The sequence below is a fragment of the Marinomonas ostreistagni genome, assembly GCF_016888445.1.
GTDB classification, from domain to species: domain Bacteria; phylum Pseudomonadota; class Gammaproteobacteria; order Pseudomonadales; family Marinomonadaceae; genus Marinomonas; species Marinomonas ostreistagni.
The window spans coordinates 1-45,842 of sequence record NZ_JAFEKF010000009.1 but is presented as its reverse complement, the minus strand read 5'-3'; the positions used below and the strand labels follow the sequence as shown (position 1 = coordinate 45,842).

Annotated in this window: 39 protein-coding genes and 1 rRNA gene; 29 read left to right on the top strand and 11 right to left on the bottom strand. The window is 47.7% G+C overall.

The genetic code is table 11. From position 1 onward, the window contains the following. Nucleotides 1-101: ribosomal RNA gene (gene rrf / locus JQX58_RS15135) — 5S ribosomal RNA — on the top strand; the annotation flags it as partial. 306 nt (nt 102-407) lie between these two features. Here rrf and JQX58_RS15130 read toward each other — a convergent pair. Together JQX58_RS15130 and JQX58_RS15125 are read right to left on the bottom strand one after the other, a co-directional pair. Then, nucleotides 408-1,748: a DUF2254 domain-containing protein gene (locus tag JQX58_RS15130; protein WP_204147680.1), complete on the bottom strand. Its 1,341-nt coding sequence runs from the start codon at nt 1,746-1,748 to the stop codon at nt 408-410. Between the two features lie 111 nt (nt 1,749-1,859). Next, nucleotides 1,860-2,666, bottom strand: a complete 807-nt coding sequence (locus JQX58_RS15125) for a flagellin (protein ID WP_204147679.1) — start codon at nt 2,664-2,666, stop codon at nt 1,860-1,862. A gap of 217 nt (nt 2,667-2,883) precedes the next feature. Here JQX58_RS15125 and JQX58_RS15120 point away from each other — a divergent pair, with 217 nt between their 5' ends. Further along, a complete protein-coding gene (locus tag JQX58_RS15120; RefSeq protein ID WP_204147678.1) occupies nt 2,884-3,879 on the top strand; it encodes a phosphotransferase in 996 nt (331 codons plus the stop codon). On the opposite strand, the gene hrpB is transcribed toward JQX58_RS15120, so the two are convergent. Further along, the gene (hrpB, locus tag JQX58_RS15115; protein WP_204147677.1) at nt 3,876-6,350 is read right to left on the bottom strand and encodes an ATP-dependent helicase HrpB; all 2,475 of its coding nucleotides are present in this window, start codon (nt 6,348-6,350) and stop codon (nt 3,876-3,878) included. The two genes, JQX58_RS15120 and hrpB, sit on opposite strands and share 4 nt — an antisense overlap. A gap of 178 nt (nt 6,351-6,528) precedes the next feature. On the opposite strand from hrpB, the gene JQX58_RS15110 reads away from it, so the two are divergent. The 10 genes from JQX58_RS15110 (at nt 6,529) to JQX58_RS15065 (ending at nt 16,705) form a co-directional block, all read left to right on the top strand. Then, nucleotides 6,529-7,260 carry a response regulator gene (locus JQX58_RS15110; RefSeq protein ID WP_204147676.1) on the top strand — a complete coding sequence of 244 codons (732 nt, stop codon included), beginning with the start codon at nt 6,529-6,531 and terminating at the stop codon, nt 7,258-7,260. 2 nt (nt 7,261-7,262) lie between these two features. Next, a complete protein-coding gene (locus JQX58_RS15105) occupies nt 7,263-9,770 on the top strand; it encodes a PAS-domain containing protein (protein ID WP_204147675.1) in 2,508 nt (835 codons plus the stop codon). Nucleotides 9,771-9,913: 143 nt separating this feature from the next. Further along, entirely contained in the window at nt 9,914-10,933 is a 1,020-nt protein-coding gene (locus JQX58_RS15100) for a sugar ABC transporter substrate-binding protein (protein WP_204147674.1), read from the top strand. Between the two features lie 95 nt (nt 10,934-11,028). Then, nucleotides 11,029-12,117 carry an ABC transporter permease gene (locus JQX58_RS15095; protein WP_204147673.1) on the top strand — a complete coding sequence of 363 codons (1,089 nt, stop codon included), beginning with the start codon at nt 11,029-11,031 and terminating at the stop codon, nt 12,115-12,117. After that, nucleotides 12,117-12,911 (top strand): ATP-binding cassette domain-containing protein, encoded by a 795-nt coding sequence (locus JQX58_RS15090; RefSeq protein ID WP_204147672.1) that lies wholly within the window; start codon nt 12,117-12,119, stop codon nt 12,909-12,911. The genes JQX58_RS15095 and JQX58_RS15090 overlap by 1 nt, the downstream gene beginning before the upstream one ends. Nucleotides 12,912-12,945: 34 nt before the next feature. Further along, nucleotides 12,946-13,917, top strand: a complete 972-nt coding sequence (locus JQX58_RS15085) for a substrate-binding domain-containing protein (protein WP_204147671.1) — start codon at nt 12,946-12,948, stop codon at nt 13,915-13,917. 70 nt (nt 13,918-13,987) lie between these two features. Next, entirely contained in the window at nt 13,988-14,875 is an 888-nt protein-coding gene (locus tag JQX58_RS15080) for an AEC family transporter (RefSeq protein ID WP_204147670.1), read from the top strand. 12 nt (nt 14,876-14,887) lie between these two features. Continuing rightward, nucleotides 14,888-15,442: a mechanosensitive ion channel domain-containing protein gene (locus JQX58_RS15075; protein ID WP_204147669.1), complete on the top strand. Its 555-nt coding sequence runs from the start codon at nt 14,888-14,890 to the stop codon at nt 15,440-15,442. A gap of 84 nt (nt 15,443-15,526) precedes the next feature. Beyond that, entirely contained in the window at nt 15,527-15,802 is a 276-nt protein-coding gene (locus JQX58_RS15070) for a hypothetical protein (RefSeq protein WP_204147668.1), read from the top strand. 81 nt (nt 15,803-15,883) lie between these two features. After that, nucleotides 15,884-16,705, top strand: a complete 822-nt coding sequence (locus JQX58_RS15065) for an ion transporter (RefSeq protein ID WP_204147667.1) — start codon at nt 15,884-15,886, stop codon at nt 16,703-16,705. A 10-nt stretch (nt 16,706-16,715) separates the two neighbouring features. Here the strand turns inward: JQX58_RS15065 and JQX58_RS15060 are convergent, their stop codons facing one another. Together JQX58_RS15060 and xseA are read right to left on the bottom strand one after the other, a co-directional pair. Next, nucleotides 16,716-17,597 (bottom strand): EamA family transporter, encoded by an 882-nt coding sequence (locus JQX58_RS15060; protein ID WP_204147666.1) that lies wholly within the window; start codon nt 17,595-17,597, stop codon nt 16,716-16,718. Nucleotides 17,598-17,660: 63 nt separating this feature from the next. Beyond that, nucleotides 17,661-18,995: an exodeoxyribonuclease VII large subunit gene (gene xseA, locus JQX58_RS15055; RefSeq protein ID WP_204147665.1), complete on the bottom strand. Its 1,335-nt coding sequence runs from the start codon at nt 18,993-18,995 to the stop codon at nt 17,661-17,663. 91 nt (nt 18,996-19,086) lie between these two features. Here xseA and guaB point away from each other — a divergent pair, with 91 nt between their 5' ends. The 3 genes from guaB (at nt 19,087) to JQX58_RS15040 (ending at nt 23,726) form a co-directional block, all read left to right on the top strand. Beyond that, nucleotides 19,087-20,553 (top strand): IMP dehydrogenase, encoded by a 1,467-nt coding sequence (gene guaB / locus JQX58_RS15050; RefSeq protein WP_204147664.1) that lies wholly within the window; start codon nt 19,087-19,089, stop codon nt 20,551-20,553. A gap of 98 nt (nt 20,554-20,651) precedes the next feature. Continuing rightward, on the top strand, nt 20,652-22,229 hold the full coding sequence (gene guaA / locus JQX58_RS15045; protein WP_204147663.1) for a glutamine-hydrolyzing GMP synthase: 1,578 nt from the start codon (nt 20,652-20,654) through the stop codon (nt 22,227-22,229). Nucleotides 22,230-22,535: 306 nt separating this feature from the next. Further along, nucleotides 22,536-23,726 carry a tyrosine-type recombinase/integrase gene (locus tag JQX58_RS15040; protein ID WP_204147662.1) on the top strand — a complete coding sequence of 397 codons (1,191 nt, stop codon included), beginning with the start codon at nt 22,536-22,538 and terminating at the stop codon, nt 23,724-23,726. A 51-nt stretch (nt 23,727-23,777) separates the two neighbouring features. Here the strand turns inward: JQX58_RS15040 and qatD are convergent, their stop codons facing one another. The 5 genes from qatD to JQX58_RS15015 are packed head-to-tail and all read right to left on the bottom strand — an operon-like array spanning nt 23,778 to nt 29,896. Then, on the bottom strand, nt 23,778-24,503 hold the full coding sequence (qatD, locus tag JQX58_RS15035; RefSeq protein ID WP_204147661.1) for a Qat anti-phage system TatD family nuclease QatD: 726 nt from the start codon (nt 24,501-24,503) through the stop codon (nt 23,778-23,780). Further along, nucleotides 24,500-25,834 carry a Qat anti-phage system QueC-like protein QatC gene (gene qatC / locus JQX58_RS15030; RefSeq protein WP_204147660.1) on the bottom strand — a complete coding sequence of 445 codons (1,335 nt, stop codon included), beginning with the start codon at nt 25,832-25,834 and terminating at the stop codon, nt 24,500-24,502. The genes qatD and qatC overlap by 4 nt, the downstream gene beginning before the upstream one ends. Beyond that, the gene (locus tag JQX58_RS15025; protein ID WP_204147659.1) at nt 25,827-26,687 is read right to left on the bottom strand and encodes a hypothetical protein; all 861 of its coding nucleotides are present in this window, start codon (nt 26,685-26,687) and stop codon (nt 25,827-25,829) included. Before JQX58_RS15025 ends, qatC begins: the two co-directional genes overlap by 8 nt. Continuing rightward, nucleotides 26,687-28,450: a KAP family P-loop NTPase fold protein gene (locus JQX58_RS15020; protein WP_204147658.1), complete on the bottom strand. Its 1,764-nt coding sequence runs from the start codon at nt 28,448-28,450 to the stop codon at nt 26,687-26,689. Before JQX58_RS15020 ends, JQX58_RS15025 begins: the two co-directional genes overlap by 1 nt. A 60-nt stretch (nt 28,451-28,510) precedes the next feature. Then, nucleotides 28,511-29,896, bottom strand: coding sequence for a hypothetical protein (locus tag JQX58_RS15015; RefSeq protein WP_204147657.1), 1,386 nt, complete (start codon nt 29,894-29,896; stop codon nt 28,511-28,513). A gap of 209 nt (nt 29,897-30,105) precedes the next feature. Here JQX58_RS15015 and JQX58_RS15010 point away from each other — a divergent pair, with 209 nt between their 5' ends. The 10 genes from JQX58_RS15010 to JQX58_RS14965 all read left to right on the top strand — a co-directional run bounded on the left by JQX58_RS15010 (nt 30,106) and on the right by JQX58_RS14965 (nt 39,661). Then, the gene (locus JQX58_RS15010; protein ID WP_055464605.1) at nt 30,106-30,336 is read left to right on the top strand and encodes a helix-turn-helix transcriptional regulator; all 231 of its coding nucleotides are present in this window, start codon (nt 30,106-30,108) and stop codon (nt 30,334-30,336) included. Between the two features lie 2 nt (nt 30,337-30,338). Beyond that, nucleotides 30,339-31,151 carry a helicase RepA family protein gene (locus JQX58_RS15005; protein WP_204147656.1) on the top strand — a complete coding sequence of 271 codons (813 nt, stop codon included), beginning with the start codon at nt 30,339-30,341 and terminating at the stop codon, nt 31,149-31,151. Further along, on the top strand, nt 31,138-31,968 hold the full coding sequence (gene repC / locus JQX58_RS15000; RefSeq protein WP_425324511.1) for a replication protein C, IncQ-type: 831 nt from the start codon (nt 31,138-31,140) through the stop codon (nt 31,966-31,968). The genes JQX58_RS15005 and repC overlap by 14 nt, the downstream gene beginning before the upstream one ends. A 737-nt stretch (nt 31,969-32,705) precedes the next feature. Then, nucleotides 32,706-33,080, top strand: coding sequence for a conjugal transfer transcriptional regulator TraJ (traJ, locus tag JQX58_RS14995; protein WP_204147654.1), 375 nt, complete (start codon nt 32,706-32,708; stop codon nt 33,078-33,080). After that, nucleotides 33,077-34,837, top strand: a complete 1,761-nt coding sequence (gene traI / locus JQX58_RS14990) for a TraI/MobA(P) family conjugative relaxase (RefSeq protein ID WP_204147653.1) — start codon at nt 33,077-33,079, stop codon at nt 34,835-34,837. The genes traJ and traI overlap by 4 nt, the downstream gene beginning before the upstream one ends. Before the next feature lie 237 nt (nt 34,838-35,074). Further along, complete coding sequence (gene trbJ / locus JQX58_RS14985; RefSeq protein WP_204147652.1) at nt 35,075-35,851, top strand: P-type conjugative transfer protein TrbJ; 777 nt, start codon at nt 35,075-35,077, stop codon at nt 35,849-35,851. A 2-nt stretch (nt 35,852-35,853) separates the two neighbouring features. Next, nucleotides 35,854-36,018, top strand: coding sequence for a hypothetical protein (locus tag JQX58_RS14980; protein ID WP_204147651.1), 165 nt, complete (start codon nt 35,854-35,856; stop codon nt 36,016-36,018). Nucleotides 36,019-36,020: 2 nt separating this feature from the next. Beyond that, on the top strand, nt 36,021-37,685 hold the full coding sequence (trbL, locus tag JQX58_RS15630) for a P-type conjugative transfer protein TrbL (RefSeq protein WP_204147650.1): 1,665 nt from the start codon (nt 36,021-36,023) through the stop codon (nt 37,683-37,685). Nucleotides 37,686-37,787: 102 nt separating this feature from the next. Beyond that, nucleotides 37,788-38,231: a DUF6932 family protein gene (locus tag JQX58_RS14970; RefSeq protein ID WP_115899186.1), complete on the top strand. Its 444-nt coding sequence runs from the start codon at nt 37,788-37,790 to the stop codon at nt 38,229-38,231. Beyond that, nucleotides 38,228-39,661, top strand: a complete 1,434-nt coding sequence (locus tag JQX58_RS14965) for a helix-turn-helix transcriptional regulator (protein ID WP_204147649.1) — start codon at nt 38,228-38,230, stop codon at nt 39,659-39,661. The genes JQX58_RS14970 and JQX58_RS14965 overlap by 4 nt, the downstream gene beginning before the upstream one ends. A 108-nt stretch (nt 39,662-39,769) precedes the next feature. On the opposite strand, the gene JQX58_RS15545 is transcribed toward JQX58_RS14965, so the two are convergent. After that, nucleotides 39,770-42,361: an AAA family ATPase gene (locus JQX58_RS15545; RefSeq protein WP_204147648.1), complete on the bottom strand. Its 2,592-nt coding sequence runs from the start codon at nt 42,359-42,361 to the stop codon at nt 39,770-39,772. Between the two features lie 190 nt (nt 42,362-42,551). Between JQX58_RS15545 and JQX58_RS14955 the strand changes: the two genes are divergently transcribed. From JQX58_RS14955 to sfsA, 4 genes are all read left to right on the top strand, one after another. Next, nucleotides 42,552-42,722: a hypothetical protein gene (locus JQX58_RS14955; RefSeq protein WP_204147647.1), complete on the top strand. Its 171-nt coding sequence runs from the start codon at nt 42,552-42,554 to the stop codon at nt 42,720-42,722. A gap of 230 nt (nt 42,723-42,952) precedes the next feature. Beyond that, nucleotides 42,953-43,606: a Wzz/FepE/Etk N-terminal domain-containing protein gene (locus JQX58_RS14950; protein WP_204147646.1), complete on the top strand. Its 654-nt coding sequence runs from the start codon at nt 42,953-42,955 to the stop codon at nt 43,604-43,606. 212 nt (nt 43,607-43,818) lie between these two features. Continuing rightward, nucleotides 43,819-44,640 (top strand): SDR family oxidoreductase, encoded by an 822-nt coding sequence (locus tag JQX58_RS14945; protein WP_204147645.1) that lies wholly within the window; start codon nt 43,819-43,821, stop codon nt 44,638-44,640. Between the two features lie 96 nt (nt 44,641-44,736). Next, nucleotides 44,737-45,441, top strand: a complete 705-nt coding sequence (sfsA, locus tag JQX58_RS14940) for a DNA/RNA nuclease SfsA (protein ID WP_204147644.1) — start codon at nt 44,737-44,739, stop codon at nt 45,439-45,441. Nucleotides 45,442-45,842 lie beyond the last annotated feature (401 nt).

Genomic DNA, 45,842 nt, shown 5'->3' with positions numbered 1-45,842 from the left:
AGGCGTTGAACCACCTGATCCCATCCCGAACTCAGAAGTGAAAGGCGCCATCGCCGATGGTAGTGTGGGAGATCCCATGTGAGAGTAGGTCGTCGTCAAGCTTTTAATTAAGAAGCCCTGATCGCTAACGCGGTCAGGGCTTTTTTACGTCTGGCGAAAATAGGCCGCGATACCGTCTATCAGTAAAAGTCGGCGCCAAACACCTTTTGCGCGCCACATATCGGCACCACGCGCCAATATGAAATGGGCGCTGCAAAAGGGTTATGACGCCTACCTCAAAGTTTCTTCAGGGCTTCGGTTCTTGTACGAGGGCGTTTCACGCGCGATCGCAAGCAACGCTTGCTTGGCTTAAGCAAGGCGGCTAGCGCCGCCAGTCACTGGCAAGAGCCCTTCTGGATATGTTGGGCTTAAGCCTTAGTAGCGATTAAGTTATTCAAAATATTTAATCGCTCTGATGTCTCTTTTTGATCATTGCCAATAGTCTCTTGCTGTTTCAAGTCGTGTTCAATGAGCTGTTTTTGTTGTTGGATAAATTGCCATTGCTCTTCACTGTTGGCTTGTTCACCAATGCGAATCAAACCTTCTAATAAGCGCAGTTGTACGGCCAAGTTGAGTTTTGAGTGTTGGCGAATCTGATCAAAGGCTGTGTTTGCCAAGCCAGTGAAGGTGGCGGTCTTAAAGGCAATACGAGGTTCATCATTCTGATCGCAAGCAATGCCCTCAGGGAAGGTTTTGCTGGTTAGGTTACACAGTGTTGAGCTGAGTTTATCGATGCAGGCGATCGCTGAATAAGGGTCATTAATACTGGGGGACAGGGCGCGCAGGGCGATTTCGACTAACTGTAGTATGGCAAACTCTGGATCTTGAATCGGTGTTCGCTTTGCGCCAAGCGTGATGCAGCTCAAAATCTTATCGCGTTGGTTGTTGGTCAGTATTTGGTCTGAGCGTTTGAGTATTGCCATGTTCTTAGTGACAAAGTCACCCGAGGTAATGATTAATTCCATGTATTGTTTTTCTTCGCTCATCAGCTCAGCTAAGGTGTGGTAGTTGATGGCCTGAACATAACCCGCGTGATCGCTGTTGAGCCATATATGGCTTTGTTCTGGAATGTGTTGGCGTACATCCTCGCGGGTACAACCTGCCGCTTCTTTATGTTTATGTTCTTCAAAAATGCTTTGGACATTGGTTTGCAACGATTCGTACACATTGTCGATGATGTTATCGGCTTGTAGGTTAGTTGCGACGTGGTGGATGAAATAGATCAGCAGAAAGATCCCTGTCAGGGTCAGCACCATAGCACCACCGAACGCTAACCCAGGTAAGTAGTCGCCTTGAGCGAAATCGTCCGTGGCTCGTGCGAGCGCTAGGCAATAGAGAAAAATTGCGATGAAAGTCCCCAACACGGTTTGTGTGCTGGAGTCGTTCATGAAGTTTCGAATCAGTCGTGGACCAAACTGAGAAGACGCGTTGGTTAAGGCCACCATGGTAATGGAAAAGGTGATACTGACAACCGTCATTACACTACCCGCAATGGTAGTCAAAAGATCACGGGTAATTTCGCCATCGGCATGATACAGAAATGCCAACCAATCCACTTCCTGCAAGCCTGAGTTGCGATCTACCCAGAGCATCAAGGCCAGTAATGCCAAGACGGCGAATATAATCAGCGTCGGTACGAACCAGTAGCTGGTTCGTACGATATCGTATGCTTTTAGAAGCTTATTATTCTGTGAAATAGGTAACGGCAATGTCTTGTCCTTGATGATCTTAAAAGATGCTTTATCAATACCACACTCATTGCGCTAGCGTTAACCTTATCTAATAAGCTCCTCATGCTCTCCTTTTTTAACCCTCGAGCATTAACTACTTAGTAGGCTTAAGCTGCGTCCAGCATCAGCGTTCGCTTGTGCCTGAATTGCAGTGGAGGATTGCTCTAAAATGCTGTTTACGACTTTGCTGCTGACCGTGCTGGCAATGTCAGCGTCAGCAATCCGCGAGCGTCCCGCTGATTCATTTACTTGAGCCGCGAGCAAACTGTCCACCCGACTACTAAAAGCATTCTGTGTTGCGCCATAGTCGGCTTGCAGGGTTGCCACATTGGCGAGGCTTTCATCGACAGCGTTAAGTGCTGTACTTAGATTCGTGGGATCGTTGACGTCAAAGGCAAACAGACCAGAGGCAGTCAATGCACCATTAAGGTCATTGGTGGCGACATTAAATAAGCTGTCCGAATCCTCGCCCACTTGAAAGCCAAGGCTGCCGTCTTCCGTCAACAGCTCTTGCCCGGCGAACGACGTATCGGCAACGGTGCTTCGGATCGACTCTATGAGACCGTTGGCTTGTTGCTGCAGTGCCGCTCGGTCACTATCAGAATAAGCGCCATTACCTGCCTGAACCGCTATGTCTCTGAGTGAGCTTAAGTTGTCATTAATAGAGCTTAAGCCTGCTTGGGCGATTTGGGTGACGGAGATACCTGCAGTACTGTTGGCGATCGCTTGCCCGTTACCATCTATTTGACTGGTAAGGCGATTAGCAATTTGCAGTCCTGCTGCATCATCTGCCGCGCCATTGATACGCTGGCCACTGGCTAAGCTTTCTTGTGTGCTGTTTACTGATTGGGTCGCCGAGCGATTAACGTAGTTTGAACCAATGCCATCAATACTCATATCAACTTCCTTGCCTGTGAAGGCGAGAATCTAGTGAATGTACAATGAGTATAGTAATCAGCTTTAGAGAACGAGAACTGGAAGGTCGGCTTTTTACGACTTTTAAGGTGTTTTTGCCTTCTCTCTACAAATTTGCAAAGCTCGTAATACAATACGTTCGCGACCACTTTATTGAGTGAGCGTATGTTTTCACTTCAGGCTAAGGCAGACCAAGACAATGATAGCGCCAGAACTATTTATTAAGCGTGCTTTACGGGCCACTAAGGTAACGCGTATGGAGCAAGTGCAGGCGTTATGGAGTGGCTATGGTGAGATTGCCCGTTACCAGATACAAGGCGCTGCTCCTGCTCAGGTGATTCTCAAAGCGATCTCTTGGTCGCATATTCCGCCGCACCCTAGAGGATGGCAGTCGACGCATTCACATCAGCGCAAGATACGTTCTTATCAGGTAGAAGCACTCTGGTATCAGCATTGGGCGCAGCGCTGCCCAGACGATGCCCGAGTACCGCGCTTATTGGCGGTGCATGAAGACACAGATATTACCTATTTATTGTTAGAAGACTTAGATCAGAGTGGTTATGCCAATAGACATGTGCAGCTGGATGTGTCGCAAGCACTAACGGTATTGCATTGGTTAGCGTGCTTTCACAGTACTTTTTTACGCACGCCCCCTCATAATGATGATTGGCCGCAAGGGCTTTGGCAGCAGGGCACTTACTGGCACCTAGCTACGCGCCCTGATGAATGGCAGGCGATGGCCCCAAGTCCATTGAAGGAAAGCGCCCATGGGCTCGATCAAGCCCTCAGAGCCTGTCCATATCAAACCCTAGTGCATGGCGATGCCAAAGTGGCCAACTTTTGCTTTAGTGATGATGACCAGCAGGTGGCGGCGGTTGATTTTCAGTATGTGGGCGGTGGCGTCGGAGTGCAAGACGTGGCGTATTTCTTAGGAAGCTGCCTGACAGAGAGTCAACTAACAACACATCTAGATTATTTGCTCGAGGCGTACTTTAGCGAGCTTTCTCGCTGTCTGGTCGCCAGTGGTGAGTCGCCTGACCTGGCCGAAAGCGTGGCCAACGCGTGGCAAGATTTATTTGCCGTGGCATGGGCCGATTTTCATCGCTTTATTTTGGGGTGGAGCCCACAGCACAAAAAGAACACGCCTTTTAGCCAAGCGTTAGCGCAGCAGGGGCTAGCGGCACTGGGTAATTAGCTTTGCCGTAATGCTCGGTTGGTTTTATGTGTCGCTTCAGCACTTAATGGATCTTCGGGCCATGGATGTTTCGGGTAACGCCCACGCATCACCTTGCGCACATCTGGATAAGCTTCGCGCCAAAAGAACGCCAAGTCCATGGTAATGGCAAGAGGCCGTTGTGCTGGTGAGAGCAGTTCTATTTTGACGACTTGCCCTGCAATAGCGGGGCTTTGAGTTTCGCCAAACATCTCCTGTAGTTTGACGCGCAGAACCGGTTCACCGCTTTCGTAGTCGACTTTGATGCGCGATCCGGATGCGACACTAATGCGAGTCGGTAAGCGCTCTAACAGTTGCTGCTGTGGGTAACTCAATAGGGCTTTTAATGGCTCAACAAGGTCGACTTTGGCAAGTTGGTTAAGACGCGTAATGTTATTCAGAAACGGTGCCAGCCAATCCTCTAAACGCTCGAGTAAACATGCATCTGAGGCATCAGGCAGATCAGAATCAAGATGCTGATGGGCGAAGCGAATACGAGCGCGCAGCTGGCGACTGTCATCACTCCAATTCAGGCAATCAAGCCCTTGCTGACGAATATAATTGAGCGTCGCCAAGGTGATGGCGTGTTCTGGTAACGCGGACAGCTTTTCACGTTTAAGGCATAACTTGCCAAGCCAAGTTTGATGCTCTCCTACGAGGCCGCCGCTGCGCTTATCCCATTCACAATGCTCGACTTCTTCTATGTGTGTCAGCAGGGCCTCTTCGATCTGCGACTCATTAATAGGGCAAGCTAAGTAGACGCGATCACTGTCTTGCTCGGCATGGCCACCTAAGTCCAACACCACCAAAAAGTCTTGCTGACTATTGGTATCTGACGTAGACAGTGTGACTTGTCGACCATTGCTGAGTTTATAGAGTACCTGGTCGCCTTGTTGACGCTGGCGACGGGCGATACGATCTGGAAAGGCCTGAGCCAGAAGTGTGGCGAGTGTCGATTTAGGTGAGCTAGGTTGAGCTTCAGGCAAAAGCTGTTTTAGCGCCGCTTGTGTGCGTTGCCAGCGTTTTGCTTGTGGCGAGCGTTCTATGCGCGTGAGCGCTGCGTACACATCGGTGTCTGCTTGAGACGACGGTGCGCCTTCATACAGTAGCGCGGCAATGGGCAGCACTTGCTCAACTAAATGTTGCTCGCTGGCCTCTTGTATGAGTCGCGCTAAACGAGGCGGTAGGGGGTAGTGACTCAAACGCTCACCAAGTGCGGTCAGAGTCAGCGAGTTGGCATCGGTTAAGATATCTAATTGGGCCAGTAAATCTTGTGCCTGCTGCCAATGAGCGGCTGGCGGTAAGCTGATCCATGGCAGCTCTGACACATCGGTCGCGCCCCAACGGGCAGTGTCCATCACTAAGCTACTAAGATCTTCAAGCTCAATCTGTGGCGCGCTTTGTGGGCTCAGTCGGTGTTGCTGATCTGCTGACCACCAGCGATAGCACACACCTTGCTCCAGTCGTCCGGCGCGGCCCATACGCTGAATGGTTTCTGCCTGAGAGGCGCGGCGCGTGTGTAGGCGTGTCGTGGCGGTTTTGGCATCAAAGCGTGCTTCGCGTGCAAGGCCTGAGTCGATGACCACTCGTATGCCGTCAATGGTTAAGCTGGTCTGGGCAATACTGGTGGCGAGCACGATCTTGCGCCAACCTTGTGCTGCCGGAGCGATGACATGTTCCTGCTCTTTTAGGGTTAAATCGCCATATAGGCTCAGCAGCTCAACTTGCGCCGGTAAACGATCTATAAGCTGTTGCTGCACCGCATGTATCTCACGCTGGCCAGGTAGGAAGACCAAGATTGACCCCTGTTCTTCTTGTAGCGCGCGCTGCACCTGCTTCGCGACCTGTTGGGGTACATCGGCTTGTTTCAGAGCTAAATTGTCATAACGTACATCAATCGGGAATTGTCGCCCCTCGCTAATGATTGGCTCACAGTCGAGTAACGTTTGTAAGCGTTCACTGTCGAGTGTGGCAGACATAACCAGAAGCTTAAGCGGGTCGTCATCTCGAAACAGCTCTCGGGCTTGTAGGCTTAGTGCAAAAGTAAAATCAGAATGTAAGTTGCGCTCGTGGAATTCATCAAAAATGATCAGCGCGACATCGTCTAGGCTTGGGTCATCTTGCAGCATGCGCGTTAAAACGCCTTCAGTCACAACTAATAACTGAGTCGCCTTGCTCTGCTTGCCTTCTTGGCGGATTTGATAGCCTACTCGCTGACCAAGCGGCTCACCCAATTGCTCGGCTAAGCGTTGGGCTGCGGCTTTAGCTGCCAAGCGTCGTGGCTCAAGCATGACTATCTTACGCTCGCCCAGCCAAGGTGCGTCCAGCAAGGCCAGCGGCACCACGGTGGTTTTACCTGCCCCCGGAGCGGCCTCAAGAATGGCTTCATGGCGCTGTATAAGCTGTTGCTGTAGGGCCGGTAAAATGGCGTAGATAGGGAGCGAAGATGACATATAAACTCTCTGGTAGTAATGGCTAGCATGATACCGCTAATAAGCTTGGGTTTCAGCTGGCAGTGAAACCTAAACACTTCTTTGCTTGTCACGGGCCTAGGCTTGATGAACAATACTCTCACCAAGGTGGTGCACGGCTTGCCCACGAGAATAGGATAACAAAAGGATAGAGACACCCATGAATGAGCTGGGCAAAAAAACCTTGCTGATTGTCGATGATGAAGCGGACATCCGCCATTTGTTGAGCGATGCCCTAGCGCAGAAAGGTTATCAAGTCCTTGAAGCTGAGCAAGGCAGCGATATGTGGCGCTTATTAGCGCAGCATACCATCGACTTGGTGTTAATGGACTTATATCTGCAAGAAGAAGACGGTTTACAGTTGGCACGTGAAGTACGCGAGCGCTATGTCATGCCGATCATGATGCTCACCGGCAAAGGCGATGAAACCGATCGTATTCTGGGGCTTGAGCTGGCTGCTGACGATTACATGATGAAGCCGTTTAACTTGCGAGAATTAACCGCCCGTATCCATGCGCTGTTGCGCCGTAGCGCAACCACCGCACCACTTCAGACTTTAAACAGCGAACACGAGTGTTTGTATTTTGGCCAGTGGACGCTGGATCTCACCTCACGCCAACTACGTAATCAAGCTGGCGAAGAGGTCACGCTTACCCTAGGCGAGTTTTCATTATTAGAAACGTTAGCCACACGCCCAGATCGAGTGCTGAGCCGCGAACAAATTATTGATATGAGCCGTGGCTTAGAAACAGAAGTGTTTGACCGCACCGTGGATGTGTTGATTTTGCGTTTACGTCGTAAGCTTGAGCACAACCCCAAAGCGCCTGAATTTATCAAAACCCAGCGTGGACTCGGTTATCTGTTTCAAGGCCCAGTGACTAAGAGCGCCTAACCATGCGCTTAGTCAGCATTCGTCAAAAAGCCTCGCTGATTATTTTTATCATTGCCGTGGTGGCGGCGTTTATGGTGGCGATTGGCTGGCAGTCGATGCGCATCAGTGAAGCGTCACTGTCTGAGTTTGAAGCGCAAACCCTTCCCGAAATCAGTACTGCATTAACCTTAGCCGAGAGTGTCGCGCAGCTTGCCGCGGCGGCGCCTTATACCGCAGGCTCCGCGCGACCGTTTCAATTACAAGCCGAATCCGAGCGCCTAAATCGCCGGATACAAGAGTTACGTGGTGTGGCGGATAACCTGAACAACCGTGACTTTCGTCAACAAATCGCTGGGCGTTTAGATGGTTTTGAAGCCACCCTAACCGAGCTGGTGGCGCTGGTGCGCGAAGAATTGTACATCCGTGAAGACAGTCTAGCGCAACAGTTTGCCATTCGTCAGCTCATGCAGCAAAACCTAGCAGATGAAACCGTATCGCAGCAGCAATTACTCACTTGGCTATTACAGCTCATCGAAGCGCCTGGTGAGGTTGCTCAGTCCATGGCCCAGACTTTTGCCTTAGCCCAAGCATCACCGCAAGTGGCAGACATCGCCGATAATCTGCTGCAAGCTCAAGCGCGTTTGAATGCGATCGAGCAGCGTAAAAACTACTTACTGATTTCACTGCGCGCGAAATCCGAACAATTGAGTGCCCAAGTCAGTGAGTTTGTCGGCACCTTGCAGCGGCAAGTGTCGCGTCAGCGCGCCGATGTGGCGCAAGTTGTAGCCACTGGGCAAGTCTGGCTGGTGGGCATTGCACTGTTTTTGATACTCGGACTGACACGCTTGTATCGCTCTAGTCGCCGTATGACGCGTGATCTCGAGGCCGTTACCCACGATATGAAAGAGCTATCACTGGGGCAGGTGGATTCACGTCGACCGCAGGTCAAACGTAATGATGAGATCGGCACATTGGCAGACGCCTTTGAGGTGTTTCGTCGAGACGCTATTCGACGGCTGGAAGTGTCCGCTGAATTAGGTGAACAAAAGCGCCTGCTTGAGACTATTTTTGACAATATGAACGATGGCCTGAGCGTATTTTCAGAGCAAGGCCAGTTGATCGCTTGGAACAAAGGTTACGAAGCCTTATTCGATTTGTCGTCGAGCCAACTGTATCGCGGTATGCCAATCAGTGCCGTGCAACAGCTGATTACCCAACGCTCACATAAAAACTTGAACTTGGAAAACCAACAGGTGGAGATGGACGAGATAAATGCGTCTAGGCACCAACGCAGTCAAAGTTTTGAGCGTCACTTTGCCTCAGGCAAGGTCATCGAGTTTCGTTCTAAGCCGATGCCCGAAGGCGGCTTCGTCACCTTGTATACCGATTTAACCGAACGTAAGAGTGTCGAAAGCCAGTTGCGCCAAGCGCAAAAGATGGAAGTGTTGGGGCAGCTGACCGGTGGTGTGGCCCATGACTTTAATAACTTGCTGGCAGCCATTATGGGCAACCTGCAGATGCTGTCGGACTCCAGTCCACAAACCGACGATCAGCGCCGCTACGTCGAGCGTGCGTTGGCGGTAGCGGAAAAAAGCAGCAGCCTAGTGCATCGTCTGCTGGCGTTTAGTCGCCGCCAGCAATTATTCCCAGAAGCCACCCACATAGACGATCTTATCGAAGGTATGCTCGATTTAGTCGAATACAGTGTTGGCAATCATATCCTTGTCAGCGTTGATCTTAACTGTCCCGATGAGCACTGCTTGATTGACCCATCGCAACTGGAGAACGCGTTACTCAACCTATCGCTAAACAGTGCGGCGGCCATGGAGCGAGGTGGTGCGCTGAGCTTTTCGACCAAGCGTACCACGCTACCCGAATCTGACACGGCGGCGGTACGCATCAAAGTAGAAGACTCGGGCCACGGTATTTCTGAAGAGGTGTTGGCGCGCATCTTTGAACCCTTTTTTACCACCAAGCCAGTCGGCAAGGGCAGTGGTTTAGGCCTTAGTATGATCTATGGCTTTGTGAAGCAAAGTGGCGGTGAGATTCGCGTCACCTCTCAACAAGGCGAGTGGACCAAGGTGTGCTTATTCTTACCCATTCTGACGCAGCCGCTGACGCCGCGTAAGCTGTCTAAGTGGGATAATTTACCAACGCTGACAGTGCCACACGAAGCATTGGTGTGGTTGGTCGAAGACGATCCTTCAGTGTGTCAGGTGATTGCTGAGCAACTGCAACAGCTCGGTTGCATCGTGCAAACATTTGATCAGGCAGAGCAGGTATTAAACGCCTTTGCGGGGCCATTTTTACCCGATGTATTGGTCAGTGATGTTAACTTGGCGGGCGAACTAAATGGTGTGGCGCTGGCGCATCAACTGCAAGAGTTCGATACATGGGGTGGGCAAATCTTGCTCATGTCAGGCTTACCTAGAAGCGAATTGCGTCAACATTACGACTTACGCGACAGCGATGTATTATTACCAAAACCCTTTACTATCAATGAATTAGAAAAGGTGTTTCAGTTTGAATAAGCAAATATTACAAAAGTTACAAAAGGTGCTTATTTTCTGAAATTTTCCGTTAGCTTTCGTCTTACATAGTGACTTCATGAAGTAGGATTTACCTAGCTTCACGGCACCAGCCGACAATAAAAACAATATTGGAGTCACATAACATGAAATTCCCTTACCGTAAGCTGGCCTGCCTTGTGGCGGCGAGCGCGTTATCCACCGCTGCGATGGCGGAAACCCCAATCATTGGTTTGATCACCAAAACCAACACCAATCCATTCTTCGTCAAAATGAAAGAAGGCGCACAACAAAAAGCCGAAGAGCTTGGCGTAGAGCTGCGCACGTTTGCGGGTCGTTACGATGGCGACAACGAAACCCAAGTACAAGCGGTAGAAAACTTAATCGCTTCAGGTGCCAAAGGCATCTTGATTGCGCCAAGTGACCCAGCGGGTATCGTACCAACCATTGAGCGTGCACGTGAGGCGGGTCTGTTGGTGATCGCGTTGGATACGCCTTTGTCTCCTGCCAGCGCGGCGGATATGACGTTTGCGACAGATAACTTCAAAGCAGGTGAAATGATCGGTAAATGGGCCAAAGCCAAAATGGGCGATGACGCAGCCGATGCCAAAATTGCGTTGCTGGATCTCAACACCAGCGAAATTACGGTCGATGTGGCGCGTAACCAAGGCTTCTTACAAGGCTTTGGTATCGACTTAAATGATCCCAATGACATTGGCGACGAAGACGATCCACGTATCATCGGCAATGATGTCACCCAAGGTTCTGAAGAAGGTGGTCGCCGTGCGATGGAAAACCTACTGCAAAAAAATCCTGAAGTGAATCTTGTCTACACCATCAATGAACCAGCCGCAGCCGGTGCCTATGAAGCCTTGAAATCGTTTGGTATGGAAGACGGCGTGATGATCGTATCCGTCGACGGCGGTTGCCCTGGTGTACGTAATATCGAAGACGGCGTGATTGGTGCTACGTCAATGCAGTTCCCGCTGCGTATGGCTTCTGAAGGCGTCAGTGCGATCGTTGAGTTTGCCAAAACAGGCTCACGCCCGACAGCGTCTGATGGCTTAGATTTTTACGATACTGGTGTACAGCTGGTGACTGATAATCCAGCCCCAGGTATCGAATACGTCTCCTCAAAAACCGGCCTTTCCATGTGCTGGGGCTAAGTTAATTGTTCCACTGATCTTTTAAGGGTCTTCCTTAACACCGCTAACCGTCTTTCTAGGTTAGCGGTGCTGTTATTACGTTTGGAGTATGCCGTATGAGTTCTGCTAACCCGAAACCGTCTGCGCCTGTGCTGGATCACGATAAAGTCGCTGACCAGGCTGGCAGCGGTAGTTATGTAGCGAATTTCGAAGCCAAAGACAGTCCGCTGACACGCTTTAAAAAGTTTCTTCATAAGTACCCGGTTGCCGCACCGACCATTGTGCTGATCTTAGCCATCATTGGTTTTAGTGCGATCATTGGTGACCGTTTCTTGCATCCATTTAACCTGTCGCTGGTGTTGCAGCAGGTGACGATTATTGGCGTCATTGGTGTGGCGCAAACACTGATCATTTTAACCGCGGGGATCGACTTATCGGTCGGCGCGATCATGGTGCTGGCCTCGGTGGTCATGGGGCGCATGGCGATTGACCATGGCTTGGAAGCTTGGCTGGCGCTGCTCATTGGTATCGGTGTCGGGGCATTAACGGGTTTGATCAATGGTTCTTTGATCACACGCTTTAAGTTGCCACCTTTTATCGCGACTTTGGGCTCTTGGAACGTCTTTTTCGCCTTGAATCTTTGGTACTCAAAAAGTGAGACCATTCGTTCGCAAGAGATTGCCAACAACGCACCGCTGTTACAATGGTTGGGCGAAACCGTGTCTTTCTTTGGCGCGCGGCTCACCTACGGCTCGTTACTGATGTTGGCCTTGTTTGTGTTGATTTGGTACGCCTTAAACTGGACCGCGTGGGGCCGTCATGTCTATGCCACGGGCGATGACCCTGCCGCGGCGAAACTTGCTGGTATTCGTACCGATCGCATTTTGTTATCGGTTTATGTATTGGCCGGCGTGGTGTGTGCCATCGGCGCATGGGTGTTAATCGGTCGTATCGGCTCGGTCAGTCCACAGGCAGGTTACACCACTAACTTGGACAGTATCACCGCGGTCGTCATTGGTGGCTGTAGTTTGTTTGGCGGGCGTGGCTCTATCTTTGGCACCTTGATTGGCGCATTAGTGGTCGGGGTGTTCCGTAATGGTTTGGCGCTCGCAGGCGTCGATGTGTTATGGCAAGAGTTTACCGTCGGTATCTTGATTATCGTGGCGGTAGGCGTCGATCAATGGATCAGAAAGGGGACAGCATAATGACAGCACATTACGATCAACAACCTGTTCTAGAAGCGCGTGGCTTGGTCAAACGCTACGGCAGTGTGACGGCCATCGATCACGCCGATTTAACCCTTTACCCAGGCGAAATCTTGGCGGTCATTGGTGACAATGGTGCGGGTAAATCGTCGCTTATCAAAGCGCTATCGGGCGCCTTAGTGCCGGATGAAGGGGAAATCTTGTTGGACGGTAAAGCGGTGCATTTTGGCTCGCCGATGGAGGCTCGCGAGTTGGGTATTGAAACCGTGTATCAGAACCTAGCTGTATCGCCAGCACTGAACATCGCTGACAACTTGTTTTTAGGGCGCGAGATTCGTAAGCCTGGTATTTTGGGGTCGGTGTTTCGCATGTTGGACAAAAAAGCTATGGAGGAGCGAGCCCAAGCGAAGATGAAAGAGCTGGGGCTGATGACCATCCAAAACATTTCGCAAGCGGTCGAGTCACTCTCTGGCGGTCAACGCCAAGGGGTGGCGGTGGCACGCTCAGCACTGTTTGGTAGCAAAGTGGTGATCATGGACGAACCGACCGCTGCGCTTGGGGTCAAAGAATCTCGACGAGTGTTGAATTTGATCAAAGAAGTGCGTGACCGCGGTCTGCCGATCATCTTGATCAGTCACAATATGCCGCATGTGTTTGAAGTCGCTGACCGCATTCATATTCACCGTTTAGGGAAATGTGCGGCGACGATTACCCCGCAGACGCACACCATGTCTGAAGCGGTGGCTATCATGACCGGCGCAATGGAAGTAAACTCGGATTCCGCAGCGGCGTAGCCACGCCGCTAAGGTTTTCGTTAAGAGACAGGTTATGGGCATCACAGCAGACAGTATGACACATCTTAAACAGTATCTAGCGCCTGGTGCACGTTGGCTTGCGCTACTGGGTGTCAGTGCTTTGTTGGGATGGCCACTGGCTTCTGTGGCGCAAGCGCAGCCGTTGCGCTCGATTGGTATCAGTGTGGCGGATTTGGGTAACCCTTTCTTTGTGCAGTTGGTCGAGTCGGCCAGCGCACGAGCCCAAGCGTTAAACGACGAGCCTGTCGAAGTAGTGGTACGCTCGGATGCTTACGATTTGCAGCGCCAGATCGAACAGCTCAATGATTTCATCGAGCGTGATGTGGATCTGATCATCCTAACCGCGGCCGATGAGTATCAGATCGCACCGACCGTGGCGAAAGCACAACGTGCTGGGATCAAAGTCATCGCTGTGGATGTGAATGCCCAAGGGGCCGACGCGACGATTACCACTGATAATGTTCAAGCGGGCGTGGTGGCTTGCGAGCGCTTGGCGCAAGAAATTGGTTACCAAGGGCAGTTTGTCATCATCAATGGCGTATCGGTGTCCTCGGTGTTAGAGCGCGTGGCGGGCTGTAAATCGGCTCTAAACCGTTACCCTGATATCAATCTGCTAAGCGATCGCCTTAATGGCACGGGTAGCCAAGAAGGCGGTATGGAAGCCATGACTTATTTGATGGAAGAGTACGACCATATCGATGCGGTATTTGCCATCAATGATCCAACGGCTCACGGCGCTTTATTGGCAGCAGAGCAGGCGGGCCGAGACGAGTTTGTGTTGGCATCAGTGGATGGTTCGGCGTTTGCCGTAGCGCATATCCAACAGCCCAACGCTTGGCTCGCGACCGCCGTACAGCGACCTAAAGAAATGGCCGAACGCGCGGTCGAGATCGGTATGGCGTTGCTGTCCGGCGAAGAAGTGCGTCAGCGTTTTATTCTGATCCCCGCCAAATTAGCGCAAAAGAATCGCGCACAGAGCGAGTAATTTTATCGCGCCTAGTTGGCGCACGTCGTTAAGCTCGGTACTCTAGCGTCTTCATCATCAAGGACGCCCCATGGATACCGCGAGTCTATTTCAACAAATCTTCAATACTGTTTTTCCTCTGATCATCATTGTTTTGATTGGCTTTTTCTACGCTCGTGCGCGCCCTACAGACATGAGTGTGGCCAATCGCATCAATATGAGTGTGTTTATCCCCGCGCTGATTTTCTCAGTCATGGCTTCAAAAGAGTTTCATATTCAAGCGTATCTGCCTTTGGTGGCGGCAGGAGCATTTGTCGTGCTGGGCTCTGGCCTTGTTGCTTGGCCGATCGCACGCTTGTTAGGTTATGAATTCAAAACCTTTGTGCCGCCGATGATGTTTAACAACAGCGGTAATCTGGGCATTCCGTTGATGGTGTTGGCCTTTGGCGAAGCAGCACTACCGATTGCCGTGGTGTTATTCTTGATCGAAAATCTTCTGCATTTTACCGCCGGCATGTATTTGTTGAACCCACGCACACAGTTGAGGAACTTACTGAAGATGCCGATGATTATTGCCACCGCCGTGGGCGTAATCTGGAGTTGGCAAGGCTTGCAGATGCCAGAGGCGATCGGCACGGGCATCGATATGCTGGGGCAAATCTCTATTCCGCTGATGCTGTTTGCGTTGGGCGTGCGTATGAAGGATGTCGACTTTGGCCAGTGGCGCATCGGGGTGGTCAGTGGTTTTGTTAGCCCGATCAGTGGCTTAGTGGCAGCGTATGTCTTCTATTGGCTGTTTGGTTTGCGCGAAGATTGGTTTGGCTACTTGGTGATCTTTGCGTGTCTGCCACCGGCGGTCTTAAATTATATGGTGGCGGAGATGTTTGAGCAGGAGCCGCAAAAAGTGGCATCTATTGTGCTACTAGGTAACTTACTGTCACTGGTGTGCATTCCAGTGGCGCTGTATTTCGTATTGTAGCGGAGCAAGAGTATGTGGACCCATATTGGATTGGTCGCGTTATTGATTGCAGTGTATGTGATCGCTATGCGTTTAGTATCGACGGCAATTCGCGCGGTAGGGCTGCGCCAAGGCATTAATGAGCTGCGCATGAGCGTGGTGGCAAAAATATTAAATCTAGGGCTGACAGCAGTGTTTATCTTACTGCTCTGTGTGGTTTTGGGTGTCGGCTATGGTCAGCTAGCAGTTTTCTTTTCTTCGGTGTTTGCTGTCGTGGGGGTAGCGCTGTTTGCCCAATGGTCGATCCTCAGTAACATCACCGCGAGTCTGATTATCTTTTTTAGCTTTCCTTATCGTGTCGGCGACTGGATCAAGGTGGTCGATAAAGACGAGGAGATCTTGGGGCAAATTCATGAGATCTCGACCTTTCACGTGATTATCACCCGCTTGTCGGGTGATCGCGTGACCTATCCTAACAGCTTGATTTTGCAAAAGGCGGTGATCTGTTATCACGATGAAGCCGAAGCGCGACGTTATTCTGCTTTGCTGACGGCGGATGACAATGCTGAGCAAAAGGGTAAAGATTGATCAAAAAACACTCTATTGGCCGAGAGTATGGCATACTGTAGGGCCAACTGACTTGAATGCTCAATAACTTGTTAGGAGAGTGTGATGAAATCCAATCCCGATGCGCTAATCTCAAAACACCCAGGCCTGGTGCACAGCGATGCTGTGAAGGTGAAGTCGCATGTCCAGCGCGCTCAAGAAGATTGGATTCTCCACACCTTGATGATTGAAGGGTACGATGTACCGTTTCGTTTCAAACGGCATGCGAAATACCACTCGTTGCAAGGCGCCCGTGTCAATCTTACTTATTACCCTGCCCAAGAGTCAGTCGCTGGCATCGACATGGAAGTTATGAAAGTGGTGCGAATTAAACGCAGTTAACTACGGAGCATCTTCCTTTCGTCATTGTCTCATTCTAAACTCGCTCGCTTGAGCGATCATGTTTAGGAGAACAACACGTCAATGACTACCGCCGCCCGTTCACAAACTTGGTTCGATACCATCAAGCGTATCGAACGCAGTGTTTGGTTCCAAAGTTTTATCATCAGCATCATTATCGTTGCAGCACTGACCGTGGGTGCGAAAACCTACCCGCTGCCGTATTCAGCCGAGTTGGTGATTAATTACTTAGACAGCTTTATTACCTTCTTCTTTTTAGCTGAAATCAGTCTGCGTTTTATCACCTGTGAGCGCAAGCGAGCGTTTTTTAAAGATCCATGGAACATCTTTGATACGGTGATCGTGATCGGCAGTTTGGTGCCGATTTCCAATACCGACATGGTGCTGGTGGCGCGCTTGTTACGCGTACTAAGGGTGTTGCGTCTGGTGTCGATCATCCCAGATCTGCGCATGTTGATTAACGCGCTGATGAAAGCCATCCCCAAGATGGGCTACATCGCCTTATTGATGTTTATTTTGTTTTACATCTTTGGTGCCGCAGGTGCGATCTTTTTCGGCCACATTAATGACGATCTATGGGGCGATATCGCCATCTCGATGCTGACGCTGTTTCGCATTGCTACGTTTGAGGATTGGACCGATGTGATGTACGAGACCATGGAAGTGTATCCATTAAGCTGGATTTACTACGTCATCTTTATCTTCCTGACCGCCTTTGTGTTTTTAAATATGATGGTTGGCGTGGTACTGGAAGTGATGAGCCGTGAAACCACGGTCGAAGAACACCAACACCAAGAAGACCACCATCAAGCCTTGGTGGATCAAATCACCCAGCTACAACAGCAAGTGCAGGCGCTTAGCGATAAGCTGGATCGCAAAGACTAGCGGTTCGTATTTACCTTTGGCGGCGCAGGCGCCCGCCAAAGGTATTGAGCATTAACCCACCTAATACAACCGCAATACCAAGCCACTGCTGTGCGCTGATGGTTTCGTTCAGCACAATATTGGCAGAGGTCAGCCCGACGATTGGCACACCCAGCGACAGTGGTGCGACGGTTGCAGCGCTGTAGCGCAACATCAAATCACTCCAAAGCCCGTAACCCACTAGCGTAGCAATCAGAGCCAAATAGCCAAGCACAGCCAGTGTCTGCCAGTTAATCGCAGTGAGATTGGCCCACATGGTGGCAGGCCCATCGACAAAATACGCCGAAATAAAGAAGGGGACTGCAGCGAGACTGGCGCTCCAGACAATAAAGCCCAAATCGGCTTGATAGCCGCGTTGAATAATCGCTTTGGTGGCAATATTGCCCAGCGCCCAACTAGAGGCCGCGGCGAGCGTCAACACAAATCCGAGTATCGTCATACGGGTGTCGTCATTGGCGGCACCAATGATCGCCAAACCACCGCAGGCAATCGCGACGGCTAAAATCTGATAAGGGCGGACGCTTTCTTTGAGCAATAAAACCGAGAACAGTAGGGTGAAGATGGCTTGTGACTGCAATACCAACGAGGCGAGCCCTGCTGGCATATCAAAGATCATGGCGCTGAACAGGAATGCAAACTGACCGAAGTTCAGTGACAAAGCGTACAAAAGGCACCATTTTAATGGCGTTTTGGGGCGAGCAAAAAAAGCGATGCCGACTAAGAATAACAGCAAGAAGCGAACGCCACCGAGCATCATCGGCGTCATCGCATCGAGCCCCCAGCGGATGACCACAAAGTTAAAGCCCCAGATAAAGATGATGGCGAGGCCAAGTAGCAAGTCTTTTGCGGTCATAGTAGCGCGTCCTAATGCAATGAGAGGCTACTGTAACGGCTGCATCCGGCGCTCGACAAGTCCTTACTTGACCTCACAATCGATCACGCCGTCTTTGACACGCACTTGCAGTGCATCACCAGGTTCGACTTCTTCGACTGAGCGAATCACTTGTGATCCTTTGCTGGCAATGGCGTAACCACGCGAGAGGGTGTTCAGGGGGCTCACTAGGTTCAGCTTTTCGGCTAGGCTGGCGAAGCGGTCTTGTTTACGTGCCACGGTGTGGCTAAGTGCTTGGCGCAAGCGTTGTTCTAGGGCGTTAATGCGCTCTTGCTTGGCGTGTACGGTTTTTAGTGGTGTAGCGGCAGCAAGGCGTTGCGCGAGATATTGCTGGCGCACTTGGCGTTGCTCAAGCTGGCTAAAGAGTGCTCTTTGAAGACCGTTTTGCGCTTGAGTGAGGCGCTGCTGTTGCTGTTCGATGCGCTCTTTAGGGTGACGAATACGACGTATCAAAAAGTCCAAGCGCTGCTGGTGCTGTTGTAATGTCTGCTCAAAACGACGTGTAAAGAGGTGCTCAAAATGTGTAATTTTTTGCTGTAGGTTGCGTACGTCTGGACTGAGTAATTCCGCCGCTGCGGTTGGGGTAGCGGCTCTGACATCCGCCACAAAATCGGCGATGGTGAAATCCACCTCATGACCCACGGCGGACACAATCGGTGTCTGAGCGTTAAAAATGGCGCGCGCTAGGGTTTCGTCGTTAAAACTCCACAGATCCTCTAATGAGCCACCGCCGCGGCCGACAATGATGGCATCGAAGTGACCACTTACATCGGCGCGCTCAAGCTGACGGCGGATGTTGGTGGCCGCGCTTTCGCCCTGAACCAGTGTCGGTAAGATGGTTAATTCAGTTAGCGGAAAGCGACGTTTAAACGCAATCACCATGTCGCGCACTGCAGCGCCTTTGGAGGAGGTGATGATGGCAACACGTTCAGGTCGAGTCGGTAACGGCTTTTTGTGTTTAGGATCGAATAAGCCTTCGGCTTGCAGTTGGTTTTTGAGACGTTCGAATGCGGCTTGCAAAGCACCTTCGCCGGCGGCTTCCATGCTTTCGACCATCAACTGACAGTCGCCACGGGCGCCGTAAAAGGTGACGCGGGCACGCAACTTGACCATGTCGCCATCTTTAGGGCGGAATTTGACCGCCATGTTTTTACCTTTGAACATGGCACAACGAATCTGAGCTCGATCGTCTTTGAGAGAAAAATACCAGTGTCCCGAGGCCGGGCGCGCCAAATTTGAGATCTCTCCCTCGACTAAAATCGACGGTAAACTGGCTTCCAACAGCTGCTGAATCTGGCGGTTTAATTCTGAGACCGTGAAACTCGGCTCTGAACTGTGCAAAGTTGTAAAATTTTTCATCAATCTCACTTGGTTTTGATTTACCGATTCATAATGTTGGAGTAGAATTACTTGCCATCTTAAACCCAGTTGGCATTGGAAATTCCCTATTATGTTACGAATTGCACAAGAAGCTCTAACGTTTGATGACGTATTGCTTATCCCCGGCTATTCCGAAGTTCTTCCTAAGGACGTGAGCCTTAAAACTCGTATCACAAAGGACATCGAACTTAACCTTCCTTTAGTTTCTTCTGCCATGGACACGGTGACAGAACACCGCATGGCGATTGCGCTGGCTCAAGAAGGCGGAATGGGCATTATCCACAAAAACCTAACGATTGAGCAACAAGCGGCAGAAGTTCGTCGCGTGAAAAAGTTCGAAAGCGGTATCGTTCAGGATCCTGTGACCATTAACCCAAGCGCTACCGTGCGCGAGTTGATGGAGCTTACCTCTGCAAACAACATCTCTGGTGTACCTGTTGTCGAAGGCAAAGACCTTGTTGGCATCGTGACGAGCCGTGATGTGCGTTTCATTAAAGACTACGACAAAACTGTTGCAGACATCATGACGCCAAAAGAGCGCCTAGTCACTGTACTAGAAGGTGCTTCTGCCGGTTCTATCCGTAAACTGCTACACGAACACCGCATCGAAAAAGTGCTAGTGGTAAACGAGCAGTTTGAACTACGCGGTATGGTGACTGTTACTGACATCAATAAAGCACAAAGCTTCCCTAATGCATGTAAAGACGAGCACGGTCGTCTACGTGTGGGCGCTGCAGTTGGCACGGGTGCTGATACAGCAGATCGTGTTACCGCGCTGGCGGAAGCGGGCGTTGATGTCATCGTTGTCGATACAGCGCATGGTCACTCAAAAGGTGTTATCGATCGCGTACGTTGGGTGAAAGAAAACTTCCCTAAAGTACAAGTAGTTGGCGGTAACATCGCGACTGCAGAAGCAGCGATTGCTCTAGCAGACGCAGGTGCTGACGGCGTTAAAGTGGGTATCGGCCCTGGTTCTATCTGTACGACTCGTATCATCGCTGGTGTGGGTGTACCGCAAATCAGTGCGGTAGCAAATGTTGCTGCGGTAATGAACGAGCGTAACATTCCTGTTATCGCTGACGGTGGCGTACGTTTCTCTGGTGATATCGCTAAAGCGATCGCAGCGGGCGCGAGCGTGATCATGGTTGGTGGTCTACTAGCCGGTACTGATGAAGCTCCTGGTGAAGTAGTTCTGTTCCAAGGTCGTTCATTCAAAGCGTACCGTGGTATGGGCTCGCTAGGTGCGATGTCTCAGTCTCAAGGCTCTTCTGACCGTTACTTCCAAGACGCAAGCAGTGGTGTTGAGAAGTTGGTGCCAGAAGGCATCGAAGGTCGCGTACCTTCAAAAGGTCCAATGGCTGTCGTTGTACATCAGTTGATGGGCGGCGTACGCTCTTCAATGGGCTACACTGGCTCTGCGGACATCGAGACTATGCGTACTAAGACGCAATTCTCGCAAATTACCGGTGCTGGTATGCGTGAGAGCCACGTTCATGACGTGACGATCACTAAAGAAGCACCGAACTATCACGTATAAGCGCTGATAGATTAAAAACCAAGATGGGGCGTTTGGCGCCCCATCTTCTTTTTTTTTTATAAAGCTCTTACTGGGTAGGAGCGAAGGACTAGCTAAAAATGTCGCAAGATATCCACGCTCATAAAATTCTTATTCTTGATTTTGGTTCACAGTACACGCAGCTAATCGCGCGTCGTGTACGTGAAATTGGTGTTTTCTGTGAAGTTCGTGCATTTGATATGGACGATCAAGAGATCATCGACTTTGCTCCGAAAGGTATCATCCTAGCCGGTGGTCCTGAATCGGTTGCGGAAAAAGGTTCTCCGCGTGCGCCTGAAGCCGTTTTCACGCTAGGCGTGCCAGTACTAGGTATTTGTTACGGCATGCAAACCATGGCCGAGCAAATGGGTGGCTCTGTTCAAGGATCTGAAATTCGTGAGTTTGGTTACGCGCAGATTCGCACGCATGGCAGCTTCTCGTTGCTAGAAGGCATTGAAGATCATATCGCCAACAACGGCGTACCATTGCTTGATGTGTGGATGAGTCACGGTGACAAAGTCTACGACATGCCTGAAGGCTTCTCGCTAATGGCTTCTACTGATAGCTGCCCTATCGCAGCGATGGCCAATGAAGCGAAGAAATTCTACGGTCTGCAGTTCCACCCAGAAGTGACGCACACCCTTCAAGGTGGCCGTATCTTGTCACGCTTCGTCGTGGATATCTGTGGTTGTGAAACGCTTTGGACGCCTGCCAACATTGCTCAAGACGCTATCGAGCGTATGCAAGAGCAAGTGGGGGACCGTAAAGTGCTACTTGCGCTTTCTGGCGGTGTAGACTCTTCTGTTGTCGCAGCGCTACTGCACAAAGCGATCGGCACGCAGCTAACGTGTGTCTTCGTAGATAACGGTCTACTGCGTCTAGGCGAAGGCGATCAAGTAATGGCGATGTTCCGCGAAAACATGGGTGTCAACGTGATCCGTGTGGACGCTGAAGACTTGTTCCTTGGCAAACTAGCAGGCGTTTCTGACCCAGAAGCGAAGCGTAAAGTCATCGGTAACACCTTCATTGAAGTATTTGACGAAGAAGCAGCGACGCTGAAAGACGTTGAGTTCCTAGCGCAAGGTACGATTTACCCAGACGTAATCGAATCAGCGGCGGGCAAAACTGGTGGCGCGCACGTGATTAAATCACACCACAACGTGGGCGGTCTGCCAGAAGACATGAAGATGCAGCTGGTTGAGCCACTACGTGAGTTGTTCAAAGACGAAGTACGTAAGCTGGGTCTAGAGCTAGGCCTTCCTTACGACATGGTTTACCGTCACCCATTCCCAGGACCAGGTCTAGGTGTACGTATCCTTGGTGAAGTGAAGAAAGAATACGCTGACATCCTACGTCGTGCGGATGCGATCTTCATCGAAGAACTACGCAACGCTGGCTGGTACGAGAAAACAAGCCAAGCCTTCGCTGTGTTCTTGCCAGTTAAATCTGTAGGCGTAGTAGGCGACGGCCGTCGTTACGAATACGTAGTTGCACTACGTGCAGTAGAAACCATCGACTTTATGACAGCGCGCTGGGCACACCTACCATACGAGCTACTAGAGAAAGTGTCGGGTCGAATCATCAATGAAATCGAACACATTTCACGCGTGACTTACGACGTATCGTCTAAGCCACCAGCGACCATCGAGTGGGAATAATTCAGCGTTAGGTAACACCTTGCACTGAACAGCAATAAACACTCCCAAGCCCGCGATCTAGCGGGCTTTTTGTTGTCTAACAGCCAAATCATTTGGCACTGTCTAGCAGCTTCAAGCACGGTTTGACCGGGGTATAGCGGTGGGTATTATTTTCTCCAAACACCATGCTCAATCCCGATACCATAACGCGACGTTTCTACGACACATGGTATGGATTTTCTCTAACTGCATGAAAGTAAAAGAGAAAATAGACTCTAAAACATAGGTTTTACAGCATGGTATTAAACTCAACGGAGAACCATAGTCATGCTGACCGATACCAAGATCAGAAACCTAAAGCCCAAGGGTAAACTCTACAAAGTAAACGACCGTGATGGCCTGTACGTAGCCGTCACCGCAGCGGGTACTAAGTCCTTTCGCTACAACTATTCCATCAATGGACGCCAGGAAACGATTACCTTTGGCCGCTATGGCAATGGTGGCATCAGCCTCGCAGAAGCCCGTGAGCTGCTTGGAGAGGCTAAGAAACTAATTGCGAACGGAAGGTCTCCCGCAAAGGAAAAAGCGCGTAGCAAAGCTCGTGTGAAGGATGCGGCAACATTTGGAGCCTGGGCAGATAAGTGGTTGCGTGGTTATCAAATGGCAGAATCCACCCGAGATATGCGCCGCTCGATCTATGAGCGTGAACTCAAAGCCAAGTTTGGCAATCTACAGCTACCAGAAATCTCTCATGAAGACCTGCGCATGCTGACTAACAGCATCGTGGATCGAGGCGCACCGGCCACGGCAGTGCATACCCGAGAGATCGTGATGCAGGTATTTCGTTGGGCCATGGAGCGTGGCCAGAAGGTAGAGAACCCTGCTGATCATGTACGGCCAAACTCTATTGCTCGATTCCAGCCAAGGGACCGTTCGTTAACGCCAGAAGAGATCGGCGTGATGTACAAATACCTGGAGAAGGTAGGCACCAGCCCAGTTAACCGTGCTGCGGCTAAACTACTACTGCTCACCATGGTGCGCAAAGGGGAGTTGTGCCAGGCAAAATGGAGTGAGATCAATTTCAGTGAAGCCCTATGGAGTATTCCGAAAGAGCGAATGAAACGCCGCAAACCTCACTTGGTGTTCCTATCACACCAAGCGATAGATTTGTTAGTTGCGTTAAAGACCTTTGCCGGTGGCTCAGAGTATGTCCTACCGTCACGCTATGACACCGACCAACCTATGAGTAACGCCACGATTAACCTAGTGTTGAAATACACCTTCCAGGCTGCCCAGAAAGACGGTATACCGATGGAAAAGTTCGGCCCACACGACCTACGCCGTACAGCAAGTACCTTGCTCCATGAAGCGGGCTATAACAGTGACTGGATCGAGAAATGCCTAGCCCACGAACAGAAAGGCGTTAGAGCTATCTACAACAAAGCCGAGTACCGAGAGCAGCGCGCGGCCATGTTGCAGGATTGGGCGGATATGATTGATGAGTGGGTTAAGGTCTGACTAAATCGTTGATGCAGCCTAGTAAATGTCTTTCCTAAGGTACTTTTTTCTTTACTTTAATAGTTTAACTAAATTTAGCTTCATTACAGATCTTACTTCATCATAAGGTATATTCCATATATCAGATAAGTATGTAAGGACCGAAATGACATTGGAAGGGTAAACTATATTCCCTTCCAATTTAGCAAAAGGGCCATCGGTTTCTAGAAGGACTCTGTTTTTCGGTAACCAAGAGATAACTTTTTTTGCTCTATTCGAGCTTAACATCGCTGGTCCAATTGAAAAATAGCATCCTAGTTCAATAGCTTTTTCTACCTGTTTCTTTGTTGCTAAGAACCAGTGAAGAATTGCAGTGCCTGCTTTAGGGTGTGTACCCAAGCAGTTTAAGACTTCATCGACTGCGTTGAGGCTGTGGATAGTAAGTATCTTATTACCATACGACTCACACTTTTTTAAGATGTGATTGAATACAAACAGTTGGTCATTGAAATGATCTTTATATCCTCTTGAGCCATCAAGCCCGATTTCTCCTATATATCTAGTTTCAGGTATAAGCTTATCGAAAAGAGGGAGTTCGTTTATTCTTTGGTGGGCTAACTGAGGGTGTAAGCCTAGGGCTGTTCGGCAATGCTTTATATTGCGCGTTAAGTTACATGTACCTTCGAAAGCCGAAGGTACTGTAGTAACTGATAGTACATAAAACCCTGTACTCTTTATGTCTTCTAGTATCCGGTTATAGTCAGGATATAGGTCGACATGACAGTGCAAATCCATCATAAGATTTCGCTTGCTTTGAGAAAAGCTTCCACTTCTTTCAGGCCACGTTTAATTGTAGATTCAAGCTGATCTCGTGTTGCTTGGTTTTTAGGTAAGGGCCCACTTTGTCTAATCCAGCTTTTATAGTCCTTTACATTAGACTGTCTTATTATTGCAGTCTGAATGGCTTGAAGGTCATCCCTAGTGTCTTTCTCTTTATTAACAAACTGTAGGTTTTGGTTTACATATTTCGCATCTTTAGTAAACCCTGCATGATGAATGGAAGAGCGTCGAATTACACAAGGCAAGCAATGTCCGCATTGCATATGTTTTCGATGCCAATGGCTACAAGATACGCTTAATGGTATCGCTTTGGATATTGATTCTTGATCAACACACTCCGAAAGCATTTCTCCCTTTGTCTTGAACTGGTATGGATTGACAAATTTTACATGAAGACCTGCATCATCTAATAACTCTTCAAGGCTATTCAAAAAGTATGGGTGGGTCGTTCGAGTGCTATGACTACCAATTCTTCGTCTTGTAAGCGGTGGGTTTATAGATATGTAACCATTTTCGGGAACAAGGATAGTTGAAATACTATTGTCACTATTCGCATTACGGATCGCAGAAATACCGAGAACTGCCATCGCTAAAAAGTTAAAACTTCTTCCCCGCATTGTAACATCAGTTTTTCCTTTTAACCTTGTCATTAGCCGTGGAGAAATGCTGTAAGACAATTCTCCATAAGCAGCTTTCAGAAGCTTTTTAATATCGCTCTGCTTCACGCCATCTCCACGGTAAGCATGACTTAATAACAGAGGCTTGTATGATGATCTACCGTTTAGAATATCTATTGCACCCACTGCGCTATCTAAACCACCAGAGAAAAGACATACCGAATTTAGTCCTTTAAGACTACTCAATCTAGCCTTGGACTTCTTGCTAGTAATGGGGGCTGGCATCTGAAATGACGTTTTAGAAAACGTGAATTGCCATTGATCACCAGTTAAGAAATTTAGGATAGAGCTCAAGCGGCCTGATAGCTTACTCCAAACTTCGTCATTGGCTACTGGTATGTGAAGATGCATGGTTCTAGACCATGCATCTGCTGCGTCCATTCTGCGCTCAAATGTTTCTGCAGCAGTTACTGCAGTAGCTATCGTTATCAAATCTATTGCTTTCGCATCGACACTGATTCCGAGTTCACGCACACGCTTTAATAAACTACCTGAAGCCCTACTGTGTTTAGAACTATCGTATGGGTGAGTATTAAAAATTTGAACTGGATGGCAGCTTTCTGAATACTCAGGTAACTGAGTAGGATCATCATTAAAATAGAAGTTAGTCATCAAAATTCTCCCACTCATTTACAGTTTGCGAAATTACATCGATTTGAATCTGTATAATATTCTCCTGAGATATTTTACCGGCATTGTCACGCATCAAGTTATCCAGTTTCGAGTCTGTTATGACTTTTACTAGATCTCTTATCTCTTCTTCTATTTTGTGGTGGGTGCTTGGGTGCTCAACATGGAACCAAGCCTTTCCCATACCGTTGACTACATCCTGAAATATTAAGTCGGTTAAGTAATTGGAAATAGCCTCTTGAACTACGTCACCAGTGAACATTGAAGCGTCAAAGGCTTCGTCTTCAGGTAAAACTTCTGCTAACGCAAAATCTAATGCAAGGCGTACAGCGTCAGCATCACCATTTTCTGGAGTCAAGTGCTCTGCAATTCGATCAATAACTTGGTCTGTTGATAAGCCGTTTAAGTCTGATAGTGAAAGAGTTTGACCCTTAGACGTAACACTATCACCTTGCATAATTCCTAAAAGACCAGAGCCCGCTGTTATTCCGCTAGCTAATCGTCTACTTGTACCTGAGCCGCCACCAGAGCTCTTAGAATATCTTTTAAGAGAGCTTTTCAAGCCAGCTTCAGAGCTACCCGATTTCGCGTTATCACCAAATAACTTCCTTGCTCCAGCCAAGCGATTGGCTGAAGGAATGTCTGGCTTGGGGCCAAGGATTTGTTGTTGTACCTTGCCGTTATCAACTTCAGCTTTATCCGGTGTTTGTTGGTTGTCATCTCCACCTTGATCTCCACCGCCTGCCCCAATTTCAATAGGAGTGCCTTGCTCTGCCCAAGGAGGTAACAGTGGACTTTTATTATTAGGTCCTGTGCTAGATGCTGACGTGCCCATTATTTAGTTCCCTCTAACTCATTAATCATTGATGTAAGCCATCTTTTCTTCGGTGCTTTTTTAACAAAGGCAAGGAAAATCTCTTTGCACTTGTCGTCATGCTGAGCCAGCGTAAACCCGCCATAAATACCTGGCGACTTCACTTGCCAATCCTCTAGCTGTCGTAAGTGCTCAATAAGTCCATCCATTACCGAAACATATTCCTCTGAAATTGTTGACTCTAACAGTGAACTTGTTGCGTTACTTGTGCGTGTTTTTTGTTTAATTAAGCCCTCTAGCAGTCTTTGAGCAGCGCCTGACATTACGGAGTTAACTGAGCCCATGGGGATATTTTGTCTACTCAAGTATGCAGCAGCTGTAAGGTCTATTCCTGAAAATTTTGGTTTTAATCGTGACCATTTATCCAAAAATGACAAATCGTGTTTCCACTCTTCAGGAAGAGTGTCGAGGTCAAACTCACTCTCAGAGTTTTCCATCACAGCAATGAAAGATGGTTTGCCTTTTTCCGCATCAATGAGCTCATAAAGTTTCTTTGTTGCCTGTAACCCCATGCAACGTTCAAATATCACAAGCTTTGTAATTGTTCTCTCATCTAGTTGCATCCCTCGTCGATTAGCCGTCTTTTTTCTCATTCTTACTTGGTTTAAAAGGCGCTTCACAATTCTTGGGTTGCCATTAATATTGGCGGACTCTGCCATAATTTGAGCGAGCTGCTCCGCTACCTTAAACTCTTCACGTAGTTCTGCTTTATCTGGTAAATCACAACCTTCCAATAAGTTATCTACGGATATCTGCTCTTGTTTCCATGCAAGTCTAAGTGAGCGCTCTAACCTGACTCTAAGCTGCTCAAATGCTTCTTGAGGGACTCCTCTATCTTGAGCAATTAGCATTGTTAAGTAAGCTCTAACCTCTGACATACCAGGCTTTGGAACGTGGACAGGTATCTGTATTAGCTTATCAAGGTAGTCTGTTTGATGACGTGTAGATGCACCCTTATGAAAATGGGGAATGGCTAAACGAATCATGTCTGGGTCAGCGGCAACGACAAATGCTGTGTTAGGTAAGAATAAAAATAATCTTATTGCTTCTAAGGTTGATATGGTATTAACAGGAGAGCATCTATCAAGGTTATCTACATAAACTATAACGGGTTTATTAAAAGCCTCTAAGAGTGAAATATATGACTTTCTAAACTCGTGAATCTCTTTAGGTGGCGAAAATTTTTTCTTAGCTCTGACAAGGCCATTTGCCTTTTTACCTAGCTTTCCAATTTCTTTGCCGTCTTTTTGAATATCTTCAAACTCTAGCTCTTCATCTTCTGAAGAATCGCTTGCCCAACCAAAAAAATTCTGAATAGCACCAAACGTTGGCATACCTGAAATTGCAGCTGCCCCCTCAGCCATTAGCCCCATAAATCTGACCTTGTCTATTCGCTTTGCAAAGTCTAGCGCCTTGGCTAGTAGTGCTTCATCATCTTTGGCTGTCTCAACTAGCTGAGTTGCTATTGTTTCTAGCAGTGCTGCTTTTGCATCATCGTATCCTTGAAACGTCCATGCATCAAAATGGATTTGGATATAGTCTTGCTCTTCTTTTTCTAGAGCTTTGGCTGTCAGTTCCAAAATAGTAGATTTTCCAGCCCCCCAATCTCCAAATACACCGATAGAAATTGGCATTAATTCTCGTTCAATAATGAGGTCTTTGATCGATTCTGCAATTTCATTAAAGTTAAGGAAGTCTATTTTTGATTCTTTATCAGACCACATTTTCTTTCCTTAGTAATATTAAATTAAGCAAGGCCAACTCTCCTTGGATGGGGGGACTTATTAATGACTAAAGATTTTAAAAGCGCTAAGGCCAAGCAGCGTAAACTCTTCAGGAATTGATCTTATTGTCTTAGAAACAGCTTGAGGTGAAATCTTCTTTTCCTCAATCTCCGTCAATCGTTCTGAAATTTGTGTTTGATTGAGTCCTTGTTTAAGCACGAGTATTTGCTTCTTACGATCCGTAAGTCTTGAGTCAACCATTTGACGAGCGATGTCCCGCAGCTTTCCTTCATCATCAGCCCCCAGCAATGTACCAGCTCCTGTTAAGCGTACGATGGCCTCATCAATGAGCCGTTTGGTTTCTCCTTCAACCTCTATTGGGCACTTAAAGTTATATTTTACGTAATCGAAACATGCCTGAGCATGTTCTTGTGTAACCGTCTTACCTTCTAAAAAAAGATAGAAATAGCGATCAATAAGTTCATCTGCTGATAAGGATCTTAGTTCTTCGTCATCTAACACCGGCCTATACTTCACGGCACTAGCAACATGAAGTTGTAAGCGTCTAAGTTCCTTTTCAAATTGTCCTTTTGATTGCAGAGCACTCTTGTAAGCAGGATTCCAAGTTCGGCCATCTTTGTTTCTGGGTCGATGGTGAGCGCAATATCTATGACTAAGTTGCAATTTTGTCTTTTGCTGATCATTCGCTTCTTGCAGGTCGTTGGGGTCTAACAGGTTGTTATCTAGCCGATAGAAGTACTCGGCCAGTTCATTTCTTTGGCCGCATAGCTCGCAATAGGTTTGCTTACGTCTAGCATTGATCTTTATATCTGGGCTGTGGTGCTTAAAACGTGTTGGTGTCAGGTGTAGCATCCATAGAAGTTCCAGCAGGTTATCGACGGTTGCCTGAAACCGGAAGTCTATCGGTCGGCATTGGTGCTCTGTTTTCAGAAAGTGTCTAAGCTGCTGCTTGATCGCGTCATGAGTATCTTTAAAGCCCAACATCATGACCAAGTTGGTCAATGGCGTCTCTGCTTTGAATTTGGTTCCGAATTTAATTGTCCTCTCGCGAGCTATTTTTTCTGGAATATTTAGTTGAGATTTTGAAGCTTGTAAAAGCGAATGATCAATATTTAGGTAAGGGTTCGGGAAGAAATACAAATGGGTATCTGGCAGAGAATTTAGAAACACTGATACCTTGGGATCAAGGGCTTCTAGGATAAGCTCGCCAATAGGGCGCTTATCCGTTTCTTTTTTGATGTCTGCATGATCATCTTTTAGATGGTTTCTAGGGTCTTTTCTGTGAGAGTGTACGGAATAGTTCGCCCAACGATCTCTAAACTCTCGTATGCCCTCGGCAACAAGGGTGTCGCAGTCTTCCCAGACAGAGATAAAATGTCTGCCTAGGCGATCACTAGCTTCCTTTTCGATTTCCGCATATTCCATTACCACACCTTCAAACCCATAGCCTTAGGTCATGTTACTACTGGTTAAATATTGAGTCTATTAGCAACTAGTCGCAATGTTTGGCTGCTGTTCTAGGGGGGAATTCTGAAAATAAATAGAGTTTTCAACTTTTTCCTCCACAAGGTCCAATCAAGCTTCGAATGAATACAGGCATAGTCAGGTTTCAGTCACTAAGAGGAGGCCAAGACATGCAGGAGCTGGCACATAAAACCCTAATTAATCGAAAAACGCTTTTACGAATGGTTCCGCTATCGGATCGGACCATTTACAACCTAGAGCAGCAAGGTGAGTTCCCTCGTCGTATTGTCCTAACTAGTCGCAGTGTGGCTTGGGATCTTGCCGAGATTGAAGAGTGGATCGAACAACGCCGTAAGAGTGCGCTTAAAGCGGCTCGCCCTGGATACTTCGGGGGTAACTGATTATGCGAATCGATGTATTCAAAGCCTTCACAGAACAGCCCCCGGAATTGGACTATGTCTTACCAAGCTTATTGGCAGGTACGGTCGGCGCATTCGTTGCGCCGGGTGGTACGGGAAAGTCGATGTTTGCCTTAGAGTTAGCGGTACATATTGCGGGTGGTCCTGACCTTTTAGGCGTTGGACCGCTGACACAAGGGCCGGTGGTGTACATCTCTGCCGAAGACCCAGTAAAGGTCGTCATGCATCGTCTGCAAGCTATCAGACAGCATCTAAGCCAGGAGCAGATAGAGGTCGTCAGCAAAAACCTTGTGATCGAGTCGGTTGCAGGTCTCGCTCCAGATCTCCTGGATGAAAAGTGTGTTGAACTTTTGGTGAAACAATCAGAAGGCCAAAGGCTTTTGATCCTGGATACTTTACGCCGGTTTAGCACCGAAGATGAGAACTCAAGTAGTGCCATGTCCCAGGTATTAAACCGTCTTGAGCACATCGCTGTTAGAACTGACGCGGCGGTCATATTTATCCATCACACCAGCAAAGATTCAGACGGTCAACATACGGGTCGAGGCTCTTCTGTAATCGTTTATCACTGCCGCTGGCAGTCTGTGTTAAGCGAAATGACGAAAAGCGAGGCCAAGGCGTTTGGTTTGGAGGAGACAGAGCGTGTGAACTACCTACGCTATGGCGTTAATAAAGCCAACTATGGGCCATGTTACGACGGGAGCTGGCTAATTCGACGTGAGAATGGGCTGTTGGAACAAACGACACTACAGAAGTCACACAAGTCATCTAATGGTCGATCGCGTGAAGAAGCTTAGGCATCAGCTAACACATGTTAGGCATGCTCCATCGCACTGCTTGGCTCCAGGTTTATTTCGAGCGCTGCAAAAAGGTGAACGTAAAAAGTCCAAGTTGGATGTGGTATACGACTACGGCAAAGGGCGCTTGATTGAGTTCAGCGGACCTGAGCCGTTAGGAGCGGATGATTTGCGTGTACTTCAGGGCTTGATAGCGATGGCTGGCCCAACAGGTCTGTTATTAAAACCGGAGCCTGCCACAGAAAGTGGACAGCAGCTGAGGCTATTTCTAGAGCCAAAATGGGAAGCGGTAGATTTGGATGCCATGGTGGTGAAATGTAGTTACCGCAATCTAGCGCAAGAGATTGGTTATGCAACAACGTCGAATAACACTAAAACCATTAAAGATTGTATTGAGCGGATGTGGAAAGTGTCGATTATTGTTCAACACGGAGGTAAGCGTAAAGGTTTTCGTTTGCTGGCTGAGTATGAAAGTGATGATTCAGCGAAAAATCTATATGTGGCGTTAAACCCAATGATTGCTGAAGCCATTCTTCCAGACGGTCAGCATGTCCGCATTGATATGGACGAGGTTCGGGCCTTGCGTACTCACAACGCGCTATTAATTCATCAAAGGCTATGTGCCTGGATCAACCCAGGCCAAAGGGGAAAGGTTGCTTTAGAAACGCTAAGTGGCTATCTGCATCAAAACCCTGCTACTGGTGCAACGTTGCGTAAGCGTCATAGTCGTTTAAGAGATACGTTAAGCGAAATACAAAGCATAGGGTGGCTAATTGTCGAGTACCGTCAGGGCATGTTTGAAATACAGCGACCATAGGGGCCCATTAACGGTCACAATCTGTCCCATTAACAGTCACTTTTTCCCCCATTAACAGTCACGTTTGTGAAAGAGAAAAGTCGCTGTGAGCCTTGATATTAAAGAGCTACAGGGAGTGAGTTAAAAAACGGTCTAAGATCTCTCTAAGATCTTTCTACTAGGCGTAGTCTTTAACGCCCTAGTAGGGCTAAGACTTTGCCGCAGATAAACACCTGCATGGAGTTAAACCGTGTTTATTGACATATGAAGGGCAGAGCACAAGACAAGGCACTTTGTTGACACTTGAGGGGCAGCACACAAAACAGGGCGTTTTATTGATATATGAGGGGCACTGTTCAAAACCGGCTGATTGGCCTTAGGTGGGCAGGAAAGTAGTAGGAAAGCTGTGTTTTTCGGTGTCGTGATGGTGAGTAAAGCGATCACACGTAAATCGCTGTAAGACCGCTATTTTAGCGCTATTCAGTCGTTATAAGTGTGCTGTAACTAACGGTTTTTAAAACGAAAAGAGTGCTGAGCAGGCAAAAACAGATGAAAACAGGGAAATACAAAAGAAAACAGGGAAATGCAGACTTCTATGCAGAGGTTACCTTGTTAAAAACAATGCTGATATGCGGGCAGGATGTGTGAAGTAGGCCCACCATGCAAGCATGGTGAAGCCTCTTCACTTATGTGACTTATTCGCACCTTCGGCGCTCAACGTTGATCCTGCCCTGCGGGGCGAAAGAGAGGATGCACAGATGGAGAACAACACAAATAAGGCGACGAGAAAGAGCAGCCCACCGATTAAGGTCTATTGCCTACCGGAAGAGCGTGCGCTAATCGAATCCATGTCAGCACGGGCAGGGCTCAGTGCTTCGACCTATTTGCGTGAAGTCGGCCAAGGCTATCGTATCCAGGGAATTACTGATGCAGAGCAAGTACGCGAGTTAGTGCGGGTTAATGGTGACTTAGGGCGTTTAGGTGGATTGCTAAAGTTATGGCTTAGCAATGATGCCAAGGTGGCACATGTTGGGGCCAATACCATCTTGGCAGTGCTTAATCGTATCGAGACGACACAAGATCAAATGAGTTCACTGATGGAGTCCATTCTTCGTCCGAGGGCAGACCAATGATCGTCAAGCATGTACCGATGCGTTCACAGGGCAAATCTGACTTTGCAGGCCTAGTGAATTACATCACCGATCACCAGAGCAAAGCACATCGACTTGGTAGCGTTCGTTTAAATAACTGTGAAGCGGAGACCGTGCGCGATGCGATCAGTGAGGTGTTGGCGACGCAGTTTGCGAACACCCGAGCGAAGAGTGATAAAACCTATCATCTGATAGTGAGCTTCCCAAGCGGTGAACAGTTAGAAGCAAATACCTTGGCATCGATAGAAGAGCGCATTTGCCAAGGCTTAGGTTATGGCGAGCATCAACGTGTCAGTGCGGTACATAACGATACGGACAATCAACATATCCATATCGCCATCAATAAGATTCATCCTACACGCAACACAATCCATGAACCGTATTACCCGCATAAGAAGCTAGCGGAAATGTGCGAGGTCATCGAGCAGGACTTTGGTTTGCAGCCGGATAATCACATACCGCGCAAGCGCGGGGCTGAATCACGTGCGATGGATATGGAACGGCATTCAGGCATTGAAAGCTTAGTCGGTTGGATGAAGCGCGAATGTATGGATGAGATTACATCAGCCAATAGCTGGCAGGCGTTGCATCAGGTCATGCAGGACAACGGTTTGCAGTTAAGGACCAGAGGAAATGGTCTAGTAATCGTTGCCGAGGGTGAGTCGATCATCAAAGCGAGCACCTTGGGGCGTGAGTTTTCTAAACCCAAACTCGAAGCGCGCCTTGGTCCCTTTGAAGCGGCCGCGACGGATTCTGTTAAGCCGAGCCGCCAATACACACATCGACCGGTTCGCTTGAAGGTGAATACCACCGAGCTATATGCCCGTTATCAAGCAGAGCAGAAACGTGCCGCAGCGAGTAAGTCACAAGCCCTTGAACAGGCGCGCCGTGATAAAGATCGACAGGTTGAAAACGCCAAGAGAAAAGGGCGTGGCCGTCGCGCAGCGATTAAGTTAGCCGGCAGCAATAAGCTTACGAAGAAGCTTTTGTACAAACAGGCTAGTGATGCGTTGAAAAGCGATCTTGAACGCATCCAAAAACGTTACCAAGAGCAACGGCAAACGATATATCAAAGTAATAAACGCCAAGCCTGGGCGGATTGGTTAAAAAGCCAAGCATTGCAGGGGGATAGCGAAGCCCTCAAAGCGCTACGCAGCCGAGAAGCGGCACAAAAGCTTAAAGGGAACACACTTACAGGAGATACAGTTCAGACCGAGTCCAAAGTAACGGTCGATACGATTACGAAAAAAGGCACCATTATTTATCGAGCAGGTAACAGCGCTGTTCGTGATGATGGTGATCGTCTACAAGTGGCGACGGCTTCTAACCAAACCAGTGTCTTAGCTGCGCTTAAGGTAGCAATGGAGCGTTACGGTAATCGCATTACCGTGAATGGCTCGCCTGAGTTCAAGGCACGAGTAGTCAAGGCAGCAGTAGATGGCAACTTGTCTATAAAGTTTGCCGACCAAGGGCTAGAGCGCCGCCGTCAGGCATTAATGGCTCAGAATAAAAGGGCCAAGCGGTCTGATAAGCCTGGCGTGTTACCGATTGGCAAAGTGCCACCTTCACGTTGTGGCCGGTTGCAGAATCTATCTCAGTTAGAGGTTTTAGCTATTCAGTCAGCTCCTGTAACTGAAAAAGCGGTGGTCATGCCAGTGTTAGAGCAACGTAAAGCCAAGCTAAAAGCTGAGCAGGCAGCTAAAAAAGCGAAACGACAACATAAGAGCCGATCACGTTGATGTGATGGCAAAGGAATCGACTGAAGCCCTAACCGCTTCGGTTGGTAATGACACCGATGTTTAACCCTATTCGGCCGCGCGTTTAACGGTGTCGCGCAGGTCGGGCGCCGAGATAGTAAGTGGCGAGCTAGCTCTGTACAGGCCCACATTCACCGCTGGTAACGGCAGGAGTAGAGATCAAGTTTCTACAGGTTGGTGAATGCAAATTTTAGTCATAACAACTAAGAGTAAATGACCATGCTAAAACGCAAAATTTTAGCGGCTAAAATTCCCGTGCTCGCCATTTCCTTGGCGTTAAACATTTCTAATCCCGTTCATGCCGGTATTCCGGTTGCTGATGGTACGAATCTAATACAGAACATCATGTCGGCAATGGAAGCCGTTGCGCAGACAGCAAAACAAATCCAGCAGTACCAAACTCAGCTCCAGCAGTACGAAAATATGCTGCAAAACACCATGGCCCCAGCGGCTCATATTTGGGACCAAGCCCAGCAAACGATTCATGATTTAAACCAGGCAACGAATACGCTGGCGTATTACCAAAACCAGTTGGGCAGTATCGACGCCTATCTTAGCCGGTTCCAAGATGTGGCCTATTACCGCAGTTCCCCTTGTTTTTCCCGCAGTGGTTGCAGCGCCGCCGAATGGGCGGCCATGGATGAAAACCGCCGCTTAGCATCAGAGTCACAGAAGAAGGCCAACGATGCTGTCTTTCGTGGTTTAGAACTCCAGCAACAGAACCTACAGAGTGACGCAGGCAAATTACTGCAACTCCAGTCCGCCGCCCAAGGCGCAGAAGGCCAACTTGAAGCGATTGGTTACGCTAATCAGTTGGCGAGTAATCAGGCAAACCAGTTGCTGCAAATCCGCAGTTTATTGATCGCCCAACAAAATGCCCTAGCTACCAAGATGCAGGCTGACGCTGATCTTAACGCTCAGTATCAGGCGAGCCGAGACAACCTCTATGAAGGCTTACGCGAGCCGGTCGACCGTTCACAAAGTAAGGAGTACTGACCATGAAATGGATGATGCAAACACTGGTTATAGTGTTAACAACGTTATTTTTAGTGGCTTGCTCGGAGCCTGAAGCAACATGCACGCAAAACTGTGAGCAACAAGATGGCTCGGTTTATCAAAGCCTAGAAGGTCCGGTGGATCGCTCGAAGAGTAAGGAGTACTAATCATGAGAGGATTCACAACAAAATCAGCGGTAATTCTTTCCTTGGGAACGGTGTCGGTACATGCCTCAGCCGCAGTAGAGCGAGGCGGTGTGCTAAATGATGTGGCGGACCGCTTCGCTGCGGCAAGTCAGGCATGGGCGTCTGTAATTACCGGTCATGCGACCTGGCTATTTTGGACGCTCGTTGTTATCTCGATGGTTTGGACCTTTGGCATGATGGCATTACGTAAAGCGGATATCGGCGAATTCTTTGCCGAGTTTGTCCGCTTTACAATCACAACCGGTTTCTTTTGGTGGCTGTTGATTAATGGGCCGGCGTTCGCTATGTCGATCATTGATTCATTGCGTAACGTTGCTGCTGAGGCGTCGGGAATGTCTAGGGGGCTGAATCCCTCGACGCCGATAGATATTGCTTTCGATATTCTGGCAAAGGCGGTGGATAGCTACAGTGTCACCAGTCCAATCGACAACTTATCTATCTTTCTCACCTCGTTCGCCATCTTAGCTTGTATGGCCATCGTGGCCGCGAACGTCTTACTGGCATTGATCACTGCCTGGATCATTGCTTACGCCGGTATCTTTGTCTTGGGTTTTGGTGGCTCTCGTTGGACCTCTGATATTGCGGTGAACTACTTTCGCAGTGTGGCCGGTATCGCGTTAAAGCTAATGACTATGACGCTGCTAGTAGGCATCGCTGTTTCCATTATTGATGGCTACCACACCGATTTATCGGAAGGCGCGCCCCTTGATGAATTGCTAGTGATCTTCGTGGTGTCGCTGGTCATGGTGGTATTGATCAACTCTGTGCCGAATGTGATTGCGAGTTTGATTCCTGGCGGCGGAGCTGCGGCCAGCTCAGGTAGTTCATTTAGTGCAGGTGCCTTGATCGGTGGGGCAGTGGGAGCAGGTGCAGCGGTTATGTCTGGCGGCGCAGCACTTGGCGGAGCGGCTATGTCTGGAGCGACCAATATGGCCGGTGGAGCCAGTGCCGTGAAGGCGGCTTTTGAGAAAGCTCAAATGAGTATGTCAGAAGGCCCGATGCCTGAGTTTGGTGGTTCTAGCTCTAGCGCTTCAAGTGGGGATACTGGCAGCAGTGATACGGGTGAAACGCCTTTTGCTCAAGCCGCTGGCTTCTCTGGCGGTGAGTCTCACGCTCCTGGTGAAGAGGCTGTCTCTGAAAGTGCTGGCGACACCCATTCCAGCGAGCAGGGCCAAACATCAAGTGGCTTCGTGGCTGGTGCGGCCAACGCTAGCCGTGTCGCTGCCGGTACAGCATCAGCTCTTGCTAAAGGTATGGGTTCTAAAGCAATGGGTGGTTTCCAGAACAAAGTCAGCCAAACCGCCGGTGGCCGTTTGGCTTCATCTATCCGCGAAAGCATGGACACAGGTATTGACTCGATGGGACACCAAGAAGGGGAAGGCTCCAGCGATGAACAATCACCATCTTTCGGCAGTGAGTCCCTCGGCGGCCAAGAAGGCTGGATAAACCAAAGTGGCGGCTTTAATGAGCTATCTGAGTCAGACCAGGAAGAAGCTCGCCAAGCACACGCCGACTGGCAAGAACGCGATCCCGAGAAACACACATTTGATGTAGAGGATTACGTTGACTACGCCCAAGAGAAGCAAAGGGAGCGGAACGAAGAGATAGCGAGCTTTGTGGGGAGGTAACCATTGAGTTGGTTACATATGACAATAGGTGCACCTATTGACTTAGGTTGCTTACTTAGGTAAAAGAGCTAAACTTTTATTACACAACAATAAAGTTGGGTTATGATTCCGGATTTTAATGATAATGGTAATCTGCCAGCAGGCATTCATTACTGTTCCGCTCAGGAGCTCTTCGGCCGATTCGGCTATAACGCTAAAAGAGCGTGGCTACTAGACGGGCTTAGCTTGTTAATTAAAAACTTAGAAGCTGCAGGATGCACACTCATTTATGTCGACGGTAGTTTCGTGACGGAGAAGGAGTTTCCTGGCGACTACGATATGGCTTGGAGTATTGCAGGTGTTGATCCCAGTAAGCTTGATCCCTGTTTACTACTCTCGTCGGATAAAGACCGAGACGAGATTGAGCTTAGATATAGAGGCGATGTTTTTCCTGCAGAAATCCCCGAAGGTCGAAGCGGAAAGACCTTCCTTAATTTTTTTCAAGAAGATAAGAATACAGGTGAAAAGAAAGGGATTGTGGCAATTAAAATTGGAGGTAAGCAATGATTAAGAACTCAAAACAACTAGCTCTTACGCGGAGTAAAGTTAGAGATTTTGATGCTGCTATCCAAGAAATCGGTGAAGGCAGTAGCGATATTCATCCTCTGTTAATGCAGGCTCAAAAAAATGCTCTTATATTTCAAAGAGATGATTTGGTGCGTGATATTGAAGAGTACGAACAGCTTCTTTCTGGTGAGTTTGCTGTTTTTGATGTCGATAACATTGCCGACTTACCAAAGGCCCTTATTCGGTCAAGAATCTATCTAGGTCTAACGCAAAAAGACTTAGCAGATAAGCTTGGGATGAAAGAGCAACAAATACAGCGCTATGAAAACTTAGAATATTCTTCTGCGAGCTTTTCGACCTTGCTATCAGTGATTAATGCTTTGGATTTAAAGGTTACTGAGGATGTTTTTTTACCAAAGGCGTCAAGAACGCAAAACCTTTTAATTAGTAAATTATCTGATGCGGGCTTAGATAAAGCCTTTATTGAAAAGCGTATTGCTCCAAGAGATATAATCAATTTTGATTGTGATACTTGGGTTGATCGTGTCTGTGAGAAGGTTAAAGCTATCTTTGGATGGAGCAAAGAGCAGCTATTAGGCGATGAGTCACTATCGATGGGACGTGATGGGGCTTTAGTCGCTAGGTTTAAAATGCCTGCAAGTGCTAATCAACAATATGCAAGTGCGTATACTCAGTATGCCTATACTGTAGCAAGATTAGCTGCTAAATATTTTGATAAACCAAAACTTAAACTTTCGGATGATCCTCATGTTGTTAGACAAGAGGTGCAAGAGAAGTATGGTGATCTTAGCTTTGAATCTCTTTTATCCTATGTATACAGTAAGGGCGTTATTGTATTAGGTTTGAATGACTCTGGCGCGTTCCATGGTGCTACATGGAGAATTGAAAGTCGAAATGTAATAGTCGTTAAGCAAAAGACTTCACACTCCTCTCGTTGGTCCTTCGATCTATTACATGAGTTTTATCATGCTACGCAAAAGCCTGGCTTGTCAGAGTTCTCTTTGATCGAGCTCAGTGAAACTAGTGATGAAAGACGGTTAGATGCTGAAGAACTGGAGGCAAACGTATTTGCTTCAAAAGTTCTTTTGGGCCTAGACGCTGAGGAATACGTACAAGAATGCTTTGCAAATGCTAAAGGGAATATCGCTTGGCTGAAAAATTCTGTCATTCAAGTATCTAAAAAGTATGACCTAGATTGTGGTGTATTGGCTAATCAGGTTGCCAACGAGCATGATATTATGGAGAGGAAAGCAGGAAGGAAATCCACTTGGTGGGGAACTGCCCATAACTTGCAGAGCAACAATTCTAGCCCGCGAGAAATATGTAATTCAATTCTTAGAGAAAACATCTCGGTAGAGTCGATGAATGATTTCGATCGAGAGTTCTTTGAACAGGCTATATATAACTAGGTCAGAATTTTCATTACAAAGTTCTTTAAAAATATAAAGTTATATAGATAGTTAAAGCCCGCTTATCAGTGGGCTTTAACTTATTTAATAGACATTAATTTATGTCTTCTAGGTTCTTTTTCGATTCTGTTGTAACTCGTCGAGAAAGTCTTGAATAGCTTTTAAATCAGACTCGATTTCCTCAATTGTAGGGTATGGGGTACCCATAGCAGGAGCACTGTCGTGGCCTGTAAAATAAGTACTACACTTACTCATCGCATTATCAACTACTGAAATATCTGCAGCGGATATATCAACAAGGCGTGACAGGCGTTGCGTATAAACTCCGCGCTCAAACCTATTGACTACCTTATTTAGTAGTTTCTCTTCCACTAGACGCTCCCATGCCTCTCTTAATAAGCCATAGAATCCCTGAGTTTCTTGGCGAAATACTGTTTCAGTATCTTCGAGATAAGTCTTCCTTAAGCCTCTCAACTTTGTATTTAAGCGCTTTATCCGTTTGGAGGTAGTAAGTGCTTCCCATGGGGCACTATCCCTTACTATTCCTGAATATTGCCTTGATCGCTCTAACGTGAGACTTGAATGCAATGCATTATGAATCTCAGCCTGTTCGAGTAAAAGCTTGAAGAATACAATGTCATGAGTGAATACTATTACCTGCCTTGAAAGAGACTCTTTGACGAGTCTTGCGGCTACTTTGCTACTCCACTGATGACTTAAAGAGTTTACTGGATCATCAAATACAATGGCAGAAAGACGTTTATCTGCTTTCATCTCAGCTAAGAATGCAGCTATAGCAATGCATCTCTGTTCGCCCTCACTCGCGACTTTAGCAACGATTGGCTCACCAGAATTTGCTATTGATAGTTTAAATTGCTGATGACCACCAGAGTTCCTTGTCTGTACATTTACAGAGAACCTAGTGAATCCGAACTGTTTTAGTTCGTTGCTAAATGCCTCAGTAATCGGTTCTATAACACCTTGCTGATAGATTGTAGAGGAAAGGTCTGAAACTCTACGGGTGTTGCATTCTCTTTTTATCTCACTCAACTTATCTACAATTCTATACTGGCGAATGTTTTGAAGTATTGGGTCGCTATTTTCAAGAATGTACTTTTTGTCTATGAGCTCCTGTAAGAGTGCCTCTTTTTTATTGATAAGGTTAGTTAGGTCCTGGTTCGTCTTAACTTTTGCTATTTGCTCGTTTAAGTGTTGAGTCAGTGCTGCTATGTCGGTAGTTGAGGATACATCTAAGCTCGATTGAATGTCGGGTAATTCTAAGGATGTTGTAAACAACTTCTGTCGTACTTTGAGCTCTTCAAACAGGGATGTAATTCTGTCTTTGATACCTGGCTTCAGTTTATTAGCATCTTCTAACCCGGCTTTGTAATCTTCTAAGCTAAGTGTCTGTGATGAAATCATTCTTAGCGCATTATTAAAGTCGTTATAAGCAGCTGCTGCATCCTTAGCAGCATTATCAGCTAAGAACTTGTTCAATAAGCCTAGTCTTTCGCCGCTGCTTTCTGATATCTCTTGAAGACAAAGAGGGCAATAGTCACCCTCGATGGGTGGAAAGTTGTTGGAGTTTGGTTCACTTTCTATGAATGTTCTCGCCGCACGCCACAGATTTTGCCAGTTTATGCCTGTTACGGATTCTAAAGGTAAGCCTTTCAGGGTGGCTTGCATTATTTGGTCGGCAGCTCTTTGTTTTGTAATGTAGTCCTTCTGTAGCTCTTTTAGCCTATCAAAAGCCTTATCTCCCAAATATCTGAGGGTATTGAGCATAAACCGTTGAAGCGGTTCTACGGTAAGCAGCTGTTGATTCAGGTTTGTTCTTAAACTTTCGGGGGTCTGAAGCTTATCTTTTGCTATTTCTTGTCGTAAAGGCTCTATATATGCAAGCTCTTCCGCCGTTGCTTTGAGAGCGTGTACATCATCTTCTTTCGTGTTTGATGATATATTTGCGAGAAATTGTGATACATAAGTGCCTGATTGTAATGGTCGTATCTGAACTAGCCCCTGACCAGATTTTAAATCCTTATCGACCGCATCTCTTACATACGAAATGGCCTTTGTTAATTCCGTTAATAAATTCAAACCTGATGGCTTGAATCCTAAAACATCTTCTTTGTTAACGTAATGGTGAGAAGATTCGGTATCGAAAACTCTAATAGCTTTTAAAGATTGGATACTTGAAGAGTTTGAGGTCCAGTGGTGCTGCTCGTTTCTGCTATTAACAAGTAAGCTAAGAGTGGCACTAGGTAAGGAGTGAGGGCTTGGCTCGAATACATTCCCTAATATTTTGGGAAATGTTCCACGAGTAAGACATGCATGCTTCATTATACTGGAATAACTGGACTTTCCCGCTCCATTATCGCCATACACAATGAATAGACCTTCTTGGGAGAAATTAAGCGTTTGGTCCGCAATGAGTGAACCAACCCCGGTGACATTAGACAAAGAGAGCAATTTCACTTCCTCTTGCTCACTTGTATGCCCGGTGAAATCTATTTGTTGGTCAGTATAAGGGGGAGTAATTCCTGTTACGCTTTCTAATTTATGCTCAATTCGAGCCATTTTATAGATATCTGCTAAGTCTTTCTGTTCTAACTCTCCGTGATCAAGAGCAAGCTTGATACTATGCTTCCACCAGTTTGGTTTGTCTTGAATCCATGCTTGAATTTGCTCTATAGGCGTCACTTTTCTCTCCTTTCCTTGTTTTACTTGCGAGTAAAAATAGTGCTACTTGCATTGCTAAGCATAAAGATACTATGTTTTTGTTTAACTACGCTTACTATTAATGTGAAAGGTAGATTTGCCTCATTGGTTCCTTCAGCCAGGATGAAAGGTGCTTTGAGAGGAGACAACGAGTGGGAAGTGATGAATGCTTGTGTATCAATTAACAAATGAAGAGCGTAAGGAGCTTCGTCGCGACATGGCTGAGTCCTCTGCTTGGGCGCGTGCCGAGCTGAAGCGTCGTCGGGAAGAAAAGGCGAAACAAAATGCTGAACATGGTACTAATAATGGTAGTACGGCAGAACCAAGCCCCAAACGGCCGTAGTTAAAGGGGTTACGGCCCTCATTGACGATAGAGTGGGAATAATTCAGCGTTAGGTAACACCTTGCACTGAACCGCAATAAACACTCCCAAGCCCGCTATCTAGCGGGCTTTTTTGTTTGAAATAAGGCCTTGCAGTGAGTTGTCTAGCTGATTGGGTTCACTTTTCAGAGTGGATTAAGGATAATGCGAAAAATGCATTATTTAACACACAGTTATAAAGGATAGAGTTAATGGAACAGTCAAAGCCGTTGGACGATGAAATAGACTTATTTGAGCTTTTTCAAACGCTTTGGGAGGGCAAATGGCTAATCACTGCATTTGTTGTGCTTGCCTTAGTGGCTGGCGGTAGCTATGCGTATCTAGCTCAGCCAAAGTTTAACGTTTCCGTTCCTTACGCGATCAACATTTATCCGGTGAGTGCGCAGCAAATTTGCGATAGCAATGTTAGTTGTATTGAAGGCGAAGTAAATAAAAGGCTATCGGCGTTGTCTGAAGGTAAGTGGAGTCTGCAGAATGCAAGTGTCTCGATCTCTACTACGGCGCCCGCTGCTGCGAGTGTTTACGCGCAAGAGCTAAGCGAGTATCAGAAGGTGATAACCTCAGAGGTATATCGCGAGGCGACAGTAGAGTTAAACTTGATTCAAAATGACCTTAATGAGGCATTACTCAATACTGAGCGCGTAGCAACAAATATGTTGAACGCAAAGCGAACGTTGCAAATGATCGATAACGGTCAGCAAGTAGTAAGCTTTGGTTCTGTTAATATTGCTAAAACGGCGCCGAAAGTGCCACTAATCTTAGCGCTATCCATTGTTCTTGGCGGTATGGTGGGTGTGTTCTATGTTTTAGTGCGCAGTATGATTCGTAAGCGCAAAGACGCTTAATGACAATTTTGTCGATACTAGTTACAAGCCCGCTATCTAGCGGGCTTTTTTGTGCCCGGTGTTTGGCTATGTCATGTAGAAGTGAGTGTGTAAGCAACTTCAATCGATCATGAAAGTGAGTATTTGGGTGCATCGGCTGCTTGCGGCTATGGATGAAAAGCGAAACGATAAACTTCAGATATAGCGTTAGTTAACCAGCCAAGGAGAAGAGGATGTCGAGTCAAGAAAACTTAGATCAGCAATTGCCATCGGTTGAGTACATTACGGCGGACTATAAAGGCGCCGATAAGCTGAAGCAGAAGCGTGTGTTTATCACTGGCGGTGATAGCGGTATTGGTCGTGCAGTGGCTTTACATATGGCCCGTGAAGGGGCGAAGGTCGCCATTATGTATCACTCTGATGAAGACAGCGCCGTAGAAACGCGTCGTGGTATTGAGCAGGAAGGCGCTGAAGCATTAGTGCTTCAGGGAGATACCGCGAATGCAGATGAGTGCCGACAAGTGGTAGCTGAGGTGGTTGAGCAGTGGGGTGGTATTGATGTGCTGGTGAATAATGCGGGTATGCAGAAGCCTTATGGTGATTTGTCCGAAGTCAGTGATGACGACTGGGCTCAGCACTTTGCTGTAAACAGCTCTGGCATCTTCTATATCACTAAGGCTGCCCTTGAGCATATGGAAGAGGGCGCGAGCATTATTAATACCACTTCGGTAAATGCGTTTGTCGGTAATGACACCTTAGTACCTTATACAGCAACCAAAGGCGCAATCGTTGGTTTTACTCGCGCATTGGCGGCACAAGTAGTTAAGCGCGGTATTCGAGTTAACCAAGTTGCTCCTGGTCCAATCGCGACGGAAATTCAGTTAGTCTTTAAAGGTGAGCATCAAGATGTTTTGGATAACATGACATCGCCAATGGGGCGTATTGGTCAGCCCTATGAGCTTGGTCCAGCGTATGTGTTTTTAGCTTGCCGTGACAGTAGCTTTATTACTGGGCAAACCATACATGTAAATGGTGGCATGGCGACTGGTGGCTAAGGCTCATTCGAAAGCCGAGTAGCTTGTAAAACAACATCGCTTAATTTTAAATGGCCTCCCATTCGTGTGAGGTCATTTTTGTTGGAGTAAGGTGTTATGCAATTCCCTGAATTAATAGAAGGGCGTTTGATCAAGCGTTATAAACGTTTTCTTGCGGATATTGAGCTAGCAAACGGAGAGCTCATTACTGCTCATTGTCCTAATACTGGGTCGATGCGTCGTTGTCAGCAAGACAGTGCGCGCGTGTGGGTTTCCAAAAGCAATAATCCTAAGCGCAAACTCGCCTATACATGGGAAATTGTTGAAGTAGATGATCAGTACCTCGCCTGTATTAATACGGGATTGCCTAATAAAGTGGTTGGCGAGGCTATTGCACATGGCAATATTGCTGAGCTCACGGGTTACGACCAACAGAAAGCGGAAGTGAAGTATGGTAACGGTAGCCGTATCGACTGGTTATTAAGCAGCGATAATCTGCCCTTATGTTATGTTGAGGTGAAAAACGTGACCTTGCTCGAAGAGGATGGTCAGGGGTATTTTCCTGATGCGGTCACGGAGCGCGGGCGTAAGCATCTATATGAGCTGGCGGATGTGGTGTCGCAAGGTCATCGAGCGGTATTGATGTTTTGTGTTTCACATACAGGCATTCAGTCAGTCAAGCCAGCACAGCACATTGACCCTAAGTATGCGGCGGCGATTAAAGAGGTCGTAGCGCTAGGCGTTGAAGTGCTGGCTTATCAAGCAGACATCTCGTCTAAGCGTATCGAGATAGTAAAAAAACTACCGGTTGAGCTGGCGTAATAGAGTAATTGTCTATCTCGTGACCATTTTGCCTGTGTTTCTGCTTATAAATTAAGCAGAGTTAGTGTGTTCTCGTAATAATTCGAACTTTTTTAAAATTAATTTAAAAAGTGCTTGCGTCAAAAATTCTGATGCGTATTATACGCACCCACTGACACGGACAACGCTTCACAACAACGAAGCGGACAACGAGTCAGACGCTCTTTAAAATAGATAATCAGATAATTTGTGTGGGCGCTTGCTGGAGACTTCTCAAAAACTTTGAAGTCTTAAACAAGTGACCATGTCAATTCGCTTTACGTTCTTTAATCTTCGGATTGAAGAATATAGTTAAAGTCAGACGTGATTCACGAGTTTGAGCAAACTTTTTAAACTGAAGAGTTTGATCATGGCTCAGATTG

What these genes read in the sequence shown, in the direction of transcription:
- guaB (WP_204147664.1), top strand. Translation starts at nt 19,087, where the DNA reads ATGTTACGAATTGCACAAGAAGCTCTAACGTTTGATGACGTATTGCTT.
- qatC (WP_204147660.1), bottom strand. Translation starts at nt 25,834, where the DNA reads ATGACTAACTTCTATTTTAATGATGATCCTACTCAGTTACCTGAGTAT.
- JQX58_RS15105 (WP_204147675.1), top strand. Translation starts at nt 7,263, where the DNA reads ATGCGCTTAGTCAGCATTCGTCAAAAAGCCTCGCTGATTATTTTTATC.
- JQX58_RS15075 (WP_204147669.1), top strand. Translation starts at nt 14,888, where the DNA reads ATGTGGACCCATATTGGATTGGTCGCGTTATTGATTGCAGTGTATGTG.
- JQX58_RS15120 (WP_204147678.1), top strand. Translation starts at nt 2,884, where the DNA reads ATGATAGCGCCAGAACTATTTATTAAGCGTGCTTTACGGGCCACTAAG.
- traJ (WP_204147654.1), top strand. Translation starts at nt 32,706, where the DNA reads ATGGAGAACAACACAAATAAGGCGACGAGAAAGAGCAGCCCACCGATT.
- JQX58_RS14950 (WP_204147646.1), top strand. Translation starts at nt 42,953, where the DNA reads ATGGAACAGTCAAAGCCGTTGGACGATGAAATAGACTTATTTGAGCTT.
- trbL (WP_204147650.1), top strand. Translation starts at nt 36,021, where the DNA reads ATGAGAGGATTCACAACAAAATCAGCGGTAATTCTTTCCTTGGGAACG.
- JQX58_RS15010 (WP_055464605.1), top strand. Translation starts at nt 30,106, where the DNA reads ATGCAGGAGCTGGCACATAAAACCCTAATTAATCGAAAAACGCTTTTA.
- JQX58_RS14970 (WP_115899186.1), top strand. Translation starts at nt 37,788, where the DNA reads ATGATTCCGGATTTTAATGATAATGGTAATCTGCCAGCAGGCATTCAT.
- JQX58_RS15110 (WP_204147676.1), top strand. Translation starts at nt 6,529, where the DNA reads ATGAATGAGCTGGGCAAAAAAACCTTGCTGATTGTCGATGATGAAGCG.
- hrpB (WP_204147677.1), bottom strand. Translation starts at nt 6,350, where the DNA reads ATGTCATCTTCGCTCCCTATCTACGCCATTTTACCGGCCCTACAGCAA.
- JQX58_RS15065 (WP_204147667.1), top strand. Translation starts at nt 15,884, where the DNA reads ATGACTACCGCCGCCCGTTCACAAACTTGGTTCGATACCATCAAGCGT.
- JQX58_RS15040 (WP_204147662.1), top strand. Translation starts at nt 22,536, where the DNA reads ATGCTGACCGATACCAAGATCAGAAACCTAAAGCCCAAGGGTAAACTC.
- JQX58_RS15060 (WP_204147666.1), bottom strand. Translation starts at nt 17,597, where the DNA reads ATGACCGCAAAAGACTTGCTACTTGGCCTCGCCATCATCTTTATCTGG.
- JQX58_RS15015 (WP_204147657.1), bottom strand. Translation starts at nt 29,896, where the DNA reads ATGGAATATGCGGAAATCGAAAAGGAAGCTAGTGATCGCCTAGGCAGA.
- JQX58_RS15095 (WP_204147673.1), top strand. Translation starts at nt 11,029, where the DNA reads ATGAGTTCTGCTAACCCGAAACCGTCTGCGCCTGTGCTGGATCACGAT.
- JQX58_RS15090 (WP_204147672.1), top strand. Translation starts at nt 12,117, where the DNA reads ATGACAGCACATTACGATCAACAACCTGTTCTAGAAGCGCGTGGCTTG.
- trbJ (WP_204147652.1), top strand. Translation starts at nt 35,075, where the DNA reads ATGCTAAAACGCAAAATTTTAGCGGCTAAAATTCCCGTGCTCGCCATT.
- xseA (WP_204147665.1), bottom strand. Translation starts at nt 18,995, where the DNA reads ATGAAAAATTTTACAACTTTGCACAGTTCAGAGCCGAGTTTCACGGTC.
- sfsA (WP_204147644.1), top strand. Translation starts at nt 44,737, where the DNA reads ATGCAATTCCCTGAATTAATAGAAGGGCGTTTGATCAAGCGTTATAAA.
- JQX58_RS15100 (WP_204147674.1), top strand. Translation starts at nt 9,914, where the DNA reads ATGAAATTCCCTTACCGTAAGCTGGCCTGCCTTGTGGCGGCGAGCGCG.
- JQX58_RS14965 (WP_204147649.1), top strand. Translation starts at nt 38,228, where the DNA reads ATGATTAAGAACTCAAAACAACTAGCTCTTACGCGGAGTAAAGTTAGA.
- JQX58_RS15025 (WP_204147659.1), bottom strand. Translation starts at nt 26,687, where the DNA reads ATGGGCACGTCAGCATCTAGCACAGGACCTAATAATAAAAGTCCACTG.
- qatD (WP_204147661.1), bottom strand. Translation starts at nt 24,503, where the DNA reads ATGATGGATTTGCACTGTCATGTCGACCTATATCCTGACTATAACCGG.
- JQX58_RS15020 (WP_204147658.1), bottom strand. Translation starts at nt 28,450, where the DNA reads ATGTGGTCTGATAAAGAATCAAAAATAGACTTCCTTAACTTTAATGAA.
- JQX58_RS15080 (WP_204147670.1), top strand. Translation starts at nt 13,988, where the DNA reads ATGGATACCGCGAGTCTATTTCAACAAATCTTCAATACTGTTTTTCCT.
- traI (WP_204147653.1), top strand. Translation starts at nt 33,077, where the DNA reads ATGATCGTCAAGCATGTACCGATGCGTTCACAGGGCAAATCTGACTTT.
- JQX58_RS15125 (WP_204147679.1), bottom strand. Translation starts at nt 2,666, where the DNA reads ATGAGTATTGATGGCATTGGTTCAAACTACGTTAATCGCTCGGCGACC.
- guaA (WP_204147663.1), top strand. Translation starts at nt 20,652, where the DNA reads ATGTCGCAAGATATCCACGCTCATAAAATTCTTATTCTTGATTTTGGT.
- JQX58_RS15085 (WP_204147671.1), top strand. Translation starts at nt 12,946, where the DNA reads ATGGGCATCACAGCAGACAGTATGACACATCTTAAACAGTATCTAGCG.
- JQX58_RS14980 (WP_204147651.1), top strand. Translation starts at nt 35,854, where the DNA reads ATGAAATGGATGATGCAAACACTGGTTATAGTGTTAACAACGTTATTT.
- JQX58_RS14945 (WP_204147645.1), top strand. Translation starts at nt 43,819, where the DNA reads ATGTCGAGTCAAGAAAACTTAGATCAGCAATTGCCATCGGTTGAGTAC.
- JQX58_RS15005 (WP_204147656.1), top strand. Translation starts at nt 30,339, where the DNA reads ATGCGAATCGATGTATTCAAAGCCTTCACAGAACAGCCCCCGGAATTG.
- JQX58_RS15070 (WP_204147668.1), top strand. Translation starts at nt 15,527, where the DNA reads ATGAAATCCAATCCCGATGCGCTAATCTCAAAACACCCAGGCCTGGTG.